Source organism: Chelativorans xinjiangensis, from assembly GCF_009812055.1.
Lineage (GTDB): Bacteria > Pseudomonadota > Alphaproteobacteria > Rhizobiales > Rhizobiaceae > Chelativorans > Chelativorans xinjiangense.
In genome coordinates, this window is the sequence record NZ_WQNH01000023.1 from 1 (window position 1) to 55,816 (window position 55,816).

At 65.8% G+C, this 55,816-nt stretch carries 54 protein-coding genes and 2 riboswitches (1 of these 56 cut by a window edge); of the genes, 26 read left to right on the forward strand and 28 right to left on the reverse strand.

Features of this window, described 5'->3' with window-relative positions; translation table 11 throughout:
- Nucleotides 1–280 precede the first annotated feature (280 nt).
- The 5 genes from GM910_RS15010 to GM910_RS15030 all read left to right on the forward strand — a co-directional run bounded on the left by GM910_RS15010 (nt 281) and on the right by GM910_RS15030 (nt 6,433).
- A complete protein-coding gene (locus tag GM910_RS15010) occupies nt 281–2,140 on the forward strand; it encodes a DUF2264 domain-containing protein (protein ID WP_159588590.1) in 1,860 nt (619 codons plus the stop codon).
- On the forward strand, nt 2,137–3,147 hold the full coding sequence (locus GM910_RS15015; protein WP_159588592.1) for a hydroxyacid dehydrogenase: 1,011 nt from the start codon (nt 2,137–2,139) through the stop codon (nt 3,145–3,147). Before GM910_RS15010 ends, GM910_RS15015 begins: the two co-directional genes overlap by 4 nt.
- Entirely contained in the window at nt 3,144–4,793 is a 1,650-nt protein-coding gene (locus tag GM910_RS15020) for an acyltransferase (protein WP_159588594.1), read from the forward strand. The genes GM910_RS15015 and GM910_RS15020 overlap by 4 nt, the downstream gene beginning before the upstream one ends.
- Before the next feature lie 12 nt (nt 4,794–4,805).
- Nucleotides 4,806–5,456 (forward strand): ThuA domain-containing protein, encoded by a 651-nt coding sequence (locus tag GM910_RS15025; protein ID WP_159588596.1) that lies wholly within the window; start codon nt 4,806–4,808, stop codon nt 5,454–5,456.
- A gap of 152 nt (nt 5,457–5,608) precedes the next feature.
- The gene (locus GM910_RS15030) at nt 5,609–6,433 is read left to right on the forward strand and encodes a DUF2189 domain-containing protein (RefSeq protein ID WP_159588598.1); all 825 of its coding nucleotides are present in this window, start codon (nt 5,609–5,611) and stop codon (nt 6,431–6,433) included.
- Nucleotides 6,434–6,448: 15 nt separating this feature from the next.
- Here the strand turns inward: GM910_RS15030 and GM910_RS15035 are convergent, their stop codons facing one another.
- The 5 genes from GM910_RS15035 to coxB form a co-directional block, all read right to left on the reverse strand.
- On the reverse strand, nt 6,449–6,823 hold the full coding sequence (locus tag GM910_RS15035) for a cytochrome C oxidase subunit IV family protein (protein ID WP_159588600.1): 375 nt from the start codon (nt 6,821–6,823) through the stop codon (nt 6,449–6,451).
- Between the two features lie 9 nt (nt 6,824–6,832).
- Nucleotides 6,833–7,555, reverse strand: a complete 723-nt coding sequence (locus GM910_RS15040; RefSeq protein ID WP_159588602.1) for a heme-copper oxidase subunit III family protein — start codon at nt 7,553–7,555, stop codon at nt 6,833–6,835.
- 13 nt (nt 7,556–7,568) lie between these two features.
- Nucleotides 7,569–8,276 (reverse strand): cytochrome c oxidase subunit 3, encoded by a 708-nt coding sequence (locus tag GM910_RS15045; protein WP_159588604.1) that lies wholly within the window; start codon nt 8,274–8,276, stop codon nt 7,569–7,571.
- Complete coding sequence (locus GM910_RS15050; protein WP_159588606.1) at nt 8,273–10,048, reverse strand: cbb3-type cytochrome c oxidase subunit I; 1,776 nt, start codon at nt 10,046–10,048, stop codon at nt 8,273–8,275. The genes GM910_RS15045 and GM910_RS15050 overlap by 4 nt, the downstream gene beginning before the upstream one ends.
- Before the next feature lie 66 nt (nt 10,049–10,114).
- A complete protein-coding gene (coxB, locus tag GM910_RS15055) occupies nt 10,115–10,942 on the reverse strand; it encodes a cytochrome c oxidase subunit II (protein ID WP_159588608.1) in 828 nt (275 codons plus the stop codon).
- Between the two features lie 595 nt (nt 10,943–11,537).
- On the opposite strand from coxB, the gene GM910_RS15060 reads away from it, so the two are divergent.
- Nucleotides 11,538–11,939 carry a c-type cytochrome gene (locus GM910_RS15060; protein WP_159588610.1) on the forward strand — a complete coding sequence of 134 codons (402 nt, stop codon included), beginning with the start codon at nt 11,538–11,540 and terminating at the stop codon, nt 11,937–11,939.
- A gap of 132 nt (nt 11,940–12,071) precedes the next feature.
- On the opposite strand, the gene GM910_RS15065 is transcribed toward GM910_RS15060, so the two are convergent.
- The 11 genes from GM910_RS15065 to GM910_RS15115 form a co-directional block, all read right to left on the reverse strand.
- Nucleotides 12,072–13,973 carry a glycoside hydrolase family 127 protein gene (locus GM910_RS15065; protein WP_159588612.1) on the reverse strand — a complete coding sequence of 634 codons (1,902 nt, stop codon included), beginning with the start codon at nt 13,971–13,973 and terminating at the stop codon, nt 12,072–12,074.
- The gene (locus tag GM910_RS15070; RefSeq protein WP_159588614.1) at nt 13,966–15,045 is read right to left on the reverse strand and encodes a LacI family DNA-binding transcriptional regulator; all 1,080 of its coding nucleotides are present in this window, start codon (nt 15,043–15,045) and stop codon (nt 13,966–13,968) included. The genes GM910_RS15065 and GM910_RS15070 overlap by 8 nt, the downstream gene beginning before the upstream one ends.
- 29 nt (nt 15,046–15,074) lie before the next feature.
- On the reverse strand, nt 15,075–15,962 hold the full coding sequence (locus tag GM910_RS15075; RefSeq protein WP_201285512.1) for a carbohydrate ABC transporter permease: 888 nt from the start codon (nt 15,960–15,962) through the stop codon (nt 15,075–15,077).
- Nucleotides 15,959–16,834: a carbohydrate ABC transporter permease gene (locus GM910_RS15080; RefSeq protein WP_159588616.1), complete on the reverse strand. Its 876-nt coding sequence runs from the start codon at nt 16,832–16,834 to the stop codon at nt 15,959–15,961. Before GM910_RS15080 ends, GM910_RS15075 begins: the two co-directional genes overlap by 4 nt.
- 104 nt (nt 16,835–16,938) lie before the next feature.
- Nucleotides 16,939–18,201, reverse strand: a complete 1,263-nt coding sequence (locus tag GM910_RS15085) for an ABC transporter substrate-binding protein (RefSeq protein WP_159588618.1) — start codon at nt 18,199–18,201, stop codon at nt 16,939–16,941.
- A gap of 165 nt (nt 18,202–18,366) precedes the next feature.
- On the reverse strand, nt 18,367–19,506 hold the full coding sequence (locus GM910_RS15090; protein WP_159588620.1) for an anhydro-N-acetylmuramic acid kinase: 1,140 nt from the start codon (nt 19,504–19,506) through the stop codon (nt 18,367–18,369).
- An 88-nt stretch (nt 19,507–19,594) separates the two neighbouring features.
- Nucleotides 19,595–20,692, reverse strand: a complete 1,098-nt coding sequence (locus GM910_RS15095) for an ABC transporter ATP-binding protein (RefSeq protein WP_159588622.1) — start codon at nt 20,690–20,692, stop codon at nt 19,595–19,597.
- A 10-nt stretch (nt 20,693–20,702) separates the two neighbouring features.
- Complete coding sequence (locus GM910_RS15100) at nt 20,703–21,755, reverse strand: carbohydrate ABC transporter permease (RefSeq protein WP_159588624.1); 1,053 nt, start codon at nt 21,753–21,755, stop codon at nt 20,703–20,705.
- Entirely contained in the window at nt 21,752–22,780 is a 1,029-nt protein-coding gene (locus tag GM910_RS15105; RefSeq protein WP_159588626.1) for a carbohydrate ABC transporter permease, read from the reverse strand. The genes GM910_RS15100 and GM910_RS15105 overlap by 4 nt, the downstream gene beginning before the upstream one ends.
- 77 nt (nt 22,781–22,857) lie before the next feature.
- The gene (locus tag GM910_RS15110; protein WP_159588628.1) at nt 22,858–24,135 is read right to left on the reverse strand and encodes an ABC transporter substrate-binding protein; all 1,278 of its coding nucleotides are present in this window, start codon (nt 24,133–24,135) and stop codon (nt 22,858–22,860) included.
- Between the two features lie 194 nt (nt 24,136–24,329).
- Entirely contained in the window at nt 24,330–24,908 is a 579-nt protein-coding gene (locus GM910_RS15115; RefSeq protein ID WP_159588718.1) for a transglycosylase SLT domain-containing protein, read from the reverse strand.
- A 242-nt stretch (nt 24,909–25,150) separates the two neighbouring features.
- Between GM910_RS15115 and GM910_RS15120 the strand changes: the two genes are divergently transcribed.
- Nucleotides 25,151–25,840, forward strand: coding sequence for a TetR/AcrR family transcriptional regulator (locus GM910_RS15120; RefSeq protein WP_159588630.1), 690 nt, complete (start codon nt 25,151–25,153; stop codon nt 25,838–25,840).
- 44 nt (nt 25,841–25,884) lie between these two features.
- Here GM910_RS15120 and GM910_RS15125 read toward each other — a convergent pair whose 3' ends face one another.
- Both GM910_RS15125 and cobD read right to left on the reverse strand, forming a co-directional pair.
- The gene (locus GM910_RS15125; protein WP_159588632.1) at nt 25,885–26,391 is read right to left on the reverse strand and encodes a tyrosine phosphatase family protein; all 507 of its coding nucleotides are present in this window, start codon (nt 26,389–26,391) and stop codon (nt 25,885–25,887) included.
- Nucleotides 26,388–27,434, reverse strand: a complete 1,047-nt coding sequence (cobD, locus tag GM910_RS15130) for a threonine-phosphate decarboxylase CobD (RefSeq protein ID WP_159588634.1) — start codon at nt 27,432–27,434, stop codon at nt 26,388–26,390. The genes GM910_RS15125 and cobD overlap by 4 nt, the downstream gene beginning before the upstream one ends.
- Here cobD and cbiB point away from each other — a divergent pair.
- Nucleotides 27,433–28,401, forward strand: a complete 969-nt coding sequence (cbiB, locus tag GM910_RS15135; protein WP_159588636.1) for an adenosylcobinamide-phosphate synthase CbiB — start codon at nt 27,433–27,435, stop codon at nt 28,399–28,401. The genes cobD and cbiB overlap by 2 nt on opposite strands.
- An 18-nt stretch (nt 28,402–28,419) precedes the next feature.
- Here the strand turns inward: cbiB and cobO are convergent, their stop codons facing one another.
- From cobO to GM910_RS15155, 4 genes are all read right to left on the reverse strand, one after another.
- Complete coding sequence (cobO, locus tag GM910_RS15140) at nt 28,420–29,034, reverse strand: cob(I)yrinic acid a,c-diamide adenosyltransferase (protein ID WP_159588638.1); 615 nt, start codon at nt 29,032–29,034, stop codon at nt 28,420–28,422.
- Nucleotide 29,035: 1 nt separating this feature from the next.
- Entirely contained in the window at nt 29,036–29,551 is a 516-nt protein-coding gene (cobU, locus tag GM910_RS15145) for a bifunctional adenosylcobinamide kinase/adenosylcobinamide-phosphate guanylyltransferase (protein WP_159588640.1), read from the reverse strand.
- Entirely contained in the window at nt 29,544–30,278 is a 735-nt protein-coding gene (locus GM910_RS15150; protein ID WP_159588642.1) for a CbtA family protein, read from the reverse strand. The genes cobU and GM910_RS15150 overlap by 8 nt, the downstream gene beginning before the upstream one ends.
- A 118-nt stretch (nt 30,279–30,396) precedes the next feature.
- On the reverse strand, nt 30,397–30,573 hold the full coding sequence (locus GM910_RS15155) for a CbtB domain-containing protein (protein WP_159588644.1): 177 nt from the start codon (nt 30,571–30,573) through the stop codon (nt 30,397–30,399).
- A 36-nt stretch (nt 30,574–30,609) separates the two neighbouring features.
- A riboswitch (cobalamin riboswitch) is annotated at nt 30,610–30,807 on the reverse strand.
- Between the two features lie 61 nt (nt 30,808–30,868).
- Nucleotides 30,869–31,073: riboswitch (cobalamin riboswitch) on the forward strand.
- 38 nt (nt 31,074–31,111) lie between these two features.
- Here GM910_RS15155 and GM910_RS15160 point away from each other — a divergent pair.
- The 7 genes from GM910_RS15160 to GM910_RS15195 are packed head-to-tail and all read left to right on the forward strand — an operon-like array spanning nt 31,112 to nt 39,432.
- Entirely contained in the window at nt 31,112–31,549 is a 438-nt protein-coding gene (locus GM910_RS15160) for a DUF1636 family protein (protein ID WP_159588646.1), read from the forward strand.
- Nucleotides 31,546–32,583 (forward strand): cobalamin biosynthesis protein CobW, encoded by a 1,038-nt coding sequence (gene cobW / locus GM910_RS15165; protein ID WP_159588648.1) that lies wholly within the window; start codon nt 31,546–31,548, stop codon nt 32,581–32,583. The genes GM910_RS15160 and cobW overlap by 4 nt, the downstream gene beginning before the upstream one ends.
- A 4-nt stretch (nt 32,584–32,587) precedes the next feature.
- A complete protein-coding gene (gene cobN / locus GM910_RS15170) occupies nt 32,588–35,929 on the forward strand; it encodes a cobaltochelatase subunit CobN (RefSeq protein ID WP_159588650.1) in 3,342 nt (1,113 codons plus the stop codon).
- Nucleotides 35,926–37,323 carry a nitrite/sulfite reductase gene (locus GM910_RS27305; RefSeq protein ID WP_246226160.1) on the forward strand — a complete coding sequence of 466 codons (1,398 nt, stop codon included), beginning with the start codon at nt 35,926–35,928 and terminating at the stop codon, nt 37,321–37,323. The genes cobN and GM910_RS27305 overlap by 4 nt, the downstream gene beginning before the upstream one ends.
- Nucleotides 37,320–37,949: a precorrin-8X methylmutase gene (locus tag GM910_RS15185; protein ID WP_159588652.1), complete on the forward strand. Its 630-nt coding sequence runs from the start codon at nt 37,320–37,322 to the stop codon at nt 37,947–37,949. Before GM910_RS27305 ends, GM910_RS15185 begins: the two co-directional genes overlap by 4 nt.
- Nucleotides 37,946–38,671 carry a precorrin-2 C(20)-methyltransferase gene (locus tag GM910_RS15190; protein WP_159588654.1) on the forward strand — a complete coding sequence of 242 codons (726 nt, stop codon included), beginning with the start codon at nt 37,946–37,948 and terminating at the stop codon, nt 38,669–38,671. Before GM910_RS15185 ends, GM910_RS15190 begins: the two co-directional genes overlap by 4 nt.
- The gene (locus GM910_RS15195; protein ID WP_159588656.1) at nt 38,668–39,432 is read left to right on the forward strand and encodes a precorrin-3B C(17)-methyltransferase; all 765 of its coding nucleotides are present in this window, start codon (nt 38,668–38,670) and stop codon (nt 39,430–39,432) included. The genes GM910_RS15190 and GM910_RS15195 overlap by 4 nt, the downstream gene beginning before the upstream one ends.
- Here the strand turns inward: GM910_RS15195 and GM910_RS15200 are convergent.
- Nucleotides 39,396–40,166, reverse strand: coding sequence for a cobalt-precorrin-6A reductase (locus GM910_RS15200; protein WP_159588658.1), 771 nt, complete (start codon nt 40,164–40,166; stop codon nt 39,396–39,398). The two genes, GM910_RS15195 and GM910_RS15200, sit on opposite strands and share 37 nt — an antisense overlap.
- A 1-nt stretch (nt 40,167) precedes the next feature.
- On the opposite strand from GM910_RS15200, the gene cbiE reads away from it, so the two are divergent.
- From cbiE to GM910_RS15250, 10 genes are all read left to right on the forward strand, one after another.
- Nucleotides 40,168–41,409, forward strand: coding sequence for a precorrin-6y C5,15-methyltransferase (decarboxylating) subunit CbiE (gene cbiE / locus GM910_RS15205; protein WP_159588660.1), 1,242 nt, complete (start codon nt 40,168–40,170; stop codon nt 41,407–41,409).
- Nucleotides 41,406–41,771, forward strand: coding sequence for a cobalamin biosynthesis protein (locus GM910_RS15210; RefSeq protein WP_159588662.1), 366 nt, complete (start codon nt 41,406–41,408; stop codon nt 41,769–41,771). The genes cbiE and GM910_RS15210 overlap by 4 nt, the downstream gene beginning before the upstream one ends.
- Nucleotides 41,768–42,532 (forward strand): precorrin-4 C(11)-methyltransferase, encoded by a 765-nt coding sequence (gene cobM, locus GM910_RS15215; RefSeq protein WP_159588664.1) that lies wholly within the window; start codon nt 41,768–41,770, stop codon nt 42,530–42,532. Before GM910_RS15210 ends, cobM begins: the two co-directional genes overlap by 4 nt.
- Entirely contained in the window at nt 42,529–43,332 is an 804-nt protein-coding gene (gene cobA / locus GM910_RS15220) for a uroporphyrinogen-III C-methyltransferase (RefSeq protein WP_159588666.1), read from the forward strand. The genes cobM and cobA overlap by 4 nt, the downstream gene beginning before the upstream one ends.
- Nucleotides 43,329–44,648: a cobyrinic acid a,c-diamide synthase CobB gene (locus GM910_RS15225; protein WP_159588668.1), complete on the forward strand. Its 1,320-nt coding sequence runs from the start codon at nt 43,329–43,331 to the stop codon at nt 44,646–44,648. Before cobA ends, GM910_RS15225 begins: the two co-directional genes overlap by 4 nt.
- Nucleotides 44,645–45,412: an adenosylcobinamide-GDP ribazoletransferase gene (gene cobS, locus GM910_RS15230; RefSeq protein ID WP_159588670.1), complete on the forward strand. Its 768-nt coding sequence runs from the start codon at nt 44,645–44,647 to the stop codon at nt 45,410–45,412. The genes GM910_RS15225 and cobS overlap by 4 nt, the downstream gene beginning before the upstream one ends.
- A 10-nt stretch (nt 45,413–45,422) precedes the next feature.
- A complete protein-coding gene (gene cobT / locus GM910_RS15235) occupies nt 45,423–46,436 on the forward strand; it encodes a nicotinate-nucleotide--dimethylbenzimidazole phosphoribosyltransferase (RefSeq protein ID WP_159588672.1) in 1,014 nt (337 codons plus the stop codon).
- Between the two features lie 11 nt (nt 46,437–46,447).
- Nucleotides 46,448–47,206, forward strand: coding sequence for a precorrin-6A synthase (deacetylating) (cobF, locus tag GM910_RS15240; RefSeq protein ID WP_159588674.1), 759 nt, complete (start codon nt 46,448–46,450; stop codon nt 47,204–47,206).
- Between the two features lie 159 nt (nt 47,207–47,365).
- The gene (locus GM910_RS15245; protein WP_159588676.1) at nt 47,366–47,569 is read left to right on the forward strand and encodes a dodecin family protein; all 204 of its coding nucleotides are present in this window, start codon (nt 47,366–47,368) and stop codon (nt 47,567–47,569) included.
- 213 nt (nt 47,570–47,782) lie between these two features.
- Nucleotides 47,783–48,229, forward strand: a complete 447-nt coding sequence (locus GM910_RS15250) for a hypothetical protein (RefSeq protein WP_159588678.1) — start codon at nt 47,783–47,785, stop codon at nt 48,227–48,229.
- Nucleotides 48,230–48,339: 110 nt separating this feature from the next.
- Here GM910_RS15250 and GM910_RS15255 read toward each other — a convergent pair whose 3' ends face one another.
- The 3 genes from GM910_RS15255 to GM910_RS15265 are packed head-to-tail and all read right to left on the reverse strand — an operon-like array spanning nt 48,340 to nt 53,148.
- Nucleotides 48,340–51,435 carry an efflux RND transporter permease subunit gene (locus GM910_RS15255; RefSeq protein WP_159588680.1) on the reverse strand — a complete coding sequence of 1,032 codons (3,096 nt, stop codon included), beginning with the start codon at nt 51,433–51,435 and terminating at the stop codon, nt 48,340–48,342.
- Nucleotides 51,436–51,482: 47 nt separating this feature from the next.
- Complete coding sequence (locus tag GM910_RS15260; RefSeq protein WP_159588682.1) at nt 51,483–52,541, reverse strand: efflux RND transporter periplasmic adaptor subunit; 1,059 nt, start codon at nt 52,539–52,541, stop codon at nt 51,483–51,485.
- A gap of 25 nt (nt 52,542–52,566) precedes the next feature.
- Nucleotides 52,567–53,148, reverse strand: coding sequence for a TetR/AcrR family transcriptional regulator (locus GM910_RS15265; protein ID WP_159588684.1), 582 nt, complete (start codon nt 53,146–53,148; stop codon nt 52,567–52,569).
- A 244-nt stretch (nt 53,149–53,392) separates the two neighbouring features.
- Between GM910_RS15265 and GM910_RS15270 the strand changes: the two genes are divergently transcribed.
- Nucleotides 53,393–53,572 (forward strand): hypothetical protein, encoded by a 180-nt coding sequence (locus GM910_RS15270; RefSeq protein WP_159588686.1) that lies wholly within the window; start codon nt 53,393–53,395, stop codon nt 53,570–53,572.
- A gap of 6 nt (nt 53,573–53,578) precedes the next feature.
- Here the strand turns inward: GM910_RS15270 and GM910_RS15275 are convergent, their stop codons facing one another.
- Nucleotides 53,579–54,637, reverse strand: coding sequence for an alpha/beta hydrolase family protein (locus GM910_RS15275; RefSeq protein WP_159588688.1), 1,059 nt, complete (start codon nt 54,635–54,637; stop codon nt 53,579–53,581).
- A 124-nt stretch (nt 54,638–54,761) separates the two neighbouring features.
- Nucleotides 54,762–55,816, reverse strand: partial view of a LacI family DNA-binding transcriptional regulator gene (locus tag GM910_RS15280; RefSeq protein ID WP_159588690.1) — the 3' portion only. The gene runs 37 nt beyond the window's last position; only the last 1,055 of its 1,092 coding nucleotides appear in the window; its start codon lies beyond the right edge, outside the window; its stop codon occupies nt 54,762–54,764.

The window sequence follows — 55,816 nt, forward strand, 5'->3', positions numbered from 1 at the left end:
AACGCAATACTCCGGACAGGACAACCATGGCGCGCGCAAAACACTTGACAGCCAAGACAGTCGCTCTGTCCTGCCGGACATCTCCCCCACGAGGGGGGAGATTGCTCCGGCCGCTTGCTCGGGCACCTATTCTGCGACGTAGCCGGTTGGCGAAACCCGTCATTACGGCCGATCTCCCCCCTTGTGGGGGAGATGTCCGGCAGGACAGAGGGGGGCGCGAAAGGGCGTCAACCTCTCCGATCGCACGGCACACTCTCCCTTCCAGGACTTGCACCCGCCCATGACCTACGATCCCTCAAGCGCCAATCCGCTCGCCGGCAACCCGCTGAAGACCCGCGCCGATGTCGAAAAGGCACTGCACGACCTGTTCAATCCGTTGCTGCCGTTCTTCTCCAAAGGCGGCGCCCGCGTTCGCCTCACCGCTTCGGCCGCCCATTTCGACCGCATCGCAGCGGATGTCGAAGGCTTCGCCCGCCCGCTCTGGGGGCTTGCTCCGCTGGCCGCCGGCGGTGGCCGTTTCGACCATTGGGCGCTCTATCGCGAAGGCCTTGCCAACGGCATGGACCCAGATCACCCCGAATACTGGGGCGAGGTGAACGACAGGGACCAGCGCATGGTCGAGATGGCGGCAATCGGCTTCACGCTGAAGATGGTGCCCCATCTCGTCTGGGAGCCGCTTCCTGAGCGGGCGAAGAAGAACGTCGCCGCCTATCTGACGCATATCCGCCGCTTCGACTATGCCGACAACAACTGGAAGTTCTTCCGCATCCTCGTCGATCTCGGGCTGGAAGAGGTGGGCGTCGGCTTCGACCGCGAGCTGACGGAAAGATACCTCGAGGAACTCGACGGCTTCTATCTCGGCGACGGCTGGTACCGCGATGGGAATGTGCGCCGCATCGACCATTACATCCCCTTCGCCATGCACTTCTACGGCCTGATCTATGCCAGGCTTGCCAAGGGCGACGGGGAACGCACCGCCCGCTACCGCGCGCGGGCCGAACAATTCGCCCGCGATATCCGCCACTGGTACGACGAGGACGGCGGCGCGCTCGCCTTTGGCCGCAGCCTCACCTACCGCTTCGCCTGCGCCGGCATCTGGGGCGCGTATGCCTTCGCCGATCTGGAGGCGCTGCCCTGGGCCGAGATCAAGGGCCAGTATATGCGCCACCTGCGCTGGTGGGCACGGCATCCCATAGCCGACCGCGACGGCGTGCTGTCGGTCGGCTATGGCTATCCGAACCTTCTTATGAGCGAAAACTACAACTCCGCCGGCTCCCCCTATTGGGCGCTGAAGGCTTTTCTCCCCCTGGCTCTACCCGAGAGCCACCCGTTCTGGCAGGCGGAGGAAGCCCCCGCCGTCACCCGGCGGGAGCCGGTGCCGCTCAAGCATCCGGGCATGGTGATGATGCACACGCCCGGTAACGTGGTGGCGCTTTCCTCCGGCCAGCAGAACTACCAGATGCGCTTCGGCGCCGAGAAATACGCCAAGTTCGCCTATTCCTCGCGTTACGGCTTCTCGGTCGAGAGCGATGAGCGCGCCTATGCCAACGCCGCCTTCGACGGCATGATCGGCCTTTCCGACGATGGCCGGCACTATCGCGTGCGCGAGAGCAACGAAGCGGCGCTGATCGCCGGCGATACCCTCTACGGCAAATGGAAACCATGGGGTGATGTGACGGTCGAAACCTGGCTGGTGCCGGCCAATCCCTGGCATATCCGCGTTCACCGAATTGAAACGCCGCGGCCGCTCAATGCCACCGAGGGCGGTTTCGCCATTGCCCGCGCCGACCTCGACGCCGATATCCGCGAGGAGGGCGAGGGCATGGCGCTCGCCCGCTCCACCACGGACCTGAGTGTCATCCTCGATCTTTCGGAGGGGGCAAAGCGGGTCGGACGTGCGCACCGCGCGATGCCCAACACCAATCTGATTTCCGCCAAGACCATCGTGCCGCAGTTGCGGGGGGAGATACCTGCCGGCACCACCCTGCTCGTGACGGCGGCGATGGCGCTGCCTGCGGGCGGTGACACCGAGGCCGCACTCGCCAGTCCACCCCCACCGCCCGACCTCGCCGCGCTCGAGCGCCTTTTCGCCAGCGAGGGCATCGAAGTCAGTGCCATCCAGGTGCTGGAGAGATTTTGATGCGGCCGAAACTCGTCTTCGCCATGGCGCCGAGCAGGACGCGGCACGTCTTCGACGAGCGTCTGCTCGCCCGGCTCGGCCAAAGCTGCGATGTCCTCTCCACGGCTCCGCTGGAGGAATTCTCCAGCAATGCCGCGCGCGACCTCCTGCGGCAGACGGAAATCCTGGTGACCGGCTGGGGCTGCCCCTTCGTTTCGACCGAGGTGCTGGCGGCAATGCCCGATCTCCGCCTCGTCGCCCACGCTGCGGGAACCGTCAAATACACGCTCGACCCCGCCGTCTTCGAGGCCGGCGTCGCCGTCACCCACGCGGCGGAAGCCAACGCCGTGCCGGTCGCCGAATTCACGCTCGCCGCCATCATCTTTGCAAACAAGCGCATCTTCGGCCTGCGCGATCTCTACTGCGCCGACCCTTCCCGCCGCTCCGTCTGGGAGCTGATGGATGAGCCGATCGGCAACTATCGCCGCACGGTCGGCCTCGTCGGCGCTTCGCGCATCGGGCGCAAGGTGGCCGCTCTCCTCGAGATGCTGGAGGTCGAGGTGCTCCTGGCCGATCCCTATGTCGATGGTACCGATCCTGTCGCCCGCCTCGCCGAGATCACTGATCTCGACGACCTCCTCGCTCGTGCCGACATCGTCTCCCTCCACGCCCCCTCGCTTGCCGCCACCCACCAGATGATCGGCGCGCGCGAATTGAAGCTGATGCGAGACGGCGCCACCTTCATCAACACGGCGCGCGGCGCGCTAGTCGACGAGGCCGCCCTTCTCGCGGAACTCGAGACCGGCCGCATCCAGGCGGTGATCGATGTCACGGACCCGGAGATCCCGCCGCGCGGCTCTCCCTTCTACACACTCCCCAACGTCTTCCTCACGCCGCACGTGGCGGGCGCGGCCGGGCTTGAGCGTCTACGGCTCGGCCAGATGGTCGTCGAGGAGATCGAGCGCTTCGTCGCCGGCGAACCGCTCCTCTACGCGATCGAGCCGCACATCCTGGAGCGGCTGGCATGAGTGAGGCCGAGCGTGTTCCCGGCGAGGCGGCGCAGGAGCACGAGGCGCGCCTGCAGTTCCTCACCTGGGAGCGCACGCCGGCCGATATCGACAGCCCCGCGCACCGCGCCCGCAAGAAAAGGCTCGTGCGCGACGCCGGCGCCAGCATCGCCGACACGGCTTACGTGGCGGCCGAGGCGCGCATCTTCACCGATCGCTTTGTCCTCGGAGAACACGCCTGGATCGCCGGCCATGCGCTGGTGCGCGGCGACGTCGAATTCGGCGCCCACTGCACGGTCAATCCCTATGCCTGCATCTCCGGCAAGGTCGTCTGCGGCGACGGCGTGCGCATCGCCTCCCTCGTCTCCATCGTCGGCTTCAACCATGGCTTCGACGATCCCGACCGCCCGATCCATACCCAACCGCACGAGACGCTGGGTATCGTTATCGAGGACGATGTGTGGATCGGCGCCAATGCTGTCATCGTCGACGGCGTCACGGTTCGTCGTGGTGCGGTGATTGCCGCCGGTGCCGTGGTGACGAAGGACGTGCCGGAAATGGCCGTCGTCGCCGGCGTTCCAGCAAAAGTCGTGCGCCGCCGCGGCGATCCTGGCGTCCGCTCCCGCCGCGGTGCAGCGGAGACGGCCCTTGAAAAGATAGGACGTACCGCCGCTGCCGAATGGCCGGCTGTACTGGCGAAGTACCGCACCGCCGAAGGCTACCTCTCGCCGGAGGCCGATGGCACCGCGCGCATGAGCATCCGGCACTTGTGCGACGCCATCGAGATCGCCGCCGGCTTCGACGCGCTATCGGAGCATCTCGACGCCGGCAAGACCATCGAGCGCCTCCAGTCCGTGCAGGATCGGACCACCGGTCTCTTCCCGGACCCCTATCGCCCGCCGGAGCCGGGCAGGGCCCTGCGCGACGACGGGCTTGCACTCTACAACGTCCTCGCCGTCGGCTATGCGCTCGAAGTGCTGGGCGCCCGGCCGCTCCACCCCGTCTCCGCGGTCGAGGTCGATGCCCCCGCGCTGTGCGCCTGGCTCGAAAGTCTGCCGTGGAAGGCGCGCGCGTGGTCCGCCGGCGCCCATGTCGACGCCATAGCGACCGCGCTCTATTTCAACGCCCGTTATTTCACCACCGGCCGCGCCCGTGAGGTGCTGTTCGGCTGGTTGGCGATGAACGTCGACCGCGCCACCGGTCTGTGGGGCAGCGCAACCGCCGACGGCCTCCTGCAACCCGTCAACGGGTTCTACCGCCTCACGCGCGGAGCTCACGCTCAGTTCGGATTGCCGGTGCCGTGGCCGGAGGCGGCGATCGAGTCGGTCCTGACGAACCATCGCAATCACGGCGGTTTCTCCGGCCCGGCCTACACAGCCTGCAACCTGCTCGACACCATCCACCCGCTTCGGCTCTGTCTCAAGCAGACGGACCACCGTCGCGGAGAAGCCGAAGCGATCGCCGAGGCCGTCATCCTGCGTGCAGCGGAGCGCTGGCGGCCAGGCGAGGGCTTCGCCTTCGCGGACGGCCAGCTGGGCAGCCTGCAAGGTACGGAGATGTGGCTGTCGGTGCTGCATCTTTCCGCCGGCCTCCTGGGCCTCGCGGAGGCCTTCCCCTTCGTGCCGAAGGGCGTGCACCGTACGCACCCTGTCGGCCTCGGACTATAGGAGAACCCGCCCATGACCACTCAGCGAAAAGCCCTCGTCGTCTATGGCGGTATGGAGCTGCACACGCCAAAGCGCGGCGCCGAAACGGTGTGCGACCTGCTTGCAGCGGAGCATTTCGCGGTGACCCTCACCGAGGACTACGATGCGCTTGGCGCAGAGGATATCGGCACCTACGACCTTGTCGTGCCCGTCGTCACCGGCGGCACGCTCAGCCGCGAGAAAGGAGAGCGCCTGACGGCGGCGGTCCGCGCCGGCACTGGCCTGGCCGGCTATCATATGGGGCTCGCCACCAGCTTCCGCGACTGTGTGCCGTTCCGCTACGCTGCCGGCTGCTATTGGGTTGCCCACCCCGGCAACATCATCACCTACCGTGTCGACGTCACCAAGCCGGGCCACCCGATCATGGCCGGCATCGAAAGCTTCGAGCACACCTCGGAGCAGTATTACCTTCATTACGATCCGGCGATCGAGGTGCTCGCCACCACCACCTTCTCCGGTGCGCACCATCCCTGGCGCAAGGGCGTGGTGATGCCCGTGGTGTTCACCACGACGCACGGGACGGGAAGGGTGTTCTATTCCTCCCTCGGCCATACGGCGGACGAACTGGAAATCCCCGAGGTGCGCACAATCCTGCAACGCGGGCTTTTATGGGCGGCGCGCTAGGAAGTCTCCACAACCCTCCCGGAAAAGTGAGCGACAACTCGACGCTACCATAGTACTATCGGTCTACGGCAAGGGTTGCGGTTTCACGTAACCGGCCATCGTCAGGCTACGTGCGCCGCAGCCATACCGGACCCGATGGAGGGAGGAAGGTTATGGCAGGTTTTCATGTTCTTGCAGGCGCCCAGAAGACGATTGCGCATCCCAAGGTCCGTACAGTCGATTTTGCGGACATAGTCGATGTTCTTCGCCGCGGCCTGGACGATTTTTGGGAGAAGCCCTCCCACTACGTTTTCCTGTGCCTGATCTATCCTATTGTCGGAATTATCCTGATCACGTGGGCATCGAGCGGCCATGCGCTGCAACTCATCTTTCCCCTCATCGCCGGTTTTGCCCTTCTCGGGCCGTTCGCGGCCATCGGCCTTTACGAGATCAGCCGGCGCCGCGAGCTCGACATGGATACGTCCTGGCGGCACGCTTTCGAGGTGCTGCGCTCGCCGGCGATTCCCTCCATGGTCGCCGTCGGCGCCATCCTCATGGTCATCTTCCTGGTGTGGATTTTCACCGCCCAGGCGCTCTACGCCTGGATTTACGGGCCCACCTTGCCGGAATCGTTCATCGGCTTCGTACGCGAGGTCCTGACCACGCAGCAGGGCTGGGCCCTGCTTCTCCTCGGCAACGGGATCGGCTTTATCTTCGCCCTTGTCGTGCTCAGCACCACATCGGTGGCTTTCCCCCTGCTGCTCGACCGGGACGTTGGCGCCTACTCGGCTATCCAGACCTCGGCACGCGTCATGCTGGCCAACCCGCTTCCGGTGCTTTTCTGGGGCTTGATCGTTGCGGCGCTTCTGGTGATCGGCTCCTTGCCGTTCTTCGTCGGCCTCGCCGTGGTCATCCCGGTGCTCGGGCATTCGACATGGCACCTCTACCGCAAGACGGTGATAGCGCCGGGGGTCAGGAAGCGGCGGTCCGAGGAGTAGGGGCGCTTCTGCCCCTCACCCCCCACCAACGAACGACGTCATGCGCGTGAGCGCGGTATAGTCGGATTCGATCGCCATGATGGCGACGAACACGAGGACGGCGATCGGCGGCAGCAGGATGGCGTAAACCAGCGCCAGCCGTTCCCATACCATGTGCATGAACACCGCCACGATCAGCCCTGCCTTCAGGATCATGAAGGTGAGGATCAGGCTCCAGCGCAGATAGCCTTCGAAGCCGACATAGTCGACGAGATAGGAACAGGCGCTCAGGACGAACAGCCAGAACCAGACGACGAGATAGATGCGGATCGGGTGCTGCTGGCCTTCGGCATGCTCCGCAATGGCGGTCTGCGAGTATTTCCGATGGGGTTGTTCCGCGTGGGAAGCCATGACCGTTCCTCACCACAGATAGAAGAAAGCGAAGATGAAAACCCAGACGAGATCGACGAAGTGCCAGTAAAGGCCCATGGTCTCCACGTGCTCGTAGTCGCCGGGGCGGCTCGTGAAGAAGCCGCGGTCGCCGCGATCGTATTCGCCGCGCCAGACCTTGCGGGCGACGATGAGCAGGAAGAGGACGCCGAAGCTGACATGCGTGCCGTGGAAGCCGGTGATCATGAAGAAGGTGGCGCCGAACTGCGGTGCGCCCCACGGATTGCCCCACGGACGGACGCCCTCGGTGATGAGCTTCGTCCACTCGAAGGCCTGCATGCCGACGAAGGTGGCACCGAGTGCCGCCGTGGCAAGCAGGAGTGCCACCGTCGCGCCCTTGTTCTTCCGGTAGGCGAAGTTGACCGCCATCGCCATGGTGCCGCTGGACGAGATCAGCACGAAGGTCATGATGGCGATCAGGATCAGCGGGATGTCGGCGCCAAACATATGCAGCGCGAAAACCTCGCTGGCATTGGGCCACGGCACCGTGGTCGAACTGCGCGCCGTCATGTAGGCGAGCAGGAAGCAGGAGAAGATAAAGGTGTCGGACAGGAGGAAGATCCACATCATGGCCTTCCCCCAAGAGGCGCTCTTGAAGGCGCGCTGATCCGACGCCCAGTCGGTGGCCACACCGCGTATGCCGCTCGGGCGGGCAGGCTTGGCTCCGAAGCCGTTCAGCGTGGTCTCGCCCATCTTCGTTTCCCCTTTACGTCAGTATCTGCCGGCAGAGCGCGAGCAGGTCCCCGGCCCAGCCGGCCAGGAGGACGAAGACGCCAAGCCAGACGAGGAGCAGGAAGTGCCAATAGGCGGCGCACAGTTCGACGCCGAGGCGCAACTGCTCCGCCGCCACGCCATCGTCCCATGCCTTCACTATGGTCCGCCCGAGAGCGACGAGGCCGCCCAGGATGTGCAGCCCGTGCACGCCGGTCATCAGATAGAAGAAGCCGTTGGCCGGGTTCACATCCAGATAGTGCCCGCCAGCCGCCAGCTCCCGCCACGCCGTCACCTGGCCGGCCAGGAAGACGAATGTGGCAAGCGCCGCGGTCACCAGCGCAAGGCGCGTTATCTCCCGGCGGCGCTCGCGTGCCGCGCGCACGGCGCAGGAAAGGGCGACGCTGGCAAGGATAAGGATCGCCGTGTTGACCCACAGGATGCGGGGGAGCGGTGGCGCCTGCCAGTCGGCATAGTCCATGCGCATGAAATAGGCGCTGGCGAATAGCGCGAAGAGGCTGCCGACGACGGCGAGGAAGACGGCCAGCGCGACCTTGGCCGTGGGCATGCCCGAAACGTCGGTCTCCGGTAGGGCGGTGCGCACGCCGTGCTCCAGCCATGGCTTCTCCATCACCTTCTGGTGAAAGAGCCACCAGAAGGAGAAGCCGATCACCACAGCCAGAAAGACGAGAACGACGCTCATGCGGGCCTCGCTGCCGCTTTCTCCGGCCACGGATCATTCTGGGGGATGAAATCCTCCGGCGCGCCGGGGACCGAGTAGTCATAGGCCCAGCGGTAGACCACCGGCCGCTCGTCGCCCCAGTTGCCGTGCGGCGGAGGGGTGATGGGCGTCTGCCATTCCAGGCTCGTGGCGCGCCAGGGGTTGGGGCCGGCCTCCTTGCCGAAGCGCAGGCTCCAGACGAGATTGAACAGGAACACCATCTGCGCGAAGCCGACGACCAGGGCCGCCACTGAGATGAAGGCGTTGAGGTTGCCCACCGGCGCAGTCATGAAGGCCGCCTCGCCGATCTCGGGATAGCGCCGCGGCACGCCGACGAGCCCCACATAGTGCATGGGGAAGAAGATCGCGTAGGCGCCGACGAAGGTGACCCAGAAGTGGAACTTGCCCATCCAATCTTCGAGCATGCGCCCGGTGATCTTCGGATACCAGTGATAGATGGCGCCGAAGATCACCATGATCGGTGCAACCCCCATCACCATGTGGAAGTGGGCGACCACGAACATCGTGTCGGACAAGGGCACGTCGACCACCACGTTGCCGAGGAAAAGCCCCGTCAGCCCGCCATTGACGAAGGTGACGATAAAGGCGAGCGCGAACAGCATCGGCAAGGTGAGATGGATGTCGCCACGCCAGAGCGTCAGCACCCAGTTGTAGACCTTGATGGCCGTGGGCACTGCGATGATCAGCGTCGTGGTGGCGAAGAAGAAGCCGAACCATGGATGCATGCCGGAGACGTACATGTGGTGCGCCCACACGATGAAGGAGAGCGCGCCGATGATGACGATCGCCCAGACCATCATACGGTAGCCGAAGATATTCTTGCGGGCATGGGTCGAGATCAGGTCCGAGACGATGCCGAATGCCGGGAGCGCGACGATGTAGACCTCCGGGTGGCCGAAGAACCAGAACAGGTGCTGGAATAGGATCGGGCTGCCGCCGCCGTAGCTCAACTGCTCGCCCATCTCGACGAGCGCCGGCATGAAGAACGACGTGCCGAGCACCCGATCGAACAGCATCATCACGCAGGCCACGAAAAGGGCCGGGAAGGCGAGCAGTGCCATCACCGTGGCGGTGAAGATGCCCCAGACGGTCAGCGGCATGCGCATCAACGTCATACCGCGCGTGCGGCCCTGGATCACAGTCACCGCATAGTTCAACCCTCCCATGGTGAAGCCGATGATGAAGAGGATCAGCGATACCAGCATCAGGATGATGCCCCAACTCTGGCCGCCGGGCGTGCCACCGAGGATCGCCTGCGGCGGGTAGAGCGTCCAGCCCGCCCCTGTCGGCCCGCCGGGCACGAAGAAGCTCGCCACCAGAACGAGGACCGCCAGCAGATAGACCCAGAAGCTCAGCATGTTGACGTAGGGGAAGACCATGTCCCGAGCGCCGACCATGAGCGGTATGAGATAATTGCCGAAACCGCCGAGAAAGAGCGCGGTCAGGAGGTAGATCACCATGATCATGCCGTGCATGGTGATGAACTGGTAGTAGGCCTCCGGCGTGATGAAGCTGAAGGTACCGGGAAAGCCGAGTTGCAGCCGCATCAGCCAGGAAAGCACCAGCGCTACCAGGCCGATGGCGACCGCGGTGCCGGAATACTGGATGGCGATGACCTTGGCGTCCTGCGAGAAGACATAGGTCGTCCACCAGCTCTTCGGATGATAGAGCTCAAGCTCGGGGACTTCCGCAGGCGGGATGTCCCGTTCCATGCGAGGTGTGGCATCGACCATCGCTTCACCTCCTTAGGCCTCCCGGCCGCGCCGGAACGTGCCGGTTAAACCGTCTCCTGTCTCATCTCACGGCCCGGCCTCCTCGGCCGCGCCGAGTTTCTGCGGGGCGGAAAGGTCGGCGAAGGTGGATTGTCCCTCGAGCCAGGCCAGGTAGTCCTCCTCCGTCTCCACGGCGACCATGCCGCGCATATAGCTGTGCCCGGTGCCGCACAGCTCCGCGCACAGCACCTCAAACGTCCCCGTCCTTGTCGGTGTGAACCAGAAATAGGTGACCATGCCCGGCACCATGTCCATCTTGGCGCGGAACTCGGGCACGTAGAAATCATGCAGCACGTCGATCGAGCGCAGCAGCATCTTCACCGGCTTATCGATGGGCAGGTGCAGGTCGGCCGCTTCGATGACGATGTCGTCCTGGCCGGCGGGGTCTTCAGGATCGATGCCCAGCGGGTTCTCGAAGGTAACGAGCCGGTTGTGGGACTTGCCGAGCTTGCCGTCCTCGCCGGGCAGCCGGAAGTTCCACTGCCACTGCTGCCCCACCACCTCAACCTCGGTTGCCTCGTCGGGAACGGTGACGAACTGCGACCAGACGTAGAGGCCTGGCGCCAGCATCGCCGCCACACCCACCGCCGTCACCACGGTGAGCCACCATTCCAGCCTCTTGCTCTCCGGCTGGTAGGCCGCCTTGGCGCCTTCCTTGTGGCGGAAACGGAAGACGCAATAGGCCATGAACAGGATCACCGCGCTAAAGACGGCGCCGGTAATCCAGAAGGTGATGATGAGCGTATCGTCGATATAGCCCCAGTTGGACGCAATAGGCGTCCACCACCATGGGCTCAAGATATGGAACAATATCGAGCCCAGGACCACAAGAACGAGTATCAGCGCGACGGCCATTCTCCGTCCCTCCCGGCCTCCTGGAGAACCTCTCCTCCCTCAGGAAGCCGGCGGCATACTAGCCTGAAACGGCTGTGAATATCCAGAGCCGGCCGGCGCACCTCCGGTTGGTCGAAAGGTTTCGATGCCCTGAGCGACGGAGCTTTCTTCAGCTTTTTCTGCCGGCGCCTTGCCGGCCGACTTGGCTTAACTTGCGTCTTCTCATCCCTTTTTAGAGACCGTACGTGTAACACGCTGCTGCACAAGGCTGGCGCCGGCGGTTGTTCTTCTGTAACCTGTGGAAAATGAGGCAGGCCGGCATATTCGGATGTTGCCGAGATGCCTCCGATTTCGTCCGGGAGGTCGTGCGATGGACGCCAAAACCTCGTTCTTGGTCGCGCTTTCTGTGGTAATACTGCTGTTGATCGGCTTCGGCCTCATTCCCGTTTGAAGCGGCGGGCCGCGCCGCTTGGTTGCCGGATTTGCGGCTTTATGTCACAGGAGCCTGCGACAATTTGCCCATTGTTGGGGCCGGGGAGGGGCAACAGGATAAACGCATGGGGAGGCGATTGCGCCGCTGGATGCGTGCCGGCGAGCGAGAGGGAGGAGGTTCCTCATGAAATCGATATCCCGAGGCGTTCGGATTGGCCTTGCCATCGCTCTGCTGGCCCCGATTCCGGCACTGGCCCAGGAGGGCGACCCGGCCGCCGGAAAGACGGTATTCAACAAGTGCCGGGCCTGCCACGAGGCGGAGACGGACAGAAACAAGGTCGGCCCGTCCCTGCTCGGCGTCTTCGGCCGCACCGCCGGCACGTTGGAATCGTTCCAGTCGCGCTACTCCCCGAATATGAAGGAATTAGGCGAGGAGGGGCTCGTGTGGGACGAGGAGAACCTGACCGCCTATCTGCGCGATCCCAAGGCTGTCGTTCCGAAGGGCAAAATGGCTTTTGCCGGCCTCAAGAACGACGAGGACCTCGCCAACGTGATTGCCTATCTGCAGGCAGATCCCAAGCCTTGAATCGCGGCAGGGGCGGGGCCAAAACGGAGCTGCTGGTGCCACGACGGGTGCCGGCATCTCCCGACAACCCGCTCCGCCTAGCGCATCGGCCCGAGAATTTGAATCGATTTTCGGAAAGCACGGCGTTGTAGTCTATGCTTCCTCCCCGATCCACACCTGCATCGGCCCGGGTCCGCGGTTGTTCCAGAGGAAATACGGAATGGCCGTCAGCGTTGCCGGCCATTCATCGGGCGGATCGGTGCGGTAGAGCGTGCCGTGCCAGTCGCTGCCGTCGATGGCCTTCCCCTCGGCGGTGAGCAGCGTCACGCCGTCGAAGAGGTCTTCCCGCGCCGCTGCCCGCACCTCTGCGCCGCGCGGCAGGCGCGTCTGCCGGACGGGGATGCCGGGGTTGTCGGCATGCTCCAGGCAATAGACCAGCGGTCCGCGCTTCAGCGCCACGCGCCCAAAATCGGCGGTAACCTGCGGGTTGGCGTAGATGCGTTCGGGCTGCATGGGCAGGTCGAGTTCGACACGATCGCCCTTGGCCCAGCGTCGGCGGATGTCGAGATAGCCGTTGACGGTGTTCGTCGCGACATCGACCGCCTCGCCGTTCACCTTCGCCCGCGCCCCGCGCGCCCAGCCGGGGATGCGCAGCTTGACGCCGAATTCGGCCTCGGCTTCCGGGGCGAGCGTGATGGAGACGGCGCCGGACCAGGGGTAGCCGCTTTCCTCCACGACGCCGACCCTGGTGCCCGCAACATCGAGCGTGGTCTCGGTGCCGCCGTAAAGGTGCACGATGAGGGAGTCCGCACTGGTGGCGTAGAAATAGCCACTGACGGAGGCGATCAGGCGCGAGGCGTTCATGGTGCAGCACGGGCAGGGATGCCAGGTCCAGCGCGTGTGGCTGCCGTCGCTTTCCAGCGGGTTGTCGTAGAAATAGTGCTCGCCGTCGCGGCTCAGCCCCGTCAGGGCGCCGTTGAAGAGGGCGAGTTCGAGCGTGTCGGCGTATTTGCCTTCGAGGTCGAGGTTGAGCATGCGCTGCGCCCACAGGATGAGGGCGACGGAGGCGCAGGTCTCCGCGTAGGCCGTGTCGTTCGGCAGGTCGTAGTCCTTGGTGAAGCCCTCGTTGTGGGCGGAGGGGCCGACGCCGGCGGTCACGTACATCCGCTTGGTGGTGATGTCTTCCCACAGCCGCTCGCAGGCCTTTTTCAGCGCCGCGTCATCGAGCTCGGCGGCGAGATCGGCCATGGCCGTATAGAGATACATGGCGCGCACGGCGTGGCCGACGGCCTTGTCCTGTTCGCGCACCGGCTTGTGCGACTGTGAGTATTCGTGCGTTCCCGCCCAGTAGTGGTTGTCGCCGCGCGCTTCGGCCTCGACGTCGAAATAGTTCGGCTCGGCTCCCCGCTCGTTGATGAAGTAGGCGGCAAGGTCGAGGCGGCGCTTGTCGCCCGTCAGGTGGTAGAGCTTGACCAGCGCCAGCTCGATCTCCGGGTGGCCGGGATAGCCGCGCTTCTGGCCGGGGCCGGTGCCGAAGACATCGGCGATGTGGTCGAGATAGCGCTCCATGATGTCGAGGAAGCGGCGGCGGCCGGTCGCCTGGTAGTAGGCGATGGCGCCCTCCAGCAGATGGCCGGCATTATAGAGCTCGTGATTGTCCCTGAGGTTGGTCCAGCGGTTCTCCAATTCGCGCTGGATATACCAGCAGTTCAGGTAGCCGTCGGGAAGCTGGGCCTTGGCCAAGTCCTCGACGATGGCGTCGATCCGCGCCTCGATCTCGGCATCGCGCTTGTGGGCGAGCGCGTAGCTTGCCACCTCGATCCACTTGCCGACATCCGAATCCCAGAAGATCTGCGTGGTGAAATTGTGCCGGTTAGGCGGGATGGAGACGGGGGGCACGGGCTTCGGCAGCTTCAGCGATTCAAGGATGCCGTGCGCGGCCAACTGGCGGTGCTGACTGGGCACGGTGCGGGCGAGCACCGTGTCGAGCCGCTCGCGCCAGAAGGTGCCGGTGAGTTTGACATCCGTGAATCTGGCCGGTGTGTATTTACGCATGGTCTTCCGTTCCCGTTTGAGTGATCACACCACTAGCGCCGCAGGATTGGCGGATCACCAGCGTGCATGGCAGGCGGCTGACGCCCCGCATCGGCGCACCGTCGATCATGGCGATCAGGCGGCGGCCGGCTTCACGGCCGAGCGCGCGGAGATTGAGGTCGACGCTGGTGAGCGGCGGGCGGCTTGCTTCGGTCATCACGTTCCAGTTGTCGAAGCCGACGATGGCGACGTCCTCGGGCACGGCAATGCCGCGCTCGCGCAGCGCGTCGGCGGCGCCGCGGGCGATCTGGTCGTTGCCGCAGAAAAGTGCGTCCGGCGGCTGGCGGCCGGGGGCGAAGAGCCGCGCTGCCGCGTCGTAGCCCCATTTCTCCGACCATTCGCCGCTCAGGTAGTAGCCTTGCCCTTCCGCAAGCCCCGCTGCCGCCAGCGCCTGACGATATCCGTCGCGGCGCAGGCGCACAGCCTCGAAGCGCTCCGGCCCGGTGATGTGGGCGATGCGCTTGCGCCCGAGCCCGATCAGATGCTCGACCGCCATGCGTGCACCGCCCTCGTCATCCGGCAGCAGGCACACGGCATCGGGGTCGTCCGACTGGGAGAACACGTAGATGACCGGCAGTCCGCGCAGCGCGCCGTCGAGCCCCGGCCGGCGGTCGGCGCGGCGCGCGGTGACCACAACGCCATCGACCCGCTTGCCCAGAAGCTGCTCCACATGCTGGCGCTCGCGCTCCGGGTCGTCGGTGGCATTGCACATGAAGACAGCGATCTGCCGGTCCGCCAGGCAGGCCTCCAGGCCCTCGGCGATCGGCATGGTGAAGCGGCCGAAGCTGTCGTTGGAGATCAGCCCGACGGTAAAGCTGTGCCGCCGGTGCAGGCTCTGGGCCAGGCTGTTGGGGCGGAAGCCGAGCGCGTTGGCCGCGGCGACGATGCGCTCCCGCGTCTCGGCCTTCAGGCTGCCGTTGTTGTTGAGCGCCTTGGAGACCGTGCCGATGCTGACGTTGGCCATACGCGCCACGTCGCGGATGGTGGGCCCCTCCCGGCGCTGCTGGCGGCCGTCTTCTGGGTCGCGGTCCATGGGGCTGGCTCGATCTCCCATTGCGGCGCCTATTTCACCGCGCCGCTCAGGAAACCGGAGACGTAGTAGCGCTGCAGGAGGAAGTAGATGGCGATGCAGGGGATGACGGAGACGACGACGCCCGCCTGTAGCGGGCCCCAGGAGACGGAGCCGTAGAAGCTGTCGATCACGCCGGTGAGCAACACCGGCAGCGTGAAGGCGGTCTCCTTGCTCATGAAGATGAGGGCGGCGAGGAACTCGTTCCAGCTCATGATGAAGGCGAACAGCGAGACCGTTACCATGCCGGGCATCGCCAGCGGCATGAAGATGCGGCCGAGGATCTGCAAGGGGCTGCACCCGTCGACTATCGCCGCTTCCTCCAGTTCGCGCGGGATGCCCTCGAAGGCGTTGCGCATCACGTAGACGCTGAAGGGCAGTTGGAGGATCGTGTGGATGATCGCCAGGCCGACATGGTTGTTGGTCAGTCCCAGCTTGGTGAACATCAGGAAGAGCGGCGTCAAAAGCGCCTGATAGGGGATCATCATGCTGGCGAGCAGGACGAGGAACAGCACCTCCTTGAACGGCACATGGAAGCGGGCAAGCCCGTAGCCCGCCGGCACGGCAAGGACGAGGCAGAAGACGATGGTCAGGAAGGCCACCATGAAGGAGTTGAACAGATAGGTGGGGAGCCCGGCCTGGTATCCGTAGACCTTCAGATAGCTTTGCAGGCTGAAGGAATGCGGCAGGTAGTCCGGTGGCACGGCGGCCACCTCCGCCTCCGGCTTGAAGGAGGCGAGGAAGGACATCACCAGCGGCCAGGCCATGATGGCGATCACCAGCCAGCAGATCAGCGCCACGATCACCCGCGCCGGCAATCTGGTGCCGACCCTGCGGGTGGAGACGCCGATGGCGCCTCTTTCGAGGGGGATGTCGCTCACGAGGACCCTTTCCGGCTGGTCAGCGCGATCTGGACCGCCGCACCCGCCATGATGATCACCATCAGGATGAGCGACAGCGCGCTGCCGTAGCCGAGTTTGAAGTAGACGAACGAGTTCTGATAAATCCAGTAGACCGAGGTGAAAGTCTGCCCGCGCGGCGCGCCGCCGGTCATGATGTAGAACTGGTCGAAGGCGAGCATCGAGCCGATGGCGCTGATGAGTGTCGCCAGCAGGATGCTGCGGGCGGCGAGCGGCAGGATGATGCGGCGCACGCGCTGCCAGTAGCTGGCGCCGTCGATCATCGCCGCCTCGATGAGGTCGTCACCGATGGACTGGATGCCGGCGACCATCAGGATCATGCCGAAGCCGACGATCTTCCACGTCACCGAGATGATGACGGCGAGCTGGCCGAGTTCGGCCTTGCGGAACCACACCAGCGGCTTGTCGAGAATGCCGATATCGACCAAGAGCCTGTTGAACAGGCCCACCTGCTGATCGAACAGCCACAGCCAGATGAAGCTTGAGGTGGCAAGGCCGATGACCACCGGCAGGAAGATCGCCCCGCGTGTGAACTGCTTGAGCCGGGTGTTTTCGGTGGTCAGAAGCGCGGCGAGGAAGCCCAGCCCCATCAGTACCGGCGTGATGTAGAGCGTGTAGCTGACCGTGAACCAGAGCGAGCGCCAGAAGCCTTTGTCGGAGAAGGCCTTCGCGTAATTCTCCAGCCCCACGAACTCGCCGCCGCCGAGCAGCGAGGCATCGGTCGTCGAGGTGTAGACGAGCTGCCCCAGCGGATAGAGCACGAACACGGCCACGAACAGGAGGGCCGGCGTCATGAACAGGAGCCCGACATATCTGCTGGAGTTGGCGTACATTGGTCTCGGTTCTTGCGTTCTCAGACTCTTTGATACCGGCGCCAACGGGGCGCCGGTATCAGCGTGTTTCCTGCTTTCGCCGAACACGTCTTAAGCGGGTGCCCCTACTCTCCCGCGATCTCGATCATCCTCTCGCGCGCTTCCTCGATGGCCTCGTCGATCTCGCCGTCGAAGACGGCGCGCTGCAACATGTTGATCCAGGGGCTTGCGTCCGAATTCACCATGTCGGCGAAATGGAAGACCCACGGCACATAGCCCACCTTGAGCGCTTCCGCCGTCACCTGCACCTTCGGCTGGTCCGCGAAATACTTGTTGTCGGTGGCGAGATCGGCGCGCACGGGCAGGATGCCGTTCTTGGCCAGCCCCTCCAATTGGGCCTCGTCGGTGAGCACCCAATTGATGAACTCGCGCGCCAGTTCCTCGTTCTTGGAGCCGCGCGGGATGGCGATGGTGTCGCCGCCCACAAAGCCCGAGACCTGGCCTTCCTCAAGGCCCGGCAACAGGGCTACGCCGTAATCGAGGTCGGGGAAGTCCGACTCCATCAAAGGAATGACGAAGCCGCCCGTGCCGGCGATACCGACATTGCCGTTGGTGAAACCGGAGACGAAATTCGCCCCGTTGTCCGTCTCCGCGCTCTCCGGCACCAGGCCCTCGGTCCACATGTCGCGGTAGACCTGAAGCACCTCCTTCACCGCTTCGCCCTCGAGCGCGGTGTCCTCGCCGTCGCGCGGCAGTATCTTGGCGCCGCCGGCGACCATCAAAGGCGAGGTGACGAAGATGTTGCAGCCCGGGCAGGAGCCGGCGAAGTAGAAGCCGTAGGTGTCGTCGCCAAGGGCAGCGATCTTCTTCGCCATCTCGTGAATTTCGTAGATCGTGCGCGGCGGCTTCTCCGGGTCGAGGCCGGCCTCGCGGAACAGGTCCTTGTTCCAGGCGATGACCGAGACGTCCGGCGCGAAGCCGGTACCATAGGTACGGCCCTCGTAGGAGGAGATGTCCTTGTAGGCGTCGATCACCTTGTCGAAGTTAGGATTTTCCGCTGCCTCGTCGGAGATGTCGACGAGCGAGTCTGCCTTCATGAAGTCCGGCATGTAGATGAGATCGAGCGAGATCAGGTCCGGCGGCTCGCCGGCGGCGATGCTGGTGGCGAGCTTGGTCACCATCTGCAGATTGGGGATGACGGTCAGTTCGATGCGGTTGTCCGGGCGGCTCTCGTTCCAAAGGTCGACGAGCACCTTGCCGGCATTGGCTGCGGTGCCGTCGCGCACCCACATGGTCATCTCCTGGGCGAAGACCGTGCCGGTCATAAAGGCGGCCGTCGCCGTGGCCAGCACGGCAGCCCCGACACGCCGGGCGTTCAACACTCTCATTATTTCCTCCCATATCGCGGAACCGGCCACGGAGCCCGCCATGCTCCGCGGCAGGAACAGGCTCCCCTTCCGCTGGCCGCGGCTCCTCCCGCTGATATCGCCAATTAGGAAAACCTTTTCCTTTTGTGAAGGTGACATGAGACGAGCCCCTTCGGAAGGGGCTGTTCAGGTGGAGCTGGCGCCGATGGGCGCCGCCGGCGCCAGAACGCCGCCGGACTGCGGCGCGCGCACACCGGTCGTCTGCGGAAAACTGTATGGCAGCCCGCGCAGGGAGCGGATCGCCAGATAGGCAAAGCACTCCGCCTCCACCGCGTCGCCGCGCAGGCCAACGCTCTCCGCGGGTAGCGCCTCCACGCCGGCCCGCCTGCCGATCTCCCGCATCATGAGCGGGTTCCTGCGGCCGCCGCCGCAAACGACGAGCCGCTCCGGCCTTCGCGGCAACAGGTCGAGCGCCTTGCCGACGGCGCCGGCGGTGAAGGCCGTGAGCGTTGCCGCGCCATCGGCAAGCGTGAGCCCGTCGGCCATCGCGGCTGGAAAGTCGAACCGGTCGAGCGACTTCGGAAAGGGGGCGGCAAGGAACGGATGCTCCAGGAGCGCCCGCAGTCGCTCCTGGTCCACGGTGCCGCCGGCGGCGATTTCCCCGTCCCGGTCCATGGCCCCGGCATCGTACCGGGCGATCCAGTCGTTGAGCGGGGCGTTGGCCGGTCCGGTGTCGAAAGCGACCAGCCGCTCGCCGTCGCACCAGGTGATGTTCGCCACGCCGCCGAGGTTGAGGATGGCGGTGTCGGCCCCCGCGCCGATCTTCTCAAGCATCGCTTTGTGGTAGATCGGCGCGAGGGGTGCCCCATGGCCGCCCGCCGCCACGTCGGCGGAGCGGAAATCGTAGACCACGTCGGTGCCGACGATCGCCGCCATCCGCGCGCCGTCGCCCAATTGCCGCGTCCGCCCGCGCCGATCGCCTTCGGGCGCAACATGCAGCACGGTCTGCCCGTGAAAACCCACCGCCGCGATGTCGGCGGGCTGAAAGCCGTGCTCTTCCAGAAACGCCTTCACCGCATGAGCCTGTGCCTCGCTAAGCGTAATCTCCGCCTCCCGGAATATCGCCGGCTCCGGCCCCTCGAAGCCCCACGCGCGGGCAGCCTGCAGCGTTTCGGCCAGCAATTCGCGCATCCCGGCGGGGTAGGGCGCGAGCGCCCACGGCCCGAACGCCTCGATCCGTTCGCCATCCGTCTTGATCGCCGCGATGTCGATATTGCCGTCGAGAACGGTCCCGGTCATCAGGCCGATGGCCCACACTGGCTGCATGTTCCCGTTTCTCCTTTGTGCAGGGTTTTGGCGAGGAGCTTAGCGGCTTTTCACAGCGGGAGCGATGCGGGGGTGAGGGTAAACCCACTCACATCTCTTCAGCCACTTCCCCCTCCGCCACCCGCCTCCCATCGGCATCGAAGGCATGAAGAAACCGCTCGTCGAGCGCAAGCGAAACCGTGTCGCCGCTGGTGATTCCCCGCTGCCCCGCAAGCGCGGCGACGATGCGCGGCTGGCCTTCCGCCTCGGCGTGGATGATGGTCTCGGGGCCGAGCGCTTCGACCAGGGTCACCGTGGCGGGGATGCGCGCCTGCCCGCCCTGCGTTTCGATGTGGTGCGGCCGTACGCCGATGGTGATGGGCTCGCCCTTGGGTCGTGCCGGAATGTGCAGCGACAGCATGTGCCCGCCGTCGAGCTCGATGCGGGCGGCGCCCGCTTCGCCGCCCGCAAAGCGGCCTTCCAGGAAATTCATGTGCGGGGCGCCGATGAAGCCGGCGACGAAGCGGTTGGCCGGGCGGTTGTAGAGTTCGAGCGGCGTGCCGATCTGCTCCACCCGCCCATCGCGCAGGACGACGATGCGGTCTGCCAGGGTCATGGCTTCCGTCTGGTCGTGGGTAACGTAGATCATGGTGGCGTCGAGCCGCTTGTGGAGCGCGGCGAGCTCGGCGCGCATCGTCACGCGCAACTCGGCGTCGAGGTTCGACAGCGGCTCGTCGAGCAGGAAGACGCCCGGCCGGCGCACCATGGCACGACCGATCGCCACGCGCTGGCGCTGACCGCCGGAGAGCTGCCGCGGCTTGCGCTCCAGAAGCTCCTCGATCCTCAGCATGCGGGCGATCTCGGTCACACGCGCCTCGATCTTGTCTCTCGGCGTCTTCGTGTTCTCCAGCCCGAAGGAGAGGTTTTGACGTACGCTCATATGCGGATAGAGCGCGTAGGACTGGAACACCATGGCGAGCCCGCGGTCGGCGGCCGCCAGATGGTTCACCACCTCGCCATCGAGCACCACGTCGCCCGAGGTCGCCTTCTCCAGGCCGGCGATGATGCGCAGTAGCGTGGACTTGCCGCAGCCGGACGGGCCGACGAAGACGACGAACTCCCTATCCTTCACCTCGATATCGACGTGGTGGAGCACGCCGACCGGGCCGAAGGACTTGCTGACGTTTTTCAGTTCGAGATGGCTCATGTGCTGCGGCCTATTTGATGCCCGTCGATGCGATGCCTGAGGTGATGAAGCGCTGCAGGAAGGCGAAGATCACCACGACAGGCAACATGCTGACCACCGTCATCGCCAGAACGTAGTGCCATTGCACGTTAAGCTCGCCTTGGAAGGAGTTGAGACCCACCTGCAGGGTGTAGAGCTCCTGGTCGGATAGCACGATCAGCGGCCAGAGAAAGTCGTTCCACCGCCACATGACCGAGAAGATGGCAAGCACGGCCACCGCCGGCATGGCGAGCGGCAGGACGATGCGCCAGTAGATCTTCCATTCGGAGGCATGGTCCATGCGCGCGGCCTCCAGCAGCTCGTCGGGGATGGTCAGCATGTATTGGCGCAGAAGGAAGACGCCAGTGGGGGTGGCCACTGTGGGCAGGATGACGCCCCACAGGCTGTTGAAGAGGTTGAGCCCGTTGATGACCGAGAACAGCGGGATGATGATCACCGAAAGCGGCACCATCAGCGTGGCGAGGATGATGGCGAGCACGGCCGTGCGGCCCTTGAACTGGTATTTCGACAGTGCGAAGGCGGCCATGGAGTTGAAGATGAGCGTGATGATCGTCGCCACCACCGTCACGAAGACGGAGTTGTAGAAATAGCGCAGGAAGTTGTAGCGCTTGAACGGGGTCGAATAGTTTTCCGTCGCAAGCTTGATCTCGCGCACCGGCTGGCGGGCGGTTAGCGGCACGCGGATGATCTCTTCGGGCGCTTCCGGATCCGCCATCTGCGCCACCGTGCCGATGCGACGGACCTGAACCAGCAGATGCTCCTCGCCGTCCTCCATCATCACCCGGTAGAGCGGCAGCGGCTCGTCGAAGCCTTCGACGTGCACCATCGCCGTCTCGTAGGGCAATAGCGTCGGCGGGAACTCGCTCAAGGCCGCGCGGGTCTTGAAGGAGGAAAGGCCGAGCCAGATGACCGGCCCGAACATCAGCAGAAGCCCGGCCACAAGCCAGATCCAGGCCAGCACGTCGGTGAAGTGCCAGGAAGCGCCACCGCGCCGGCGGGTGAGGAAGGTGGCAATCCCGCTCATCGCTGCTCCTTCCGCTCGCGCCAGGCCGAGGCAAGAAGCTGTATCAGCGTCAGCACGATCAGCACGACGGCCATGAGGATGGAGGCGGCGGACGCCAGCCCCAGATTGCGCACCTGCTGGGCAAGGCCGGTCTCGTAGATGTACTGCACCAGGAAGAGCGTTGCGGTACCGGGGCCGCCGCCGGTGAGCACAAAGACCTCGTCGAAGACCTGCACGGCGCGGATCAGCGCCAGCAGGATGACGACGACCATGTTGGGCCACAGAAGCGGCAGCGTGATGCGGGTGAGCACCCGCCAGCGCGGCGCGCCGTCCATCTCGGCCGCCTCGTAGAGGTCGCGCGGGATGGCCTGCAGGCCGGCGAGCAGAATGAGCGTGTAGAAGCCGAGATGCGCCCAGATGGACAGGAAAATGGCCCAGAACATCGCCCAGCCGCGGTTGACCAGCCACAGGACCGGCTCGAAGCCCAGCTCTAAAAGGGCAGCATTCAGGAGGCCGTTCCTCTGCAGGATCCACTTCCAGATCAGCGCCACGACCACAGGCGACAGGAGCACCGGGAAAAAGAAGACGGCGCGCCAGAAGCCGCGCGCCCGCATCTCGCGGTTGAGCACGAGGGCCGTGGCAAGCGAGACCAGCACAAGTGCGGTCACCTGCACGACGACGAAAAAGCCGGTGTTGCCGACGGCGCGCCAGAAGCGGTCCTCGCGGCAGGAGGCGGCGTCGAGGAAGTCGCGGCAGGCAAGCAGCGTCTCGTATTGCAGCGTACCGACGAAGACCCGGTTGTTGAGGAACAGCGCTCCGCCGCCGGTGAAGGAGTAGGCGACGTTTAGCGTCATCGGGAACAGCACGAAGATGCCGAAGACAAGCATATTGGGCGCGAGAAACGCGGCCGCCACGCCGCCGAGCCCAAAGCGCCGCTGCACAAAGCTCATCGGGCGGTCTATGAGGTTCATCGCCCAGCGGACGGGTGCGAGCAGCAAACCGGCGAAATGCCCGCCGCCGATCCCTTGGCGCGTTTCGACTGTCATAGCTTCAAGGGGCCCCAATCAGACCTTGCAGGAGAGGGTCCCAAACCGCGATCACGCTTCGATGCACCCGGCCGCCCCTACCGCTGCGCCTCCTCGATCTGTTGCGCTATGTCATCCTCGATGCGGCTGTACGCATCCTCCAGCGAAAGCTCGCCGGCGACCACTTGGCCGAGGCGGCCGATGATGGCGAAGTAGGTGACGTTCGCCCACTCCCAGGCCGGCATGCGATTGGCGAGCGGCGCGAGGTTTCCAACGGCGCCGACGAAGGTATCGAGCGATTCCTTCACATTCGGATTATCGGACTGGTAGTCGAGACCGGCTTTGGTGAGCCCAGCATGGCCGGGCAGGAAGAGCGTGTGCTCGTAAAACTCTTTCAGGACCGGCTCGCTCGCCAGCCAGTCCATGAGGCGGGCGACCTCTTCGGGATGCTCCGTGTACTTGATGCCGACCACGCCGGCGCCGCCGGGAAGGCCGGTGCAGGCCGCCGGGCCGCAGGGGTTGGGAACGGCCGCCCAGTCGAAGGCGTCGCCGATGGTTTCGGCGAACTGGCCGATCTGCCAGGAACCGGAGTAGTACATGACGACTTCGGCGTTGGCGAATTCCTCGTTGGCGCCGCGATAGGTCGTGCCCGACACGCTGCCCCAGATCTCCGGCGACATGGTGCCGTCCTCGTGCCACCGAGCGATCCGCTCAGCCATGGCCTTGAACCCGTCGTCGATGACGGCCGGCATGCCGTCCTCGCCGATAAATCCGGCTCCCATGGAGATGGCCGGCCCGGTGAAGCGGTGGCCGGAGCGGTCCATTGCGAGCGGGATCGGGATGTCCTGGTCCTCGGCGACCTTCTTGACCGCTTCGGCCCATTCGTCCCAGGTGGCATCCTCGCCCGGCAGCTCTACGCCCGCCTGCTCGAAAAGCGTGCGGTTGACGAAGGGCCCGGTGACGGTGAGCTGCGTCATATAGCCAGGGATCATGTCGCTGTCTTGCGGCCGCATCCAGTCGAGATAATTGCCGAAATTCTCCTCCCAATAGGAAGGGTCCTCAACGAGGTGGCGCAGGTCGAGCCAGTGGGGCGCGAGGTCCTTCAGCGTGGTGACACGCGCCAGGTCCGGCCCCTGGCCCGCCTCCAACTGCACGGGAAGCTGATCGCGGATAACGGTGTAGGCGACGTTGTCGAGCACGACCTTGATGTCCGGGTTCTCCTCCTCGAACCGGGACAGAAGATCGGCCATGACATCGCCTTCGTTGCCGTCGGAATACCACATGAAACGAAGCTCCACGGGGTCCTGCGCGTAGGCTACAGCACTGAACGATGCCGCGGCGGCAAGTGCGGCCACCAGGGTCGTCTTTCTCAACATCGAAATCTCCTCCCTTTCCCGACTACTTCTTTACACTTCCGACTTATGAGCGGGTCCTGTGCATGCGTCCGTCGCATGTTGCCCTCTTCGCACCCTGCCGTCCACCTGCCCAAGGCGGGAAGGGGTGCCGAAAAGGGGCGAATACCCCTTCGATTGGATATGAAGGTGACTCCGGTTTTCGAAGGCGGCCGCGCCTACCGTCCGCAGCGCTGCATCTGATAGGCGTAGTCGTTGGCCATGGCGGCTGCTTTGCTGGCGGCTTTCTTCATGTGTGCGTTGTTGCGCCAGGCGCCGCTAGAGTAGCCGGCGTGACCGGCATAGTAAGCCAGATAGAGATTGTAGGTGTCGTTGAGCGCGATGCCGTTCTTGTGGTGGCTCTGGCGGTGGTACCAGCCGACGAAGTCCACCGCGTCGGCGAAATCGCCACGGCGGGCGCCTTGCCTGCCGGTTTCGCGCCGATAGCGGTCCCATGTGCCGTCGAGGGCCTGGGAATAGCCATAGGCGCTGGATGGGCGCTTCCAGGGAATGAAGCCGAGCAGCTTTTTACGCGGGGGCCTGGCATTGGCCTTGAAGCCGGACTCGGCGCGGATGGTTGCCATCAGCACGGGAACCGGCACACCGTACTGACGCTCGACGCGCTTGGCATCGCTGTACCAGCCGCCGAACCAGCCGTCCTTCTGGTCGAACACGGAACAGAGATCGTTGATGTTTCCTGGCGTGGAGGCACAGCCGCCAAGCGCCAGAAGCACAACGGCGATCATTATGGCGCGCATCATGCGCTGGCCATAACCCGTAAAATTCTAACAATTCCTAACCGCGGCGGCGGAATCGGCTGGAAGAGGCCGACACGATAGGCACCTGGGAGACGGAAGCGGCGGGTACACCGGGCTTTTGCCGATCGCACAGGCGTCCCGTGCCAGGCATCTAGCGCTTGCATAGGGATGGCAAAAATGACATCCATCCACGCAGGGTTGTGCATTGCACGGGGTGTAATGCGCTTGGGGGTGAGAAGATATTGAAAACGCCACGGAAGCGATCAAGTCGCCGTCGTGCGCCTGTTCGCAAAGCCACGCAGCTCGAGGCCAAGCTGCAACCGTCGCAGAAGCGCGCGAAAAGCACGTTCGAGACCATTCTCGACGTGACCGGCCGGCTGCTGGGCGAGGTGGGGGTCGAGCGGCTTTCAACCAACATGATCTGCGAACGGGCAGGGATGACGCCACCTGCGCTTTACCGATGGTTTCCCAACAAATACGCCATCCTGGCGGAACTTGCCCGCCGGATGACAACGGCGCAGCTGGAAGCGGTGGAAGGGTTGTGGCAGCAGCGGGCGGATGCCGTCGAGGCTTTTCCCGAGGCGGCGGACGAGATCGCCGAGGTCCTGAAGCAGCTGAACAAGATCACGCGGGGCAGGCCCGGGGGGATCTGGATCATGCGGGCCATGCGCGCCGTGCCGATGCTGCGGGACATACGAATGGCGTTCCGGACGCGGCTCGCCGCCATCATCCGCGACGGCCTACGCGCACGGGGGGTGCATGCGGCGCCGGAGGAGGAACTCGACATTGCCGCGCACCTGATCGCCGAGGCCATTTTGGCGGCCGACGAGATGGCGGCGGAAGGCCCGGCCTCCGATGTCGACGCCATCGCCCGGGAGATCGGATGGATGGTCGAGCTCTACGCCCGCAAACGCTGGGCGCCACTGCGGTAATAGCCTCTCGGTCACGGCGGGCGCCCGACCGATATCGACCTCCATCAAAGGATATCCAAGACGAAAGGCGTTCCCTCGTAGGCTTCCGTGCCTCGACCGATGGCGCGGATCGCTTCGACCATGCGGCCGCGCCGGTCAAGGATCTGGTCGGCGAAGGAGACGATGCGGATGTTGGGCGTAGCGGACGGCGCGCGGCGGCGGAGTTCCCGGGCAAGCTCCATCTCGTCATGGTCGGGCTGGAGTGCGGCGGCGATGGAATAGGCAGCGGCTGTCGAGCGGCTGATGCCGGCGTGGCAATGCACCACCATCGGCGCCCTGCGGTCCCAGGACTGGGCGAAGTCGAGAAGCGTTTCAACATGCGCCCGCGACGGCGCGACCAGCCCCGGCATTTCCTCGACAATATCGTGCATGGCGATGTGCAGGCAGCAGGACGGGTCGAGATGGGCGGGCCGCGGAGGCTCGGCCTCAAGGGAAAGAAGCGAGATGAGATGGGTCGCGTTGGTCGCTTCCAGCGTTGCGGCAAGCTGGGAAAGGGGCGTGACGTGGATCATTGCGGTTGTCCTGCGGCTTTCCGCCAGCGGCGGAGCGATTGCGCCAGCCGGTGGAATTCTCCGTCTCCTCCAGGCAATCCTATACGCAGTGCGTGTGGATCGGCACGGAAATTGCGCACCAGGATCCCGTCCTTGCCGAGCGACCGGAAGAGGCTTGCCGCATCAACCGTCCGCAGGAAACGGAAGAGCGGCGTGCCGCCGGCGGCGGTGAGGCCGTTTTCAGCCAGCAGCGTATCGAGATCCAATGCTTGCCGGGTGAGGCGCTCGCGCATTTCCGCCTGCCATGGGAGATCGGCAAGGGCGCTCCGGCCGATTTCGAGCGCCGGCCCGCTGACCGCCCAGGGGCCGAGGCGGGCTCGCAGGATGTCCGCGGTTGGCTGGGCGGCAAGGGCAAAGCCGAGCCTGATGCCGGCGAGCCCGAAGAACTTGCCGAAGGAGCGCAGCACGACGATGCCGTCGGCTTCCACATCGCCGTCCAGTGCCTCAGTGCGCGGTCCGACATCCATGAAGGCCTCGTCGACGACCAGAAGGCCGCCCTTTGCCCGCATATGCGCTGCCAGATGCAGAAGGTCGGTACGCGCGGTAACGTGGCCGTCGGGATTATTCGGATTGACGACGACGGCGAGGTCAGCGTCGTAGAGTGCCCTGAAATCGGAGACCTCAGCCACATCATGTCCGGCAATGGCGGCGGCGCGCCTGTGTTCTGCGTAGGTGGGCGACAACACGGCCGCCTTACCCCCGGCGGCGAGGCCCGCCACCAACGGCAGAAGGATCTGCGTACCGGGTGCGGCGGCGACGTTCATAGCGTCCGGGGCGCCGTAGGCCTCAACCGCAGCATCCATGAGGGCTTGAAGCTGTGCTTGCTCCGGCAGGCGCTGGAAGGCGCTGGCGGATATATCTGAAAGCGGATAGGGATGCGGATTGATGCCCGTGGAAAGATCGAGCCAGGGCTTCGGCGCACCGGGGAAGAGCGCCTCCGCGCGCAAAAGACTGCCGCCGTGATCGGTCACTTCCTTTGCCGGATCGTCCCTAAGCAATGCCATGTTCGTTCTTCTAGCCTTCCTGTCGCTCGTGATCGAACTGGCGCTCGGTTATCCGGATCGCCTGTTTCGCGCGGTCGGCCATCCGGTCGCGTGGATGGGCCGGCTGATCGGCTTTCTCGACCGGACGCTCAACCGGCAGGATTGGACGTTGCGAAGCCGCCGTGCCGGTGGCGTGGTGGCACTCTGCGTCCTGGTGGCGGTCGCGGGTGGGGTTGGGTGGGCACTGCAATCGCTGCTGGGCGCTGGTGCCGGCCTCCTTGTCACGGCGCTCTTCGCCAGTTCGCTCATTGCCCAGCGCAGCCTTGCATCGCACGTCGAGGCCGTTGCATCGGCGCTCGAGACCGAGGGGCTGGAAGCCGGGCGCCGGGCCGTCTCGATGATCGTCGGCCGTGACACGGCGGTGCTCGATGAGGCAGGGGTCTCCCGCGCGGCCATTGAAAGCCTTTCCGAAAACTTCTCCGACGGCGTGGTGGCGCCGGCTTTCTGGCTGGCGGTTTTTGGACTGCCGGGCGCGCTCGCCTACAAGGCCGTCAACACCGCTGACAGCATGATCGGCCATCGCACGCCGCGGCACGCGGCCTTTGGCTGGGCGGCGGCGCGTTTCGACGATCTCGTAAACTTGCCCGCTTCGCGTCTGACGGCACTGCTGATCGTAGCGGCGGCGTGGGTTACGGGGGCGGGCTCGGCGGCGAAAGCGTGGAGCGCCGTGCAGCGCGACGCGGGGCGGCACCGTTCGCCCAACGCCGGGTGGCCGGAGGCTGCCATGGCGGGTGCACTGGGGCTGGCACTCGCGGGGCCGCGCAACTATGGCGGCGTGCTGGTCGACGACGCGCTGATGGGAGAGGGCGGGCGGCGCGAGGCCATGGCGGCCGACATCCGCCGCGCGCTGCGCCTCTATAGGGCCGCCGATGCAATTCTGATCGCGCTCATGGGCGTCGTGGCGGGGCTTCTCTTTCTGCATGGCTGATGAGCCTGTGGGGGATGGCTAGAACTCGACACCCTTCTGCGCCTTCACGCCGGCGGAGAAGTGATGCTTCACCTGTCCCATCTCGGTCACCAGATCGGCGGCTTCGACGAGTTGGGGCTTGGCGTTGCGGCCGGTCACCACCACGTGGAGACCGGCTCTTCTCGCCTTGAGTGCCCTCACCACCGCGTCCAGATCGAGATAGTCGTAGCGCAGCGCGATGTTGAGCTCGTCGAGGATGACGAGGCCGAAGGAAGGCTCCGCCATCAGTTCCAGCGCCTTCCGCCACGCCCGCTCGGCGGCCGCGATGTCGCGCTTGAGGTCTTGCGTCTCCCAGGTGAAGCCTTCGCCCATCGAATGCCACTCCACCTGGTCGCCGAAGCGCTTGAGCGCGTCCTTCTCGCCGGTATGCCAGGCGCCCTTGATGAACTGCACGATGCCGACGCGCCGGCCATGGCCGAGCATGCGGAGCGCCAGGCCGAAGGCGGCGGTGGACTTGCCCTTGCCAGGCCCCGTATTGACGATCAGGAGGCCCTTTTCGACGTTCTTGTCGGCCACCTCGGCATCCTGCACGGCCTTGCGTTTGGCCATCTTGGCCTTATGGCGTTCGGCTTCACGGTCTTCGATCTCGCGCATGTCACTTCACCTTCATCGGCAGGCCGGCGACCATGAAGACGACGCTGTCGGCCTCTGCCGCCACCATCTGGTTGAGTTTGCCCGCCGCGTCCCGGAATTGCCTCGCCATCGCATTGTCCGGTACGATGCCAAGGCCGACCTCATTGGAAACGAGGACCCAGGGCCCGCGCGGGCGCTTGAGAGTGTCGATCAACTGTTGGCATTTCGCCCCCACGTCATCCCCGGCGAGCATCACGTTGGTCAGCCACAGCGTCAGGCAATCCACCAGAACCGGCTCTCCCTCAGCGGTCCCGGCAAGGACCTCCGCAAGTTCCAGCGGCGCTTCGAGGACCGTCCAGCGCTCGTCGCGCCGGGCGCGATGCTCCGCGATCCGCGCCTGCATTTCCGCGTCGAAGGCCTCTGCCGTGGCGATGTAGGTCCACGGCGGCGGAGAGGCTGCCACCAGCGCCTCGGCGTGGCGGCTCTTGCCGGAGCGCGCCCCGCCGAGGACGAAGGTCAATTGGCGGCCGTCAGGCAAGGCTGTTCTGCGGCGTGCCGAGGGGCCCGGAAAACCGTGCGCGCACGAAGCCCATGGCGGCACCAAGCACCAGCCAGAACAGGAGGTTGGTGACCGTCACGGCCACCACGAAGCGCTGGTGCAGGTCGGCCGGAACCGGCGTCTCGTGGGTTGCCGGCTGTGGTGCGCCGACGGCATGCGGCGCCACGATCAGCGCAACGCCCAGCACGGCGAGCAACACCGAACGGCCGAACACGATCAGGGCAAGCCCGGCCGCCGTGGCGCCGACCGTGGCGATCCACCATACCTGCCTCGCGAAAAGGTCGGCCGCCGGCATGGCGGGGAGTTCCGGAGGCAGGCCGAGCCCCGGCGCCAGCGTGAAGACGGCAAAGCCGGCGAAGCCCCAGACGACGCCTTGCCGCCAGCCCGCAATGCCGCCGGCGATCTCCGAGGCGGCGACGAGCAGCAGACCGAAGCCGATGCCCGTCACGACGTTGGCAAGGACGGTGTAGAAGGTGCGCTCCGCTCCGTCAGCCGGAGCCCAGGCCTCTTCGTCGTGGTGGTGGTCGGCAGCTGCGCCTTCGCCGTGATCGTGGGCGCCGTGATCATGGGCGGGCGCGGCGGCTTCGTAGGTTTCGGCCTGAAGGATCAGCGGAACGGTGAAGAAGCTTTGCAGCCCCGTCATGACGATGCCGGCGAAAAGCCCGGCGATGGCGGCAAGGAACACCGCGTTTCTGAAAACGGACATGGATTCGACCTCTGCTTGAAGTTTTGGTCCGAAAGGCGGCGGCCTTTCGGTCATGGATCATGCAAGTCGTGACCAGACGAATCGCGGCAGCGAAACAGCGGTCAGCAGGGGGCGTGATCTAGTGGCAGGGGAAAGCCATGGAATGGCGATAGTCGTGTCCGGCGTTGTGGACGACGTCCATCTGCGCAAAGCCGGAAACTGCGATGATGAAGACGCCGAGCAGCCCGGTCATGAGAAGCGGGAGAACGCGCGATTTTGCGGATTCGAGCGCGCCAAAGGTCGTGGATGTAGTCATGTTCAAATCCTCTACCCTCCACCCGAGGGCTCTTGCGGTTTCGTCTCGTCGTAGGCAGGTCTCCTGGCTCGCGGGTCTTCACTTGGCCCGCCTTCCCGAAGCGAAATGCTCCAGTGGCTCTTGGGCGCAAGCTCGCCGCTCACAGTTGCGGGGGCAGCCGCGGATCGGGGCAAAAAGCCCTTACCGCGTTCCCTCTTTTCGTCCCCGAAGGGAACCGACGACAGGGCCGACCTTAAACGAAATGCGCGCCGGGACAAGACGAAATTATCCTGCGTTGACAGCATAGCCGCTGCCCCTCTAAATGGTCGGCGACGGTCTTCCATCCGCCAGGGTGGGAGCTAAGAGGGAATGCGGTGCGCCTTCGGGCAATTCCGCAGCTGTCCCCGCAACTGTAGTCGGAGAGCTCTCCGCCACACGCCACTGAAGCCGGGTGCTTCGGGAAGGCGGCGGCAGGGCGACGATCCGTAAGCCAGGAGACCTGCCGTCACGAAACTTAATCCTGACCGCCCGGCGGGTGACCCGGGCAAAGGACGTGACCTTGGCTGACGGCTTACCAGATCGGGCGGACTCCCTCTCAATAGACGCTTCCGGCGATGCCGACCGAATCAGTCCGGTCACCGTCGTCGTGTGCAGTTCCTGCCGCCGCTCCACCGACCCCGAGGAACTGCCACGCCCCGGCGCGTTGCTTGCCAGGAGCACGGTAGAAGCCGCGGAAGGCGCCGATGTGCGTGTGCGCCAGGTCGCCTGCCTCGGCAACTGCAAGCGGGGCTTGAGCGCGGCGATCCTGCGCGAGGGGTCGTGGAGCTATGTCTTCGGCGAGCTTGAGCCCCACAGCGGGCCGGATCTTATCGCCGGAGCCGAACTCTTCGCCAATTCGAGCGATGGTTTCATGCCGTTTCGGCAGCGTCCGGAATCGTTGAAGCGTGGCCTTATCGCGCGCATCCCCACAACCGACAGCCTGAAGGAGGTCCCATGACCGTTTCGTTCGACCGCGTTCCCTGTACCGTCGTGACGGGCTTCCTGGGAGCCGGCAAGACGACCCTTATCCGCAACGTGCTGGAGCGCGCGAACGGGAAGCGCATCGCCATCATCGTCAACGAGTTCGGCGATGTCGGCATCGACGGCGAAATTCTGAGGAACTGCGGCATCGAAGGCTGCGCGGACGATGACGTTCTGGAACTTGCAAACGGCTGCATCTGCTGCACGGTTGCCGACGATTTCGTGCCGGCGCTTGACAAGATCCTGTCGCGCGATCCCAAGGTCGATCACATCCTTATCGAGACCTCCGGCCTGGCGCTGCCCAAGCCGCTGGTGCAGGCCTTCAACTGGCCGAACGTCAAGAACCGCGTCACCGTCGACGGCGTGGTGGCGGTGGTGGACGGGCCGGCGCTGGCGGACGGACAAGTTGCCGCCGATTTGGAGGCGCTGGAGCGGCAGCGCGCCGCCGACGCGTCGCTCGACCACGACGATCCGGTCGAGGAGGTGTTCGAGGATCAGGTCGCCTGCGCCGATCTCGTCATCCTGTCCAAGGCGGATCTTCTGGATGAGCAGGCGCTTGCCCGAGCCATGGGCGCGATGGCCGGCCATCTCTCGGACGCCGTCAAGGTCGTGCATGGGATGAACGGCAATGTCGATCCGGGCGTGCTTCTCGGTCTCGGCCTTGCCGTCGAGGACGATATCGAGAACCGCAAGACCCACCATGACGGCGTGCTCGACCACGAACATGACGATTTCGACACCTTCGTCATCGAGCTGCCGGCGGTCGCCAACCCCGATGAACTGGCGCGCAAGGTGGCACTCGCGGCGGAAGCGGAAAATGTGTTGCGCCTGAAGGGCTTCGCGCATGTGGAAGGCAAGCCGATGCGGCTTCTCGTCCAGGCCGTCGGCCCGCGCGTGACGCATCACTACGACCGTCCCTGGAAGGCAGAAGAAGCGCCGTCGACGCGCCTCGTCGTCATTGGCCTCAAGGGCCTCGACCGGGCGGCGGTCGAGAAGCTTCTGGCGGCATGAGACGATGCATATCCTCGCCACCAGCTCCGCCTCGCTCGAGGATCTGATCGAGCCGGTAGACCTTCGCCAGACGCCGGCGGAGATGGTCGCGCTATCGTTTACCGACAGCGACCTGGCGGGGATTGCGGCGGCGTGGAAGGCTGGCCGGGAGACGTTGCCCTCGCTGCGGCTCGCCGCGCTCGGCGACCTGCGCCATCCCATGTCGGTCGATCTATGGATCGACAGCGTGGCTTCCCATGCGAAGGTCGTGGCGGCGCGTGTCCTCGGCGGCTACGACTGGTGGCGCTACGGCTGCGACAGGCTGGCGGCGGTTGCCCGCGAGCGTGGCATTGCGCTCATTCTGCTCCCCGGCGAATGCCGCGAGGGCGATGAGCGGCTTGCCGCGCTTTCGACGGTTTGCGGGGAGACTTACGAAACCCTGCTCGGCTTTTTCCGTGAGGGTGGGCCCGAGAACATGGCGCTTTTCGTGCGCCATATGGCGCGCCTTGCCGGCCGCGAGATTTCGGTGGGCGAGGCGCGGGCGCTGGCGCGCGCCGGATACTATGCGCCGGGCCAAGGTGTCACCGGGTTGGCGCACTACCGGTCGCTGGCGGCGTCGGGCCGGCCGGTCGTGCCGGTGCTTTTCTACCGCTCCATGCTGCTGGCCAACGATGTGGCGCCAATCGATGCGCTTGCCCGTGCGCTGGACGAGAAGGGCGTTCTGGCGGTGCCTGTCTTCGTTTCCACGCTGCGCGATTCCTCCGCCCGGCAGCTTCTGGATGAGGCGGTAGAGGCGTTGCGGCCCGCCGCTCTCATCACCACCACCGCCTTTGCGAGCGGCATCAAGGGCGCGGAAGAATGCCTCTTCGACCGGCTCGGCCTGCCGGTCTTCCAGGTTGCCGTCGCGACAACCCGGCGCGAGGCATGGAAGAGCGGCCAGCGCGGCATGGCACCCGCCGATCTCGCCATGCATGTGGTGCTGCCGGAACTCGACGGCCGCATCATGGCCGGGGCGATCTCCTTCAAGGACAGGCAGGCGCCGGACCCGGCGCTGGCGGTCAGCCTGCAGGTCAACCGGCCGGAGCCGGATCGGGTGGCACAGGTGGCCGAGCGGTTGGCCGCCTTTCTTGCGCTCCAATCCACACCGCGCGTGGGGCGGCGCATCGCCATCGTCCTGCCGGACTATCCGGCCGCAACGGGGCGCAGCGGCTATGCGGTCGGGCTTGACGTGCCGCAAAGCGCCATCGCCATGCTGCACGACCTGAAGGCGGAAGGGTATCGGGTGGAGGATGTTCCCGAGACGCCGCGCGCCCTGATGCGCCTTCTGGAGCGCGAGAGGGCCGGCATAGCCGCCGAAGATTATGCCGCCGCCTTCGCACACCTGCCGCAGGAGGCGCGCAACGCGGTAGAGACCGCCTGGGGCGTGCCGGGGGGCGAGGATTTTTGTTTCCGCGCAGCGCGCTTCGGCAACATCACTGTGGCTTTTGCGCCCGATCGCGGCCGCGCGGCGGACCGCAGGACGGAGTATCACGATCCAGTGCTGCCGCCCGGCCATCCGCTTATCGCCTTCGGCCTGTGGTTGCGTGAGGGGCTGGGCTGCCACGCACTTGTCCATCTGGGTGCGCACGGCACGCTCGAATGGTTGCCGGGCAAGGCCGTCGCATTGAGCGGCACTTGTTTCCCCGAGCTCGTGGCTGGTCCGCCGCCGGTGGTCTACCCCTTCATCGTCAGCAATCCGGGCGAGGCGGCACAGGCCAAGCGGCGGATCGCCGCCGTGACGCTGGGCCATCTGACGCCGCCACTGGTCGGTGCCGGCTTGAGCGATGAGCAGCAGGCGCTGGAGCGCCTGGTCGACGAATATGCGCAGGCCGACGGCCTCGACCGCCGCCGCCGCGACCGGCTGGCAAAGCTGATCGTGGAGACGGCGCAGAACACCGGTCTTGCCCGCGAGGCCGGTGTTGACGAGGGGGACGACCCGGAAGCAGCACTGCTGCGCATCGATGCGTGGCTCTGCGACCTCAAGGATTTCGCCATCAAGGATGGGCTTCACATCTACGGCCGTGCGGCCGATGGCGAAGCCGATCCACTGCGGGTCGAGAGTGCGGAACGCGAACGTACCGCCTTCATCGCTGCGCTGGACGGCAAGCGGGTACCGCCCGGGCCGTCGGGCGCGCCGTCGCGCGGTCGGACCGATGTGCTGCCCACAGGACGCAATCTTTTCACCGCCGATCCGCGCACGCTGCCGACGCCTACTGCCGTGGCGCTCGGCACAACCGCCGCCGATGAGATCGTGCGGGCATATCTGCAGGAGCACGGCGACTACCCGCGCGCGCTGGTGCTCGACCTATGGGGCAGCGCCAGCCTGCGCACGGGGGGCGAAGAGATTGCGCAAGGTCTGGCGCTGATGGGCTGCCGCCCGCAATGGGATGCCGCCACCGGGCGCGTGACCGGCATCGAGGTGCTGCCGCCTGCCGCCTTCGGCCGCCCACGCATCGATGTCACCTGGCGCATCTCGGGGCTGTTCCGCGACATGTTCCCGACGCAGATCGCCTTGATCGACGCCGCCGTTGCCGCCGTCGCCGCGCGCGACGAGACGCAGGACGAGAACCCGCTTGCCGCCGCGGGACGCAGCGAGGGAAGGGTGCCGGCGCGTATTTTCGGCTCCGCCCCCGGCACCTATGGCGCGGGTATCGAGGAGCGTCTCGCGCGTGGCGACTGGCAGGATCGCTCGGAACTCGGCGAGGCCTATCTCGAAGCCGCCTCTCACGTTTTCGGCGGGGCGGAAGGAGAGGGGCGGGCGGCGCCCGGTGCCTTCGCGGAACGCGTCGGCCGGGCCGACTTGCTGGTGCACACAGGCGACGATCCAGGCCGCGATATCCTCGAAGGTTCCGCCGACGTGGCCTTCATCGGCGGCTTTTCCGCGGCACTTGCAGCACTTGGCGGCAAGGCGGATCTCGTCGTGCTCGATACGACGGATCCCGAACGTCCGCGCGCCCGCTCGTTGACGTCTGCCGTCACGCGCGCCGTGCGCGCCCGCGCGCTCAACCCGCGCTTCATCGAAGGCCAGTTGCGGCATGGGCCGCGGGGGGCGGCCGAGTTTGCCGAGACCGTGGATCGCCTCGTCGGCTTCGCCGAGACGACGAACGCGATCCCCGGGGGACTGATCGAGGCGGTTCACGCCGCCTATCTGGAAGACAGGCGGGTGTGCGACTTCCTGTTTCGGGAAAATCCGGCGGCGCTCCGCGCCATTGCCGAGCGCTTTGCCGACGCACGCCGACGCGGCCTCTGGCACCCGCGCCGCAATGCGGTGGACGACGGCCTTGCGGAATTGATCGCCGAAGCACGCAAGCAGGAGGAGGTTGCATGAGCCTTCGCCGTGGCGCCTGCCCCTCGCTTTCCGCGCCGATGCAGACCGGCGACGGCCTGCTCGCCCGTCTCAACCCTGTGGGAGGCCATCTTTCCGGGCGCCAACTGGCGGGGCTTGCGCGGGTGGCGGAGAGGCTCGGCAACGGTATTCTGGAGATCACCGCTCGCGGCAGCCTGCAGGTGCGGGGACTGACGGAGGAGAGCGCGGTCGCGCTTGGCGTGGAGGTGGAGGCGCTGGGGATCGAGGTGCGCTCCGGGTTGCCGGTCGATATCAGTCCGTTAGCCGGGCTCGACGCCGGGGAGGTTGCCGATCCGCGCGGGCTGGCCCGCGAGATTTGGGAGCGCTGTGAAGCCTTGGGGCTGAGTTCGCGGCTGGGGCCGAAAGTTTCGGTGACAGTCGATGGTGGTGGTTCGCTGGGGCTTGGCGGGGTGTTTGCGGACGTGAAGCTGGAAGCCGTGGCTGGCTTTCGCGCCCTCCTCTGTCCTGCCGGACATCTCCCCCACAAGGGGGGAGGTCGGCTGTCATCAACGTCTTTCCAAATTTCGGAAGAGGGGGCCGGCGCTAGCGGCCGATCAATCTCCCCCCTTGTGGGGGAGATGTCCGGCAGGACGGAGGGGGGCGTGAAAGGGCACACCTTCTCCGACACGAGTACCACATGGCGCCTTCGCGTCGGCAGTGCCTCTGCCACCGCTCGCGAACTGGGTCACTTCGCGCAGGCCGATGCGGCGGAAACTACCCTGCGCATCCTAAAAGCCGTTGCCGAACGCGGTGCCGATGCGCGGGCGCGCAATCTTTCAGATGCTGAACTGGCTAAGGTTACGGGCTGCGAACCGGCCTCTAGCGCCACATCTGCTGAACCCATGCGCTCGCCGGTGGGCCGGTTCGCACTTGTCGGCGGTGGGCGGGCGACGGGGATGGCGCTTGCCTACGGGCAGATCGAAAGCGGTGCCCTTCTCGCCTTGGTGCAAGCCATCGGAGAAGAGCGGGGCGTGTGCCTCGCGCGCGGCAGGGGCCTGCTCGTCCTGGGCGTGGGAGAACATGAGGGCACGGCGCTCTTAGCCGCCGCCGAACGCCTCGGTCTCATCGCCAAGCCCGACGATCCGCGCCTTTCCATCGCCGTTTGCGCGGGTAAACCCGCCTGTGCCTCGGCACATCTGGCCACAAGGCACCTCGCCGACAGGATCGTCGCAAGCCGGCCGGACCTGCTCGACGGCGACTACCAACTGCATCTTTCAGGCTGCGGCAAGCAGTGCGCCCGCCCCTCCCGCGCGTCGGTGACGCTGATGGGTGTCGAGGGCGGTTTTGAGATCAGCGCCGAAGGCACCGCCATCCCATCCGATCTCAAGGCCCTGCTTTGCGAGCTGGCCGAGGAACAATTCAGGCAACGCCCATGACAACCGACTACATCCGCGACGGTAAGGTCATCTACGAGAAATCCTTCGCCATCATCCGGGCGGAGGCCGATCTTTCGCGCTTTTCCGAGGCGCAGGCGGATGTGGCGGTGCGCATGATCCATGCCTGCGGGCTGGTTGAGGCGGCACGCGACTTTGTGTTCTCTCCCGACTTCGTGGAGGCGGCGCGGGCAGCGCTGGCGGCAGGCAGCCCGATCTTTTGCGATGCCGAAATGGTGGCGCATGGCATCACACGGGCGCGCTTGCCGGCCGGGAACGAGGTGCTTTGTACGCTGCGTGATCCGCGTACGCCCGAGATCGCCGGGAGGATCGGCAACACGCGCTCGGCCGCTGCACTCGAACTTTGGCGGGAGCGTCTCGAAGGCGCGGTGGTCGCCATTGGCAATGCGCCGACGGCGCTTTTCCACCTGCTCGACATGCTCGAAGCGGGGGCGCCGAGGCCCGCTGCGATTATCGGTATGCCGGTCGGCTTCGTGGGCGCGGCGGAATCGAAGGAGGCGCTGGCGGCAGGCGGCCACGGTATTCCTTTCGCCATCGTTCGGGGGCGGCTCGGCGGCAGCGCCATGACGGCAGCGGCGGTGAATGCGTTGGCGAGGACGGGTATATGAGCGGGCGGTTGATCGGCGTCGGCACCGGGCCGGGCGATCCGGAGCTTCTTACGCTGAAGGCGGTGAAGGCACTTGGCGTGGCCGATGTGGTGGCGCATTTCGCGAAGCGGGGCAACGGCAGCAATGCGCGCGCCATCGTCGCGGCGCATATGCGTGCGGATGTGGTCGAGCTGCCGCTGTTTTACCCGGTGACGACCGAGATTGCGAAAAGCGCACCGGCCTATGGCGAGGCCATCTCCTGCTTCTATGAGGAGGCGGCGGAAGCCGTGGAGGCGCATCTGGCGGCCGGGCGCACCGTTGCCGTCCTGAGCGAGGGCGACCCGCTGTTTTACGGCTCCTATATGCATCTGCATGTGCGGCTGGCCGACCGCTATCCGACGGAGGTGATCGCCGGCATTACGGCGATGTCAGGCTGCTGGTCGGCCGTGGGCCTGCCCATCGTGCAGGGCGACGATGTGCTTTCGGTGCTGCCGGGAACGCTGCCGGAAACCGAGCTTCAGCGTCGGCTCGATGATGCTGAGGCCTGCGTCATCATGAAAGTGGGGCGAAATCTCGCAAAGATCCGCCGTGCGCTTCAGGCGACGGGCAGGCTTGGCGAGGCCATCTTCGTGGAGCGCGGCACCATGGCGGCCATGGCCACGATACGGCTTGCGGACAAGGCGGACGACGAGGCCGCCTATTTCTCCATCGTGCTGGTTCCGGGCTGGAGGGACAGGCCATGAGCGGCCGGATCGTGGTGGTGGGCCTCGGCCCCGGCAGCCCGGACCAGATGACGCCGGAGGCGTGCGCCGCCCTTGCAGAGGCGAGCGACTTCTTCGGCTATGCGCCCTATCTCGACCGGCTCGAGCTTGCGCCCGGCCAGACGCGCCATGCTTCCGACAACCGGGAAGAGCTTTCGCGCGCCGGCGCGGCGCTCGAGATGGCGGCGTCCGGCCGCAGTGTGGCCGTGGTCTCCGGAGGGGATGCCGGCGTCTTCGCCATGGCCGCTGCCGTTTGCGAGGCGATCGAAGCAGGCCCTGCCGAATGGCGCGACATCGAGTTTCTCGTGGTGCCCGGCGTCACGGCCATGCTCGCCGTAGCCGCCCGCACGGGCGCTCCGCTCGGTCATGACTTCTGCGCCATGTCCCTGTCGGACAACCTGAAGCCGTGGGAGCTGATAGAGGCGCGGCTGCGGGCGGCGGCGGGAGCGGGTTTCGCGCTTGCCTTCTACAACCCCGTGAGCCGCGCGCGGCCGTGGCAGCTCGGCCGGGCGTTCGAGATTTTGCGCGAAATTCTTGCACCAGCCACGCCCGTCATCTTCGGCCGTGCCGCCGGCCGGCCCGACGAACGCATGACGGTCACGACGCTGGGTGAGGCGCGCTCCGACCAGGCGGATATGGCGACGTGCGTCATCGTGGGCTCGGCGGAGACGCGTGTCGTTGCGCGCGAGGGCCGGCCGCCGCTCGTCTATTCCCCGCGCTCGGCCGGGAGGCAGGCGAGATGACGGATGCGCTCTATCGCTGCTTCCACAGTGGCCACCGCGTCGCTTGCGGGCGGGTGCGGGCGGCGCACCATGACGACCGGCAGGCCGAGCGCCCGTGCGGCAGCGATCTTGCCGTAGGTCGCGTTGCCGCCGCTGTTCTTGGCGACGACGATCTCGACACCGTTCTTCTCAAGCAACGCTCGCTCAGCCGCCTCGTCGAAGGGGCCGCGCTCGTGGATGAAGCGCGCGTTGGCGGGCGCGGCGGCAGGCTCCACGGGGTCGACGCTGCGCACGATGTAGAAATGCCACGGAAAGGCCGCGAAGGGAGCGAGTTCCTGCCGGCCGATGGCGAGGAACACCGTGCGCGGCTCTGCCCCGAGGAGCTTGGCCGCTTCCGTGGCATTCTCCGCCTCGATCCACCGGTCACCATCGACGGCTTGCCAGGGCGGGCGCTCCAGAGAAACGAGCGGTACCGCCGCCTGCTTCGCCGCACGCGCGGCGTTCTCCGAAATGCGGGCGGCGAAGGGATGCGTGGCGTCGAGCAGGATGCCGACGCCGTTTTCGCGGATATACCGCGCAAGACCCTCCGCCCCGCCGAAGCCGCCGCGGCGCACGTCGCCGGCCTGCATGCGCGGGTTGGCGGTGCGGCCGGCCAGCGAGAGGGTAACGCGCAGCCCGCCTTCTTGAACGAGCGCTTCGGCGAGCCGGCGCGCTTCGCCGGTGCCGCCGAGGATGAGAACGTGCCGAGGGTTCATCATGCCATCTAGGGAAGGGACGGCACTCGGCGCAACGGGAAAGTGGCTCGCAATCGTCGGCATCGGCGAGGACGGGGCGGAGGGGCTGAGCCCGGCGGCGCGGCAGCTCGTTGCCGAGGCCGAATTCGTTTTCGGCGGGCGGCGGCATCTCGATCTGGGGCGGGAACTGATACGGGGCGAGGCGCGGCCATGGCCCGTGCCTTTCGACAGCGCCATGACGGATATCGTTCGCCTGCGCGGCCGCAGGGTCTGCGTGCTTGCCTCCGGCGATCCGTTCCATTTCGGCGTGGGGGCAACGCTTGCGCGCCATATCGAGGCGGCCGAGATGCAGGTTGTGCCCGCGCCGTCGGCCTTCAGCCTCGCAGCGTCTCGGCTCGGATGGGCGCTTCAGGACGTAGAGACTGTCTCGCTGCACGGACGGCCGGTGGAACTGATCCTGCCGCTCCTTCACCCCGGCCGCCGCATCATCGCGCTCACTTCCGATGGCGACGGGCCGAAGGCGGTTGCTGCCCTCCTTGCGCGTGAGGGCTTCGGCACCTCGCGTATCCATGTGCTGGAAGCGCTGGGCGGGCGGCAGGAGCGGTCCGGCATCTTCCTGGCCGAGGCGATGGGAGATGCTTCTTTCAATCCGCTGAACGTCGTGGCGATAGAGGTGTCAGGTTCGGAGGATGCGCGTGTTCTGCCGCTTTCGGCCGGCCTTCCCGACGCGGCTTTCGAGCATGACGGGCAGATCACCAAGCACAAGGTCCGGGCGCTGACGCTTTCAGCGCTCGCGCCGCGGCGCGGGGAGATGCTGTGGGACATCGGCGCCGGTTCGGGCTCGATTACCATCGCATGGATGCTGGCCCATCCCTCCATGCGCGCTATCGCCGTCGAGACGGTTCCTGAACGTGCGGAGCGCATCCGGCGCAACGCTCGTGCGCTCGGTACGCCGGACTTGCAGGTGATCGTCGGTACGGCGCCGGCGGTACTCGGCGGGTTGCCTGCACCGGATGCGATCTTCATCGGCGGTGGCGGAAGTGATGCGGGTGTGGCGGACGCCGCTATGACGGCGCTCAAGCCCGGCGGACGGATGGTCGCCAACGCCGTGACGCTGGAGATGGAAGCCGTGCTCCTGCGGCTTCACGCGCGCCTCGGTGGGGATCTAACGAGGGTTGCGCTCTCCCGCGCTGCCTCCATCGGCGGCATGACCGGGTGGCGCCCGGCCATGCCTGTGACCCAGTGGAGATGGGTGAAGCCATGAGGGTGGCGGGCATCGGATGCAGGTCGGGCGTTGCGGCGGGCGAGATCCTTGCGGCCGTGGAGGCGGGCGCGCCGGGGCTCGATGCCCTCGCCACCGCCGCCTTCAAGACGGACGAGCCGGGTATCGTCGCGGCAGCGGAGGTGCTTGGCATCCCTCTTATCGCTGTTTCGCAAGACGATTTGAAACGCGCCTCGGCGGGCTGCCTCACCCGCTCCGATGCCTCGCTCGCGGCGACGGGTGTTGCCTCTGTTTCGGAGGCTGCGGCCTTGGCGGTGGCCGGCGAGGGTAGCCGGCTCTTGGGCCCGCGCATCGCAACCGGCAATGTCACATGCGCCATCGCGCAAGGTAAGGACCAGGTATGACAGTACATTTCATCGGCGCCGGCCCCGGTGCCGTCGACCTCATCACGGTCAGGGGACGCGATCTTCTCGCCCGTTGCCCTGTCTGCCTTTATGCGGGCTCTATCGTGCCGGCGGAGCTTCTTTCCCACTGCCCACCCGATGCGCGCCTCATCGACACCGCGCCCATGTCGCTCGACGAGATCGAGGCCGAGTACCTGGCCGCTCATGAAGCCGGGCTCGAGGTGGCGCGGCTCCACTCGGGCGATCTGTCGGTCTGGAGTGCGGTGGCCGAGCAGATCAGGCGGCTGGAGCGGCATGGTATTCCCTATACGCTGACGCCGGGCGTGCCGGCCTTCGCCGCCGCTGCCGCCGCACTCGGGCGCGAGCTCACCATTCCGGAAATCGCGCAGAGCCTGGTGCTGACGCGCGTTTCCGGCCGCGCCTCCAAGATGCCCGAAGGGGAGCGGTTGGAGGCGTTCGGCCGCACGGGCGCCACGCTCGCCATTCATCTGGCCATCCACGCGCTCGACCGCATCGTGGAGGAGCTTGTTCCGCTCTATGGACCGGATTGCCCGGTGGCCATCGTGGCGCGCGCGACCTGGCCGGACGAGCGCATTGTGCGTGGCACCCTGGCCACGATCGAGGCGGAAGTGGCGAAGGATCCCATCGACCGCACGGCGATGGTGTTTGTGGGGCGGGGCCTTTCGGCGGAGGGTTTTCGCGAAAGCGCGCTCTACGACGCCCATTACCAGCGACGTTTCCGGGGGCGCGACCCTTCATGAGCCTTGCCGATGCCATAACGCGGCTGCCTTTCGAGCCGATGCCTTTCGCGCCGGGTCATGTCTGGCTCGCGGGCGCGGGGCCGGGAGGGCTCGGCTGTCTGACGTTGGAGGTGATCTCGGCCCTCAGCCTCGCGGATGTCGTGATCTACGATGCGCTGATCGATCCCGCCGCGCTTCGGGCGGCAGGGGAGGCGGAGCATTTCTTCGTCGGCAAGCGTGGGGGTAAACCTTCGACGCCGCAGGAGGAGATCAATCGCCTGATGATCGGCGAGGCCCGGTCGGGCCGGCGCGTGCTTCGCCTCAAGGGCGGTGATCCCAATACGTTCGGACGCGGCGGCGAGGAGGCGTTGGCGCTCGCCCATGCGGGTATACACTTTCGCTTCCTGCCGGGCGTCACCTCGGCCTTCGGCGCGCTGGCGGCGGCACACATCCCGGCAACGCTGCGCGGTGTCAACAAGGCGGTGATCCTTGCCACCGGCCATGCTGCCGGCACGCCGGACGATCTCGACTGGGCGGCACTGGCGAGGACTGGACAGCCGATCGTCATCTACATGGGCATGAGCAATCTCGACAGGATCGCAGCGGCACTCATTGCCGGTGGTCTTGATGCAAGCACTCCCGCTGCCGTTCTCATGTCGGCGACGACCGTCGATGAAAAGGCGCTCGTCGGCACGCTTGGCGACATTCCGCGGCGGGCACGGGAGGAGGGTTTCGGTTCTCCGGCGCTGATCGTGGTGGGGGATATCGTCACCGTTCGTGAAACGCTGCTCAGGCCGCGCGGGGGAGGAACGACGGTATGACCGCCCGCGGCCTCATCATCGGTGCTCCGCGCTCCGGCTCCGGCAAGACCAGCGTGACCATCGGGCTCATGCGGGCGCTGAGGCGCCGTGGGCTCGATGTCGCGGGCGCCAAGTCCGGTCCCGACTACATCGACCCCGGCTTCCATGCCGCCGCCACGGGCAGGGCAGGGGTCAATCTCGATAGCTGGGCGATGGCGCCCGGCCTGCTCGATAGCCTGCTGGCAAGGCAGGCGGAGGACGCCGACATGCTCCTCGTCGAGAGCGCCATGGGCCTGTTCGACGGTGTGCGCACCCCTGCCGGCCGCACGGGCGCTGCCGCCGATCTCGCCCGACGCTACGGCCTGCCTGTTCTGCTGGTGCTCGACGTTTCGGGCCAGTCGCAAACCGCTGCCGCCGTTGCCCATGGCTTCGCCACCTTCGATGCCGGCGTGCGCATCGCGGGCGTCGTGCTCAATCAAGCCGCCAGCGAGCGGCACGAGCGGCAGGCGCGGGAGGCGATCGAGGCAAGGGCTATCCCGGTTCTCGGCGCGATCCATCGCAACCCGGACATGGCGCTGCCGGAACGGCATCTGGGGTTGGTGCAGGCAAGCGAGCATGCGGCCCTTGAAGGTTTCATCGAGCGGCTGGCCGACATCATGGAGAAGTCTCTGGATCTCGATGCGATCCTGCAGACGGTATCCCCCGTAGAGGTGGTACCGGGTGCAACCGGGCATCACCTGCCGACGCCCGGCCAGCGTATCGCCATCGCCCAGGATGCAGCCTTCTCCTTCGTCTATCCTCACGTCGCGCGGCAATGGCGCGGGGCGGGTGCCGAGCTTGTCGCCTTCTCACCTTTGAACGACGAAGGCCCGGACCCTTCTTGCGACGCCTGCTGGCTACCGGGTGGCTATCCCGAACTCCACGCGGGCAGGCTGGCCGCTGCGTCTGGCTTCAAGCAGGCACTCCGCCGGTTCGCGGAAACCAGACCGGTCCATGGCGAGTGCGGCGGCTACATGGTTCTGGGCAAGGTGCTGGAGGACGCGGACGGCGTCAGCCATGAAATGACCGGGCTGCTCGGCCATGGGACGAGCTTCGCGCGGCGCAAGATCAATCTGGGCTACCGGGAGGCGCGGCTCCTCTCCGATTGTCCGCTCGGGCAAGCCGGAGAGACGGTGCGCGGGCACGAGTTCCACTATTCCCGGCTGATCGGGCGTGGCACGGACGAGCCGCTGGCCGAGCTTGCCGATGCGATTGGAAATGCGCTCGGACCTTCGGGCGGTCGGCGTGGCCTTGTCACCGGCACCTATTTCCATGCCATCGCGCGGGGCGGCGCATGAAGGGCGAAGCGGCCCACGCGCGAAGGCTTGCTGCCGACGCCATGGCTTGCATCGGCTTCTACACGCGCCTGCCGTTGTCCGCGACGGTCGCCTCGTTTGCCGCCGCGCAATGGGCGGCGCCCTTGGCTGGTGCGGTCATAGGATTGGTTTCCGGCGGGGTCTTGTGGACAGTCGTTTTAGCCGGAGCTCCGGCCCCGGTCGCGGCGGCTGCCGCGCTGGGTGCCGGAATGCTGGCGACGGGAGCGCTGCATGAGGATGGGCTTGCCGATGTGGCGGACGGCTTCGGCGGTGGAAGGAACCGCGACGAGAAGCTCGACATCATGCGCGACTCGCGTGTCGGCACTTATGGAGTGCTGGTTCTTGTCGTCTCCGTGCTTGCGCGCTGGGCCGCTCTCGCCGCTGTCGCGGGCGCAGGGAGCTTTGCCGCGCTTCTGGCGCTGGTGGCCGCCCATGCCGCTTCGCGGGCGCTGATGCCGCTTTTCATGATGCGCGTGCCGCCCGCGCGCGGGGACGGCCTTTCCGCAGGGATTGGCCGTGTCGAGGGGGCGGTTGCCTTCGCAGCGCTTGCGATCGGCGGCTTCTTTCTCGTTCTCGCCGGACCTTTCTTCACGTTGTTGTCGGCCGTACTTCTCGCAGTCTGGTTCCTGATCCTGGAACGGCTCTGCCGCCGTCAGATTGGTGGCCAGACCGGAGATGTGCTGGGCGCGCTTCAGCAGGGGGGCGAGGCCGCCGTCCTCATAACCGCTTCCGCAATGCTCGCCTGAAGGAGAAAAGATGACGGATCTCTCGTCGACCGATGCAATCCGCGCCGCCTGCCGGGGGCTGCCGGACGGCGATGTGGACGCCGCGCACGCCGCCGCCGAGAGGCAGGGCACGCTGACGAAACCGCCCGGCAGCCTTGGCCGCCTGGAGGAGATCGCGGTTTTCCTCGCGCAATGGCAGGGCCGTGCCCAGCCCGCACTCAAGACGGTGGATATCCTCGTCTTCGCGGGATCGCACGGTGTCGTGGCGCGGGGGGTTTCCGCCTTCCCCAGTGAGGTCACGCAGCAGATGGTCGCCAATTTCGCCGCCGGGGGCGCGGCGATCAATCAGCTTGCCAAAGCCGCCGGCGCGAGGCTGAGCGTCGTGCCGCTCGACGTCGAACGCCCGACCGGCGATTTCACCCGCGAGCCCGCCATGTCGGATGCCGAATTCGCGGACGCGGTGCTGACGGGATACCAGGCAGTGCCCGGCGATGCAGACCTCGTCTGCCTCGGCGAGATGGGCATCGGCAACACCACCGCGGCAGCGGCGGTGGTGGCCGCGCTGTTCGGCGGCGGTGGCGCTCGGTGGGTGGGACGCGGCAGCGGTGTCGATGATGCCGGGGTGAGAAGGAAAGCCGATGCGGTGGATGCAGCACTTGCCTGCCACGCAGGCGCACTGGCAGATCCGCTGTCCGCGCTGCGCCTTGTCGGCGGACGCGAGCTTGCGGCGATGTTCGGCGCCGCACTCGGTGCGCGCCGCAAACGCATTCCCCTCCTGATCGATGGCTTTGTCTGCACCGCGGCGGTTGCGCCGCTGGCCAGGCTGGAGACCGGCGGTCTGGCGCACGCGCTTGCCGGCCACGTCTCGGCCGAGGCGGCGCACGGGAAGGTGCTGGCGGAACTTGGCCTTCGCCCGCTGCTCGACCTCGGCATGCGTCTCGGGGAGGGATCCGGCGCCGCCGTGGCGATTTCTATCCTGCGCGCTGCGCTCGCCTGCCACAACGGCATGGCGACCTTTGCCGAAGCGGGCGTATCCGGGGGATGAGGGACACGACCATGCGGAAGCTTCTCGTCATCGGCATCGGTACCGGCAATCCCGAGCACATGACCGTGCAGGCGATCAATGCGCTCAACCGCGCCGACATTGTGCTGGTGCCGCGCAAGGGTGCCGCCAAGGAAGATCTCGCCGAGCTGCGGCGTGATATCTGCCGGCGGTATATTTCCAATCCTGATACGAGGCTGGTCGAGTTCGACCTGCCGGTCCGTAACGAGCAGGAACCGTCCTATGACAAGCGCGTTGCCGACTGGCACAACACCATCGCCGCGACCTATCGCGACCTGATCCTCGAGCACACAGGCGAGGCGGGCACTGTCGCCTTCCTCGTCTGGGGCGATCCTTCGCTCTACGACAGCACGCTGCGCATCCTCGATCGTCTGGGCAATACGGCTGGCTTCCCCTTCGAGCGCGAGGTTATACCCGGGATCACCAGCATTCAGGTGCTTACGGCAAGCCATGGCATCGCGCTGAACACGGTGGGCAATCCGGTCCATGTCACCACCGGGCGCAGGCTCAAAGACGGCTTTCCCGAAAACGCGGACAGCGCTGTCGTCATGCTCGACGGCGACATGGCCTTCCGCACACTCGATCAGGATAAGTTCAGCATCTTCTGGGGTGCCTATCTGGGCTCACAAGACGAAATCATCATCTCCGGCGCGCTGTCCGAGGTGGGCGACCGCATCATCGAGACACGCGAGGATGCGCGTCGGCGCAAGGGGTGGATCATGGACACCTATCTGCTGAGGCGAAACGCCTGATCGGTATCCTCACCGGATGAGGCGTATGCCGCCTGAGGGCGTCGAAATCCTCGCCGGAAGGACGAAACGGCATCGGCAGATGCCTGTCGCCGCCACAGGGCCGGAACAATCGCATGATGCCGACGTTCTTCACGGATCATCTTACCGTGGGAGGACAGCATGAGCATTGCGCGCGTTACCGAAATATCAGCGACTTCGTCCGATAGTTTCGACGATGCAGTGAAACAGGGTATCGAGCGAGCCTCCAAGACACTGCGCAACATCGAAAGCGCCTGGGTGAAGGATCAGAACGTCGAGATCCAGAACGGCAAGGTGGCCGCATACCGGGTCAACTTGCTCGTCACGTTCGTACTGGAGGATTAGTGCTTCACCGGCTCCGGCCGCCGAGGCATTTTCGCCTGTCGGGCCTGCTTCTTCGCCTACCGGTCAACCCGCTCAGGGAAGCCCACGATCTCCACACGGATCGGGTGACATAAAACGTGATCGCGGGAGTGCGGGGCGGGCATCTGTCGGAGCGCGAACCGCGCTCTAACTGCGATGTTCTAGGGTGTGGTTGATCATCGTACGGAGGAAGCCATGAAACACCAGACACCGCAGGAAATCGCGGCTGCCGCCAAGGTATATCCGATGCTGCAGAAGCCGCGCATGTCGCGGCGAGAGCGTATCGAGCGCTGGGCGGCGCTTCTCGAAAGCCATGGCGGGCCGCTAAACGCGTTGAGGCAGATCGAATATCTGTCTCCGGCGGCGCGCAGAGACTACAGGGACGTGAATACGCCGCTGACCATAGCATTCAATGACCAGGTGCTGCGCGACGAGGGGCTGAAGAGCGACGGGCTCGGCGACGCCATGGACTTCTTTGGTCTGAGCGAGTTCGAGGCGCACCGTCTTCTTTGCGATTGTCACTATCTTGGAAGGATGACGGGCAGGGCCGTGGCCAGAGGTCTTCGCCGCTATGTGGCACGGAAGGAAACCGGTGCAAGTGTGAGGCAGGCAATCTGGCGTCTGTTCGGCTTTACTGCATGAGAAGATACGTGGCCCCGCTGAGCTCAGGCAAGCGGGGGTTCATGTAACCGGGGTTGTAACGGATCATTGCGGTGGTGCGGCGGTTCGCTATTGCCGCTTCACGCCGAGCCTTAGGCCGCCTCTCCGACGATAAGCGCTCCGCTTTCCTGTTCCTCCCCCTTCTTCGCACTGCCGATGCGGATGCGGAAGAATAGCGCGTAAAGCACAGGCACGGCGATCAGGGTGAGCAGGGTGGCAAAGGCAAGCCCGCCCATGATGGTCACCGCCATTGACGCGAAGAAGGCGTCGGGCAGAAGCGGGATCATGCCGAGCACGGTGGTGACGGCCGCCAGGAAGACGGGCCGCAGACGGCTCACGCTGGCATCCACCACGGCCGTTTCCGGCACGATGCCCGAGGCGATCTGCGCATCGATCTCGTCGACGAGCACGATGCCGTTCTTCATCAGCATGCCCGACAGGCTCAAAAGTCCGAGCAGCGCGGTGAAGCTGAACGGCAGGCCGGTGAACAGAAGACCGGCGACCACGCCGCACACGGCCATCGGCACGACCAACCAGATGATCAGCGGCTGGCGCATCTTGCCGAACAGCAACACCGAAATGACCAGCATGATGAGGAAGCTGAGCGGCAGCTGGCTGCCCAGCGACTGCTGCGCATCGCGCGAATTCTCGTACTCTCCGCCCCATTCGAGCTGGTAGCCGGTGGGCAGAGGCAGAGCCTCGATCGATGTGCGGACGCTGCCCAGCGCGTCGGTCGGCGTCAGGCCGGCTATCGGCTCGGCCTGGACGGTGAGCGTGCGCACCCGGTTGCGGCGGCGGATGAGCACCTCCTGCGGCTCCGTATCGAAGCTGGTGACGATCTGGGTGATCGGCACATAGGCGTTTTCGCCGGAGCTCCATACCAGCCGGTCCTGCAGGCGCCCGACATCGAGCCGCTCCTTGGCCGGCGGGCGCGCCACGATGGGGATCGCCCGGTCGCTCTCGCGGTAGGTGCCGGCCTGGACGCCGGTTGTGGCGAAGGCAAGCGTCTGGGCCACATCGGTACGGCTGACGCCGGAAATGCGCGCGCGCTCCTCGTTGATCTCGGGCGCGATGACGAGTTCGCGCTGTCGCCAGTTGTGACGAATGTCCATGAGCGTGCCGCTTCGATGCATGATAGCGATGGCCTCGTCGGCAAGGCGGCGCAGCACGGCCGGATCGTTGCCCGAGAAGCGCGCTTCCACCTTGGCCCCGCCGCCGGGGCCGAAGACCAACCGCTCGGTGCGGATCTCGGCGTTCGGGTATTTCCGCCCCAATTCCTCGCGCAGCTCGGCGGCCAGCGCATCGATCTGGTCGCGGTCCTCCATCTCGACAATGAACTGGCCATAGGCCGTGTTTGGCTGCTCGGGCGCATAGGTGAGCATGAAGCGGCTGGCGCCTCGGCCGATGAAGCTGGCGACGGCCGTCACGCCGGGCTTGTCCTTGATGATCTCTTCGATCTCGCCCATGTCGCGCGCCGTGGCGCGGATATCGGAGCCCTGCGGCAGGACGTAGTTGACGTAGAAGAGCGGCGTGTTGGAGTCGGGGAAGAACTGCTGCTTCACCAGGCCGAAACCGTAGAAGGAAACGCCCGTCAGAAGGATGAGTGCAACGACGGTGAGCCCGCGCACGCGCAGAGCGCCCCGCAGGAAAGCGCGGTAGGCGCCGTAGATCGGCCCGCGATAGGGATCGTCGTCGGCCGAGCCGGTTCCGGTCTTCAGCAGGTAGTGGCCGAAGAGCGGCGTGACCGTGATGGCAAGAATCCAGCTCAAGAGCAGCGATATGCCGATGACGGCAAAGAGAGAGAAGAGGAACTCGCCCGTGGCGTCGGGGGACAGCCCTATGCCGGCGAAGGCCATGATGCCGATAACGGTGGCGCCCAGGAGCGGAATCTGCGTGCGCCTGGCGGCATCGTCTGCGGCCACCTCGGCATTCACGCCCCTTTGCATGTTGATGAGCATGCCTTCGGCGATCACGATGGCGTTGTCGACCAGCATGCCCATGGCGATGATGAGGGCACCAAGCGAGATGCGCTCCATCTCGATGCCGAAGACGCCCATGAAGAACACGGTTCCCAGCACCGTCAGGAGCAGTGTGCCGCCGACGACGATGCCGACGCGCCAGCCCATGAAGATGCACAGCACGCCGATGACGATGGCGACCGACATGGCCAGGTTCACCATGAAATCATTGATGGCCTGGTCCACCACGACATGCTGCTGATAGATGGGATTGATCTCAACGCCGAGCGGAATGCGCGCGGAGAGCTCGGCAAGCTTTGCATCGACTGCCTGGCCGATCTCGACGATATTGGCGTCGGCCACGCCGGCGACAGCGAGCGTAAAGGCCTCCTCGCCGTGGAAGCGGATCAGCTCGTCGGGCACCTCGGTGGGCGCGCGTACCACCTTCGCCACGTCGAGCAGGCTGATCTGCTCGGTCGTGCCGGGCCGGCCGACCCTGAGCGCCTCGATCGCCGCCACAGAATCGAAGGAAGGCTGCATGGAGATGCGCACGTGGCGGTCGCCGATCCGCACCGCACCGGCATTTTCCACCGCGTTCTCGCTCTGGATGGTGGACAGCACCTGGGAGACGGGAATGCCGAAACGGGCAAGGCGCTCGTTGGAGATCTCGATATAGATCGTCTCGGTCGGCTCGCCCGCTGTCGTGACCTTTGCCACGTCGGGTACGGTCAGAAGCTCGCGGCGCAGGAAGGTTGCGATGTCGCGCTTATCGGCATCGGAGAAGCCAGGCGCGGTGACGGCGTAGAAGAGGCCGAACACGTCGCCGAAATCGTCGTTGACGACCGAAGGGCCGGCGCCGCTCGGCAGCGAGGAACGGGCGTCGTTGATCTTGCGGCGCAACTCGTCCCAAATCTGCGGGATTTCGGAGCCGTCGTAGGTCGACTTGATCTCCACCTCAAGCTGGGACATGCCGGGCGTCGACTTCGAGGTCACGAAATCGAGCTGCGGCATCTGTTGGACGGCCGACTCGAGAACCTCGGTGACTTCCTGCTCGACCTCCTCTGCGGTGGCACCCGGGTAAGGCGTCACGACAACAGCCTGCTTGATGGTGAAGGCGGGGTCTTCCAGGCGGCCGACGCTGTTCAGGCCCCAGAGCCCGCCCAGGAGGCAGAGGAGGACGATCATCCAGGTGTAGATCGGGCGTGCGATGGCGAGACGCGCAATGTTCATGGCGTGAGTTCTTTAATTATATGAATGGTTTGGGGTGGCTTTGGTCGTCAGAACGCGTCCATCGGATGCACGATCATGCCCTCGCGCAGGAGCTGCCCGCCTGCCGCCACGACGAGTTCGCCGATGTTGAGGCCCGAAAGCACCGGCACCCGGTCGCTGACGAGCGTGCCGATCTCCACTTTGCGCGGACTGACCGCGCCGGTCTCAGTGTTGTAGACCCAGACGCGAAAGGCGCCGTCAGCACGGGTGTCGACCGCGGCGATGGGCACGGAATAGACCTCTTGGGCTTGCGGCGCCGCGCTGTTGACGGCGACGGAGACGGTCATCCCGGGCAGGAGATTGACGCCGCTCGGCGGTGCCATGCCGAAGGTTACCTCGTAGGTCTGGGCGACAGCGTCGGCTTCGGTGTTATGCTCGCGATATTCGAGCGGGTAGCGCTTGTCCGTCCCCGGGATCGCCGCCTCGGCCTCGATAAGGTCGGGGTCGTTGACCAGCCGGAGAACGTCTTCCGGCACGGAGATCTTGACGCGGAACTCGCTGATGTCCTGGATACGCAGGACCTCTTGGCCGGCTTGCACATTGGTGTAGGCGTCGGTGAGGCGGCGTGTGATCAGCGCATCGAATGGGGCTTCGATCGTGGTATTGGAAAGGTCGCGTAAGGCGTTCTCGGCCGCCACCTTCTTCAGCTCATAGTCGGTCTCCGATTGGTCGAAGGCGGCACGCGAGATGGAATTGCTGCCAAGCAGCTTTTCCTTGCGCTCGAAATCTGCCTTGGCGAGTTCGGCGGAGAGCTTCGCCTGGCGCAGTGCAAGCTCGTAATCGGTCGGGTCGAGGGCGGCCAGAAGGGCGCCCTTCTCGATCTTCGTGCCTTCGCTGACCGGCATCTCGATCAGTTCACCGCCGACGCGGAAGGAGACGTCGACCGTGCTGACCGGCGCCAGCCGGCCGACGAAATTGCGCGTGCCGATAGCGGCGGACTGTGAGACCGGCTCGATCGCCACGGTCTGAACCTGCGGTTCCGCGGCCTTGTTGGCTTCGCTTTCCGAGCAGGCGGCAAGAAGGAGGGCGGCCAGCGCCAGTGCGCCGGAGCGATAAAATGCGGACATGGGACGCTATCCTATTTACAGGCGCCTATTTACAGGCGGTTGCAGCCAGTTCGTCGAGTTTTTCGAGGAGTTCGGCCCGCTTTTCGGGCGGGAAGATGCCGATATCGAGAAGGGCGTGGAACATGAGACCGTCGGCTGCCGCCCACAAGAGGGCAGCCATGTCCCGATCCTCACACTCCTGTCGAACCTGTTCCCAGCGCTTTGCGAGTTCCGCGTGGAGGGGAGTGAGCATTTCGGGGTCTTCCGCCGCCACGGCCAGGATGGCCCTGCTGAGAGTCGGATCGAGGCACTCCTTGTTCGCGGTCGTCCTGATGATGGCCCTCAGCGTGGGGTTGGGGCCATCGGCAAACTCTTCGCGAAAGGCCTCGAGCAGCTGGATCGTGTTCTGCAACATCCGATCGAGCATGCCCTTGAGCAGGCGTTCCTTGTTGGGAAAGTTGTAGAGCACGCCGCCCTTGCTGAGGCCGGCTTCGCGCGCCACGCCGTCAATCGTCAGATGGGCGGCGCCGTCGCGCTTCACGATGCGCTGCGCGGCATCCAGGATCTCCTCGCTAGAATTCGAGGCACGCCGGTCTGCCCGCGCCGTCGTGGTGGTCGTTTCGCTCATCATTTCACTCATCATTCCGTGTGCCCGTCCGGGAATGCGGGCCATGGTCAGGTGCCGCATTCCCGGAGTGCAAAGACTTGGGAGGTCAATTCGACGCTGAGTTCTTACTCAACCGTCCAGACGGTACATATACCGTCCAGTTGGTACAGTCAAGAGGTATGTTGCGGCGCAATAGAAGATGCCGCTGCCGCCCCGCGACGGTCGATCCCGATGCCGGTGCTTTTGCGCAAGCAAATGCAAACGATTGCATTTCGCCTCCATCGTGTTGCAGGCCGGACCGGCCAATGTCGACACGGTCATGGTGGACGGCGTTGTCCGCAAGCGGGCAGGGCGGCTGCTTGCGGCCGACCTCGACCGCCGCGCGGACGAGCTTGCCGCCTCCGGTGCGCGAATTCTCACCGAATTCCGCAGTGCCCAGAGTTGAAGCTGGTCAGGCCAGTTTCCCGGCAACAAAGTCGGCAGCCATAGGGCGATAGGCCCAGGCGATATTGTTGCAGACGTGATTGCCATCCGGGTAGATCACAAGTTCCGCACTGTCCGCCCAGGCAGCGCAGCGCTCGGCTTCTCCCGGCGGAAAGATGCGGTCCTTGCCGCCGTGGATGATGAGCGTCGGGCAGGAGGCTGGAAGGGTGCCCGCAAGGGTGAAGGCGCGCGCCCGCTCCGCCGCCTCTTCCATGTCGGCGGCGCCAAGTGCGTAGGTCATGTTGTCACGGTAGACCGGCGGGAAACCTGGCCACATGGCCGCCAGATCGTGAAAGCCGTTGATGGAGACCACGGCCTTCAGGCCGGGTATGGCACCGGCAGCTCTCAGCGCCAGGTGGCCGCCGAAGGCCATGCCCACCAGCGCGATGCCGTCGGCAATTCCGGGCACGCCATGAACGTGTTCGACAACGGCGGCGAGCGCGGGGCCGATATCCGCCCTGAGCGGCCCGAGGCTGCGGCCTTCGCCCTGACCCGGCCCGTCGACCGACAGCGTCGCAAGGCCGCGTTTCAGGAAATGCGCTTCGAGCGCCGGAAACTCCTCCTTCGTGGAGTCGGAGCCGGGGATGAGAATGGCGAGAGGGTAGGGTGCGGTGCCGCGCACCGGCTTGCGTAGCGCCGCCCGGATGACACCGCCTTCGAAAGGGATCGACAGAATTTCGCCCGGCGGATCGAGCATCGGCAATGCCCGCGCATAGGCTTCGCACTTTGCGCGGGCTGCCGCGTTCTTCTGGGCGATGTCGTCGAAGAACATGAATTGTGCGAAGTGATAGAACAAGCTCGCGCGGGCAAAGGCCTCGCCCGCTGTCACGCGACGGCCGAGAGACAGAGCTTCTTCTCCAGCGGCCCGGTGGCGTTCGCCTTCCGCGGTCCAGGCGCGGCACCAGTTCTCCCAGGTGCCGGCAGCCTCCATCACCGCCTTCGCCGTGGTCGAGGGGATGCCGGCCACCTCCATGCGCGGCAGCCAGTGGCCGGCGACTTCCATGAGGCGGTTTTCCGTAGCGGCCATGGGAGGGTTCCTGTTGCCGAGCTAGATCATTTCACCATTTCATGGAAACGGCGAAACGATCTAACCTTTTATCTTGCCGCAATTCCGGACGGAAAACCGGTTCCCACTTTTCCTGGAATTGCTTCTAGAGGGGGCGGACGCGCGGTTTAGCCGTGTCCCCGTCTTGCCCGTTCGGGGCGTGGATGGCGCGGGTCGAGCCGCGGACGATCAGTTCGATGGGGAGCACGATATGTTCCGCCTCGTATTCGCCGGGCGGGCGCTCGATCATTTTGACCAGCAATTGCCCGGCTTCGAAGCCGACCTTGTTGGACTGGATGCGGATGGTGGTGAGGGGTGGCTGCATCCGCTCCACCATCGGCATGTCGTTGTAGCCGGTCACCGACACGTCCTCCGGGCAGCGCCGGCCGTGCCGGGAAAGCGCGGCGATGGCGCCGACCGCCAGCCGGTCGTTCGAGCAGACAATGGCCGTGAACTCGGCGCCGCTCGCCAAAAGCTCCTCCACGCAACGTTCGCCTTCCGCCTCGTTGAAAGCATTGGCGAAGACGACGAGGCCGGGATCGTCCGCGAGCCCCATCGGCCCCCGATATTTCTCGAAGCCGGCATAGCGGGCGGCGCCCGTCGACAGGGACTGGGGGCCCGCGATGTTGGCGACGCGCCGGTGACCGAGCGAGACGAGATGGGTGAGCACCCGGCGGATGCCTTCCGCCTCGTCGTTGACGACGGAGGCCACGGTGCTGTCGTCCACCCGCCGGTTGACGGTGATGACCGGCAACCCCTCGGCGGCCAGCTTGGAGACGGCGGCGTCCTCGCGCTCGACGCTCGCCAGGATCAGCCCGTCGACGCCGCGCGAGCGGAAGGTTTCGACAAGGCCGGTCTCGCGGCGCATGTCGCCATCGGTGTTGCCGAGGATGGCGACGTAGCCGCGGCTTGCCAGCGCATCCTCCACACCGCGGATGATCGGCGGGAACACGGGGTTGGTGATGTCGGGCACGACGACGCCGATGGTGCGCGTGCGATTGGTCTTGAGCGAATAGGCGGCCGCGTTCTGGCGGTAGTCGAGCCGCTCGCTCGCTTTCAATATCTGCTCGGCCACCTCCGGCGTGATGAGATGCCGCGTGCGCGGATCGAGCGCGCGGGAAACCGTCGAGACATGGACCCCTACCGCATTGGCAACGTCCT

Bases quoted from the DNA above. Each gene is read 5' to 3' on its own strand.
- GM910_RS15200 (WP_159588658.1), bottom strand. From the start codon at position 40,166: ATGAACCCTCGGCACGTTCTCATCCTCGGCGGCACCGGCGAAGCGCGC.
- GM910_RS15155 (WP_159588644.1), bottom strand. From the start codon at position 30,573: ATGACTACATCCACGACCTTTGGCGCGCTCGAATCCGCAAAATCGCGC.
- GM910_RS15250 (WP_159588678.1), top strand. From the start codon at position 47,783: ATGAAACACCAGACACCGCAGGAAATCGCGGCTGCCGCCAAGGTATAT.
- GM910_RS15035 (WP_159588600.1), bottom strand. From the start codon at position 6,823: ATGGCTTCCCACGCGGAACAACCCCATCGGAAATACTCGCAGACCGCC.
- GM910_RS15065 (WP_159588612.1), bottom strand. From the start codon at position 13,973: ATGCGTAAATACACACCGGCCAGATTCACGGATGTCAAACTCACCGGC.
- GM910_RS15045 (WP_159588604.1), bottom strand. From the start codon at position 8,276: ATGAGCGTCGTTCTCGTCTTTCTGGCTGTGGTGATCGGCTTCTCCTTC.
- GM910_RS15040 (WP_159588602.1), bottom strand. From the start codon at position 7,555: ATGGGCGAGACCACGCTGAACGGCTTCGGAGCCAAGCCTGCCCGCCCG.
- GM910_RS15100 (WP_159588624.1), bottom strand. From the start codon at position 21,755: ATGAGCGGGATTGCCACCTTCCTCACCCGCCGGCGCGGTGGCGCTTCC.
- GM910_RS15050 (WP_159588606.1), bottom strand. From the start codon at position 10,048: ATGGTCGATGCCACACCTCGCATGGAACGGGACATCCCGCCTGCGGAA.
- GM910_RS15185 (WP_159588652.1), top strand. From the start codon at position 37,320: ATGACAACCGACTACATCCGCGACGGTAAGGTCATCTACGAGAAATCC.
- GM910_RS15060 (WP_159588610.1), top strand. From the start codon at position 11,538: ATGAAATCGATATCCCGAGGCGTTCGGATTGGCCTTGCCATCGCTCTG.
- GM910_RS15225 (WP_159588668.1), top strand. From the start codon at position 43,329: ATGACCGCCCGCGGCCTCATCATCGGTGCTCCGCGCTCCGGCTCCGGC.
- cobD (WP_159588634.1), bottom strand. From the start codon at position 27,434: ATGGCATTGCTTAGGGACGATCCGGCAAAGGAAGTGACCGATCACGGC.
- cobA (WP_159588666.1), top strand. From the start codon at position 42,529: ATGAGCCTTGCCGATGCCATAACGCGGCTGCCTTTCGAGCCGATGCCT.
- GM910_RS15105 (WP_159588626.1), bottom strand. From the start codon at position 22,780: ATGACAGTCGAAACGCGCCAAGGGATCGGCGGCGGGCATTTCGCCGGT.
- cobF (WP_159588674.1), top strand. From the start codon at position 46,448: ATGCGGAAGCTTCTCGTCATCGGCATCGGTACCGGCAATCCCGAGCAC.
- GM910_RS15125 (WP_159588632.1), bottom strand. From the start codon at position 26,391: ATGATCCACGTCACGCCCCTTTCCCAGCTTGCCGCAACGCTGGAAGCG.
- GM910_RS15030 (WP_159588598.1), top strand. From the start codon at position 5,609: ATGGCAGGTTTTCATGTTCTTGCAGGCGCCCAGAAGACGATTGCGCAT.
- GM910_RS15080 (WP_159588616.1), bottom strand. From the start codon at position 16,834: ATGTACGCCAACTCCAGCAGATATGTCGGGCTCCTGTTCATGACGCCG.
- cobS (WP_159588670.1), top strand. From the start codon at position 44,645: ATGAAGGGCGAAGCGGCCCACGCGCGAAGGCTTGCTGCCGACGCCATG.
- cobW (WP_159588648.1), top strand. From the start codon at position 31,546: ATGACCGTTTCGTTCGACCGCGTTCCCTGTACCGTCGTGACGGGCTTC.
- cobT (WP_159588672.1), top strand. From the start codon at position 45,423: ATGACGGATCTCTCGTCGACCGATGCAATCCGCGCCGCCTGCCGGGGG.
- GM910_RS15260 (WP_159588682.1), bottom strand. From the start codon at position 52,541: ATGTCCGCATTTTATCGCTCCGGCGCACTGGCGCTGGCCGCCCTCCTT.
- GM910_RS15095 (WP_159588622.1), bottom strand. From the start codon at position 20,692: ATGAGCCATCTCGAACTGAAAAACGTCAGCAAGTCCTTCGGCCCGGTC.
- GM910_RS15195 (WP_159588656.1), top strand. From the start codon at position 38,668: ATGAGCGGCCGGATCGTGGTGGTGGGCCTCGGCCCCGGCAGCCCGGAC.
- GM910_RS15020 (WP_159588594.1), top strand. From the start codon at position 3,144: ATGAGTGAGGCCGAGCGTGTTCCCGGCGAGGCGGCGCAGGAGCACGAG.
- coxB (WP_159588608.1), bottom strand. From the start codon at position 10,942: ATGGCCGTCGCGCTGATACTCGTTCTTGTGGTCCTGGGCTCGATATTG.
- GM910_RS27305 (WP_246226160.1), top strand. From the start codon at position 35,926: ATGAGCCTTCGCCGTGGCGCCTGCCCCTCGCTTTCCGCGCCGATGCAG.
- GM910_RS15115 (WP_159588718.1), bottom strand. From the start codon at position 24,908: ATGCGCGCCATAATGATCGCCGTTGTGCTTCTGGCGCTTGGCGGCTGT.
- cbiE (WP_159588660.1), top strand. From the start codon at position 40,168: ATGCCATCTAGGGAAGGGACGGCACTCGGCGCAACGGGAAAGTGGCTC.
- cobO (WP_159588638.1), bottom strand. From the start codon at position 29,034: ATGCGCGAGATCGAAGACCGTGAAGCCGAACGCCATAAGGCCAAGATG.
- GM910_RS15245 (WP_159588676.1), top strand. From the start codon at position 47,366: ATGAGCATTGCGCGCGTTACCGAAATATCAGCGACTTCGTCCGATAGT.
- GM910_RS15150 (WP_159588642.1), bottom strand. From the start codon at position 30,278: ATGTCCGTTTTCAGAAACGCGGTGTTCCTTGCCGCCATCGCCGGGCTT.
- GM910_RS15190 (WP_159588654.1), top strand. From the start codon at position 37,946: ATGAGCGGGCGGTTGATCGGCGTCGGCACCGGGCCGGGCGATCCGGAG.
- GM910_RS15110 (WP_159588628.1), bottom strand. From the start codon at position 24,135: ATGTTGAGAAAGACGACCCTGGTGGCCGCACTTGCCGCCGCGGCATCG.
- GM910_RS15210 (WP_159588662.1), top strand. From the start codon at position 41,406: ATGAGGGTGGCGGGCATCGGATGCAGGTCGGGCGTTGCGGCGGGCGAG.
- GM910_RS15090 (WP_159588620.1), bottom strand. From the start codon at position 19,506: ATGCAGCCAGTGTGGGCCATCGGCCTGATGACCGGGACCGTTCTCGAC.
- GM910_RS15275 (WP_159588688.1), bottom strand. From the start codon at position 54,637: ATGGCCGCTACGGAAAACCGCCTCATGGAAGTCGCCGGCCACTGGCTG.
- GM910_RS15070 (WP_159588614.1), bottom strand. From the start codon at position 15,045: ATGGACCGCGACCCAGAAGACGGCCGCCAGCAGCGCCGGGAGGGGCCC.
- cobN (WP_159588650.1), top strand. From the start codon at position 32,588: ATGCATATCCTCGCCACCAGCTCCGCCTCGCTCGAGGATCTGATCGAG.
- GM910_RS15010 (WP_159588590.1), top strand. From the start codon at position 281: ATGACCTACGATCCCTCAAGCGCCAATCCGCTCGCCGGCAACCCGCTG.
- cobM (WP_159588664.1), top strand. From the start codon at position 41,768: ATGACAGTACATTTCATCGGCGCCGGCCCCGGTGCCGTCGACCTCATC.
- cbiB (WP_159588636.1), top strand. From the start codon at position 27,433: ATGTTCGTTCTTCTAGCCTTCCTGTCGCTCGTGATCGAACTGGCGCTC.
- GM910_RS15265 (WP_159588684.1), bottom strand. From the start codon at position 53,148: ATGAGCGAAACGACCACCACGACGGCGCGGGCAGACCGGCGTGCCTCG.
- GM910_RS15255 (WP_159588680.1), bottom strand. From the start codon at position 51,435: ATGAACATTGCGCGTCTCGCCATCGCACGCCCGATCTACACCTGGATG.
- GM910_RS15025 (WP_159588596.1), top strand. From the start codon at position 4,806: ATGACCACTCAGCGAAAAGCCCTCGTCGTCTATGGCGGTATGGAGCTG.
- GM910_RS15085 (WP_159588618.1), bottom strand. From the start codon at position 18,201: ATGAGAGTGTTGAACGCCCGGCGTGTCGGGGCTGCCGTGCTGGCCACG.